This window comes from Streptomyces sp. NPDC043996 (assembly GCF_056435225.1).
Genome location: NZ_JBWKEY010000004.1, coordinates 401,857 through 457,355, shown reverse-complemented (window position 1 = coordinate 457,355; position 55,499 = coordinate 401,857). Strand labels below are relative to the sequence as shown.

Sequence of the window (55,499 nt, the reverse complement as noted above, 5' to 3'; positions counted from 1 at the left end):
CGGCGGCGCCCTTGTTGACGCGGCCCACGGCCAGCCGCTTCTGGGCGTCCGCGTAGGTGAACGCGGCGCCCACGTTCACCGACTTCACGGCGGCGGGCGAGCCGTCCGCCTTGAAGGGCCCCTGGTACAGGCGGAGGGCCGTGGAGTAGCCGACGACCAGGTCGGCCTTCCCGTCCCCGGTGAAGTCACCGGCCTTCAGCACCGCGCCGAAACCGGGCCCGGCCTGGCCGCCCGGCAGCAGGACGCCGCCCTTGAGGCCGGTGGGGCTGCCCCACAGCAGGGTGACCTCGTCACCGGCGCCGGAGCGCGAGGCGACGGCGAGGTCCGCGTAGCCGTCGGCGTTGAAGTCGCCATTGGCCAGCGTCCGGCCGAACCGCTGGTCCTGCGCGGCGTCGCCCGGCACGCCGGTGCTGTTCTGAGTGACGGCCTTCAGCCCGGTCTTCTGGGCGCCGTGCTTCGCACCGTACGAGACGGTGACGTAACCGGCGCCGAGCGCCCGGACGGGCTCCTGGCCCTGGCCGGGAACGTTCACCGCGCCGTCCGGCGCGCCGATCGCGAGATCGTGGTAGCCGTCGCCGTTGAAGTCGTCGGCGTACCGGCTGGGCGCGGGACCCGCCGCGGCTGCCGGGGTCTGGGCGGAGACCAGCAGGCCCCCGGTGACAGCCAGGACCGTCGTGGCCCCCGCGACGGTCCCGACCGCGTGACGGAGGTGGCGACCCACGTCCGTGCTCCTCATACGTCCCCCACAAGATTCCGATGGATAGCACCTCCAAGACCCCCGACGTGCGCGAACGGTTGTGCGGATCTTCGTGCGGCCTGCGCTGGGCGCGAGGCCGTGGGGTCATGCCGTGTCCCGCTGCGCCCGCAGCGCTCCCACGGCCTTGAGGGTGCGCAGCGCCGCGTTCTTCAGGGCGGGGCGGTCACGCACCAGGCGGTGGGCGGCCCGCAGCGGCTCCCGGCGCAGCCAGTGCAGGGCGGCGCCGGGGCCGGTCGTGCGGAGGGCCCCTTCGTGGACGAGGAGGTCACCCGTCTTGAAGGAGTTCTTGTACGCGGCGTCGCCCCTGCCGAAGTCGAAGAGGCGGATGCCGGAGTCGGCGGCCGCCTCGATCATGCGCAGATACAGGATGCGGCCGGGGGAGTAGGTGGCGAGCGCACGGTCGTAGGAGGGGAACCAGCAGGAGAACACCGTGCGGGAACGCAGGCCGAAGTGGGCGGCGACGGGTTGGTCGCCCGCGTACAGCACGGAGAGGATGCCGGAGCAGTCGGGTGCGGTGGACGCCGCGAGCCGTTCCACGAGGCCGGCGATCCAGGGCTGGGCGAAGGGGTCCCGGCGGCCGGTGCGGCGGTAGTGCGCGGACTTCCACGCGATGAGCGTGCGCAGAGCGGCGCGGTTCCGCTCGTCGTGGACGTAGCGCAGCGGGCCGACGTCGCGGCTCATGCGGCGCTCCTGGGCGCGCGTCGTCTTCAGGAAGCCGCGCGCGTGGGTGCGCAGATGGGTCTCGTACGCCGTGAAGCCCTCGGTGAGGTCGATGACGGGTGAGGCGAACTGGCCGGTGGTGTAGGGCTGGAAGAGCTCCTGGCCGCTTTCGAGGTGGTTGAACTCCCAGGAGTTCAGGGAACAGGCGCGCATCAGGTGGTCGGGGTCCAGGCTCAGGTCGGGGTGCAGGACCGCGCCCTGGCAGTCGGAGACGCCGAGGCCGACGGCCTGGCCGTGGCCCCACCGGCTCCGCTGGTAGGGGAAGTAGCCGAGCGTGGCTCTGCCGTGGCGCAGGATCGCCACACGGGTGTCGTTCCGCGTGCGGCCGACGGCCCGGCTGAACTCCGCGCTCATGAAGGGGTTGGTCGTCGCCGTGTTCGTGGCCCGTAGGTCGTTCCACAGGCCGAGGTCCGTGGAGGTCAGGTCGTCCGGGTGCACGATGTCGATGCGTGGGGTGGCCATGGTGGTCCTGTCTTGCGGGGCGAGTGCGGCCGGCGTGCGCAGCCGTTTGCCGGGATAACGCCGAACCTCGACACAGGCAACCGGCACTGTGGGGAGTGGGTGATCGGGGGCCGGCCGGGTGGCACGCCATCCGGCCAGCGCGACGGATTCCCGGTCACCACCGCTCGCTCGGCCACGCCGACCGTGAGCCCGGTGGCTACGGTGTCAGGACGATCCGGTCGAAGCCCTCGCCCGCGTCCATCTTCCGGTGGGCCAGTACGGCCTACGGCGTCGCCCGCCACCCAGGCCGTGGCCTCCCGGCGGTTCGCTGCCTATGTGATCCAGGCGTTCGAGGCCCGCCCCGAGGCCGCCCCGCTGCCGGCACCGGCCCGGTTGTCGTAGTTACGGGCGTTCCGCTACTTCGGTGACAGCGCCCAGACCCCCGCTCGCGCCGCCGTCGCCGCGGCCCGTGCGGCCGCGTCGGCGTCGGCGCTGGTCGGGGTGCGCCCCGTGTTGAGGAGGGCGTAGTACAGCGGAGCCGAGACGGCGGCGATGACGGCGTGCGGATCGGTGTCGGCGGGCAGTTCGCCGCGGGTGACCGCGTCGCGGACGCAGCCCGACCACTCCTCGATGCGCACCTCGTAGAAGCGGTGCAGGGCCTGCGCGGCCTGGTCGTTGCAGAGGGACGCGGCGATCAGCGCCTTGAAGAGCCGGCCCTGCCGGGGGTCGGCGAGGGTCTTGGCGACCAGGCGGGCGTTCGCCCGGAGGTCCTCGTCCAGGCTGCCGGTGTCGGCCCGCGGCAGCGACTGCTCGGCCATGTCGGCCAGCAGGTCGGCGGCGAGCGCGGCGGGGGTGCCCCAGCGGCGGTACACCGTGGTCTTGCCGACGCCCGCGCGGCCCGCGATGTCGGTGAGGTCGAGCGCCTCGAACCCGTCGGCGGCCAGCGCGTCTCCGGCCTCCCGCAGGACGGCTTCGCGTACGCGGGCGGTGCGTCCGCCGGGGCGGACGGTGCCGGGGGCCGGGGTGGCAGGCATGGGTCCCCTCCTAGGGGTGTCGAGCGGTGCTTCACGATGCCACACACCATCCTATCGGGACTCCTGTTCCTTTACTGCGTTCGGCGTGCTAGCTTCGTGGTCGTAACGGAACGGCAGACCCATTAGGGTGCGTCGCTCCGAGGTTCCCCTGTCCTGCCCCGGCGTCCTGGTGTCCCGGCATCCCCGGCACCCGGCGCCCCGGGTGCTTCCCCGCCTCGCCGCGGTGAAGCCGAAAGGAAGTTCCGCCATGCCCGCAACGAAGTCCCCGGTGCGCCCGGCTCCGCGCCACACCACCGCCACCACTACCGCCGCCGCTCCTCCGGCTCAACCCCAGCGCCTGACCGGTGAGTTGAAGCTCGTCCTCGCCGTCCTGCTGGTCGCCCAGTTCATGCTGGCCGTCGACTTCTCGATCCTGAACGTCGCCCTGCCCGCCATCGGCGACGGCCTCGGCTTCTCGCTCTCCAACCTGCAGTGGATCGCCACCACCTTCGCCCTCAGCGCGGCGGGCTTCACCCTCTTCTTCGGCCGCATCGGCGACCTCATCGGCCGAAAGAAGATCTTCATCGGCAGCCTGGCCCTGCTGGGCCTCGCCTCACTCGTGGGCGGTCTCGCCACCAGCCCGGAGGTGCTGCTCGCCGCCCGCGTCGCCCAGGGCCTCGCGACGGCCGCCGCGACGCCGGCCGGGCTCGCCCTGCTCACCACCGCCTTCCCCGAAGGGCCCCTGCGCCAGAAGGCGCTGGGCATCAACGGCGCCCTGATGTCCGCCGGGTTCACCGCGGGCGCGATCCTCGGCGGCGTCCTGACCGACCTGCTCTCCTGGCGCTGGGCCTTCTTCGTCAACGTCCCCGTCGCCCTGGCCGTGATCCTGGTCGCGCCGCGGGTCATCAAGGAGTCCAGGCCCGCCGTCCGGCCGAAGCTGGACCTGCCCGGCGCCCTGACCGTCACCCTCGGTCTGCTCGCCCTGGTCTACGGCCTCACCCAGGCCGGTGAACACGGCTGGACGCACCTCCACGCCCTGACCGGCCTCGCCGCGGGAGCCGCCCTGCTCGTCGCGTTCTTCCTCATCGAGCGCAAGGTCGCCGAGCCCCTCGTCCCGCTGAAGACGCTGGGCCGTCGCAACGTCGCCTGGGGCAATGTCCTTGGCCTGCTCGCCTTCGTCACCGAGACCTCGCTGGTCTACCTCCTCACCCTCTACCTCCAGAAGACCCTCGGCTTCACCCCGCTCGCCGCCGGGATCTCCTTCGGCGTCCTCGGCATCGGCACCGTCGTCGGCGGACTCGCCGCCCCCAAGGTGATCGCCCGCTACTCGACGCTGACCGCCCTGGTCGCGGGCGGCGTCATCCAGACCGTGTTCACCGCCGCCCTCCTCTTCCTCGGTACGACGACGGGCGCCTCCCTCGCGCTGCTCCTGCCCGCCACCTTCTTCGGCGGCGTCGGCAACATGCTCGTCATCGTCGGCTTCATGGTGACCGCCACCAGCGGCCTCCCCGACACGGAACAAGGGCTCGCCACCGGGCTCGCCTCGATGGCACAGCAGGTCGGCATCACCATGGGCACCCCGGTCATGTCCGCCGTCGTCACCGCGAGCACCGCGGGCGCGGCCACGGCCTCCGCCGTCCACCACGGCGTCACCGTCGCCATCGCCGTCAACGCCGGGCTCGTCCTCCTCGGGGTGGTGTTCGCGGCCGTGTTCCTCCGGGCGAAGCGGGGTGCGGGGCGCCCGGTGCAGTCCTGACGTACGTCCGTACTTCGTACGGCTCTCAGGCCCGGACGCCGGGCTCCCCGCCCCCAGACCGCGCAGCCCTCCCCTTCCCGCACCCCAAGGAGCACCCCATGGACCTCCAGCTCACCGACAAGGTCATCGTCGTCACCGGCGCCACCAGCGGCATCGGCCACGCCACCGCGCACCTGCTCGCCGCGGAGGGCGCCCACGTCGTCGCCGTCGCCCGCGGTGCCACCGCCCCCGACACCCTGCCCGCCACGGCCGACTTCGTCCGCGCCGACCTCACCGACCCCGAGGCCGCCGAGCGGATCGTGGAGCACGTACGCGGTGTCCACGGACGCCTGGACGGCCTTGTCAACAACGCCGCCGCCCTGACCTCCCAGCCGTCCTTCGCCGCCATCGACGACGACCAGTGGCACACCACCTTCGCACTCAACCTGCACGCCCCCGTGCGCCTCACCCGCGCCGCGCTGCCCCTGCTCCAGGCCAACCCGCACGGCGCGAGCATCGTGCACGTGGCCAGCGAGGCCGCCCGCCTGCCCGACGCCACCATCGCCGACTACGCCGCCTCCAAGGCCGCCGTGCTCTCCGTCTCCAAGTCCCTCGCCACCAGCCTCGGCGCCGTTGGCATCCGCTCCAACGTGGTCTCGCCCGGCCCCACCCGCACCGCCCTCTTCGACGCCCCCGGCGGCTTCGCCGCACAACTCGCCGAACGCTTCTCCCTCCCCGCCGACCAGGCCGTCGACCACTTCATCCGCGAAGAGCGCCGCCTGCCCACCGGCCGCATCGGCACCCCCGAACAGGTCGCCGACCTGATCGCCTACCTCCTCTCCCCGCGCGCCTCCCAGGTCACCGGGGCCGAGTGGAACGTCGACGGCGGAGCGCTGCGCCAGCTGTGACCGCCGCCGCACCCAGCGACACCGAGAGGATCTCTCCCGTCATGAACACGAGCAGCGCCGTCCTCGACGGCGAGGTCACATGGCAGCACCTGACCGTCCCGGCAGCGAGCCCCGTCCCCGTCCGCGTGTACGAGCCAGGACCCCGGCCCGGCGGCTGGCTGGTCTGGGCGCACGGCGGGAGCTGGAGTTACGGATCCGCCGCCGCATGGCACCCGGTCACCCACCGCCTGGCCGCCCTGACCGGCTGGAACGTCGTGAGCGTCGACTACCGGCTCGCTCCCGCGCACCGCCACCCGGCCGCGCTCGAGGACGTCCTGGCCGTACTGGACTGGGTGCGGGAGCGAGGCGGTGCCGAGGCCCGGACGGCCGTCGGCGGGGACAGCGCGGGCGCCACCCTGGCCGCGAGCGCGGCCCTCGTCCAACGCGACCGCGGACACCGCCTGGACGCCCAAATCCTGGCCTACCCGCCCCTCGACCCGGCCTGCGACGCCCCCAGTTACCGGCGGGACCCGGCCGCCTTCCCGCAGCCCGGCGTGTTGCGCGGGGCCTGGCGCACCTGGCGCGGCACCGGCCCCGCCACCGCCGTCGCGGCCGACGGCACCGCCCTGTACAGCAGCCCGCTCGACGCCCCCGACGCGCACGGCCTGGCGCCCGCCGTGCTCGCCGTCGGCGCCCTGGACCCCGTCGCCGACGACGTCCTCGCCTACGCCGAGCGCCTCAAGGCCGCCGCCGTCCCCGTCCGCCTCGTCCACGCACCCGGCACCGGGCACGCCGACGTCCTCCATCCCCGCAGCCGCCTCCTGCCCGGCCTGGCCGACGCCGTACGGCACCTGCCCCTGGCCTGAACGGCATCCGGCCCTCTCCGCGGACCGCCCCCGAACGGTCACCCTCAACCAACAGCACGGAGGCCACTCCCATGACCACCACCCCGGCCGCCACCACCCCGCCCGCTCCCATCGAAGCCCTCGTCCGCCACTTCACCGACCTGCGCGAAGGCACCCACGCCGGGCACGTCGAACGCTCCGCCAAGGAAGCCGTCTTCGCCACGACGACCGAACTGCTCGACGCCCCCGCCCGCCAGGCCCTCGCCGAGTTCGACACCCATCTGCTGCTCGGCACCGGCACCCTCCACGCCACCGGCCCGCGCCGCGACGAACACGGCGGCAGCTACGCCACCTGGAGCCTGACCTGGCCCGAACAGCGGCGCGCGGGCATCGCCGCCCTCGCCCTCCACGCCCACTTCGGCGCCGGCTTCCTCCACCCCCACCTGCGCGGCACCACCGTCGCCGAATGGCCCCTCAACGTCTTCACCCCGGACCAGGCCGCCGAACTGCTCCCCACCCTCCGCGCCATCGTCGCCGCCGACCTCCACAACCTCGTCTTCCAGCGGGACTGGCGCATCGTCCCCGCCCTGGACGCAACCGCCGTGCCCCGGCGATGACTTCGCCTGCCAGGCGGCCCGTCAGCGCCGCTCGGCCAGCGCGGTGATGCCCGCCGCCGCGGCGGTGGCGAGGTCGGTGACCATCGCGTCGTCGACGGGCAGATTGAGGATGTACAGGGCGGAGGCCAGGGATCCGAGCAGCAGCAGGTGGGCCATCGCGGGGTCGACGGGCCCGGCCAACTCGCCGCGGGCCACGGCCTGTTCGATGATGTCGGCGAAGCAGGCCTGCTCGGCAGCCAGGAAGGTGTCCGTGAACCGGGCGTCCAGTTCGGGATTGACGGCGATCTCACTGATCAGGGCCGGTGCCAGCTGACGGGCCGTCGGCGTGGCCATCCGGACGTGAAAGGCGCGCACCAGCGCCAGCAGGTCCCCGCGCAACGAGCCGGTGCCGGTCAGCGGAGGCAGCTGCTCTTCGTACATGGTGGCGGTGAACGCCATCTCGGCCTTGGAGGCGTAACGGCGGTAGATCGCCGCCTTGCCCACCCCCGCGCGCGCCGCGACCTGGTCGACGGTCAGCGCCGGATAGCCCACTTCGTCGATCAGCTCACGGGTGGTCCGCAGCACTTTCTCGTCCACGCGACTGTCCCGGGGGCGCCCGCCCCGTTGCTTTCTCGCTGTCATGCCTGCATTATACGGAACTAGAGTATCGAAACTATAGTATCGAAACCGGCGGTATCGCAGCGATGCTTTCGGAGGTTGCTGGTTCCCGTCCGGCTATCGGTGACAGGAGCGATATGAGCAGCGACGAGGGGCGGAGAACGCAGACAACCCAGAGAGCGCAGAGAGCGCAGAGAACTGGGAGAACTGGGAGAACTCAGATGATCAAGTGGGCTGGCTGGATCATCACGTTCTGCGGAACCGCGCACACGACCGGCGCCCTGACGGTGGAGCAGGCCGCACGCCACGCGGAAACGTGGTTCAGCGGCGGACTGTGGAGCGAGGACCTGGCCGAAATGAGCCCGGCGGGCAGCGCGTACTTCTTGAGCCTGGACAGCTTCGGTGTGCCGCTCGTCCTGGTCGGCCTGACGGTGCTGTGGCTGGACCGCCGCGGCATCACCCCGCCGGTGTTCATCGCCTGGACGCTGGGGGCCTGGACCGTCGTCGACGCCGTGGTCCTGCCGTTCACGCCCTGGCCGCTCTTCCTGCTCGCGTGTGTCCTGCTGCTGGTCGGGGCCCGCCGCGACCACCCCGCGCCCACGGCTGGGCGTCCCGAGCGTGACCACGCGCCGCGCCACTGACGGGAGGCACGTCGCCATGAGAATGCCCAACAGCGCGCACACGGATCAGCCGTGGCGCATTCATGAGATCGCCGCCGACTTCACTCTCGAGGACGTGTGGGCGCTGCCGACACCCGGCGGCCCGGACGACTTCGAGCGGTTCGTACGGATGGGTGAGCGGATCGCCGGTGAGGACCACCGGCCGACGGACGGCTGGGCGTGGCCCGCGCGCGCTCTGTGGGACCTGCGCTGGCGGCTCGGGCGGCTGCTGGCCTGGGACCGGCCGGAACACGACCTCGGCGCGCGGGTGCCGAGCCTCCGGGACCGGCTTCCGGCCGATCTGCGCGACGGCCCGGTCGCACCGGTGCCCCACGGGACGCCCTTCCGGCCGGTCTACCTCACGCACAACGAGATGACCTGGGAACTGTCCAACAAGACCGTGCACTGCCTCTCCCACTACGGCTGGGTCCCCGACGGCTCGGGGGGCTATCGGGCGCAGATGGCCGCGCTGGTCAAACCCAACGGACCGTTTGGGCGGGCCTACATGGCCGGGGTCCGGCCCCTTCGCCATCTGGTCGTCTATCCGCAGCTGATGCGCCAGACCGCCCGCAGATGGCAGGCCACCCCGCCCGGCCCCGCCACCGTCACCGAGCCTGAATGAGTCACCGGGTTCGCCTAGTTCTTGGCCCTGCGCTCCCGGCGCCGGTCGATGATCTCGTGGATCTGGAAACCGGCCAGCAGCACGGCGGCACCGCCCCCGACGAAGCTCATCCACGGCCCCCACTGCTCGGGGAAGGACCTCCCGGACGCCACCGCGGCGGAGCCGCTGTCCCGGGCGGGTGCCGGTGAGGGGCCGGGCGAGCCCGCCTGGCTCGCGGACGGCGAGAGCGACGGGCTGGGCGGAGGACTGGGCGGAGGACTGGGGGTCGGGCTGTTGGCGGGGGTGAGCGTCGAGCCGGGAGTCGGGCTGAGCGTCGAGCCGGGAGAGGGTTTCGAGGCCGGGGCGGAAGACGGGGAAGACGGCTCAGCTGTCGGCTTGGACGACGGGGCGATCGACGGCCTGGTCGACGGCTTGAGCGACGCTCCGGACGACGGCTTGAGCGACGTCCCGGACGACGGCTTCGGAGGCGGTGACGGCTGCTGGGACGCCGCCACCGGTCCCGGCCTCCGCGTCCCCTTCGCGTCCTCCACGTAGTGGGGCACGGCGAAGTGGGCTCCGACCGCGACCGCCGCGAGCACGAGCCACAAGGCGGCCCATCCGGGCTCGCCGTCCTCGGCCATGAAGACACAGGCGGTGAGGAAGAGAGCCGCCGCGGGCCACGCTCCGCCGAACGCCGCCTCCTGCCACGTCAGGGGCCAGTCATGGAAGACGTACCAGCCTCCGGCGGCGAGGAGCAGCAGCACGAGGAGCCCACCGAAGGGATGCCCCTCGTCGAACAGCGCGAGCGTCCCCAGGAGCGTGATCCCGGCCCCCAGGCACACGACTCCGAATACCAGCCACTCCACCCACCCCATGCGCCCTCCCCATGGGCGCGGGCCCGCCTGACCGCGGACCGTGTCCTTGAAGGACGCTCCGTACGGCAAGGGAGTTCCGATCCAGCCACGCCGCGCGCACGGCCGTCACGTTAGCCTCCCCGTCGGACTCCGCGACAGGCCCGCGCCAGCGCGTCCTCGGCCTGGGCTGCCAGGGTCGTGACGAGGTCCGCCGCGGACGGCAGGCCGGTGATGAGGTCGACGCCCTCGCCCGCCCAGAGCGGCAGCGGCGGAATCGCGCCCCGCGCCACGTCGTCCTGATAGTCCTGGCGGGCCTGGGAGTCGGCGGCCAGTTCGCCCTCCCGGCCGCGCCAGCGGTCGAGGTAGGGGTGGCCGAGCGTGCGGGCGGTGTACTGGGTGGGCCAGCTCGAGCCGCGGGCGATGTCCCACACGCCGCTGCGTTCGGTGTCCTGGCCGCGCCCTTCGACGAGGGCCTTGCCGACGGCAGGGTCGACCAGGGCTTCGGCCGTGGCCTGGAAGCGGGTGCCGATGACCGCTCCGGCCGCCCCCAGCGCAAGCACCGCGGCGACCCCGCGGCCGTCGGCGATCCCACCGGCCCCCAGGACCGGCACCGGCGCCGCGAGGTCCACCACGAGCGGCACGAACGGCAGTGTGGAGCGGCCGCGACGGGCGCCGTGGCCGCCGCTCTCGGTGCCCTGCGCCACGACGACATCGGCGCCCACGTCCAGGGCCCGTCTGGCCTCGTCCAGATCGGTGACCTGGACGATCAGCGCGGCATCCGACGACCGCCGGATCCGCTCGACGAACGGACTCGGGTCACCGAAGGACAGCATCACGGCCGCCGGGCCGAACTCCAGCGCCCGCTCCACCGCCCCGGCATCGACCGCCCAGGCCAGAAAGCCCACACCCCACGGCCGGTCGGTGCCCTCCGCGACGATCGGCAGCTCCCGCTCCAGCCAGCGCCGATCCCCGAACGCGCCCCCCAGCAGCCCGAGCCCGCCCGCCCGGGAGACGGCCGCGGCCAGCGCGCCCCCGGCCGAACCGCCCATCGGCGCCGACACGATCGGATGCCGTACGCCCAGCGACTCCGTCAACTCCGTGGACAACGCCATGGCCGCATCATCGCGCGCGCCGACGACCGGGTCACGGGCCGAGGCGGCTACCGCGGCCGGTAGCGGAAGTTCGAGAAGGTGGCACGGGCGTCGGTGCTCTTCCAGAAGACCGTGAGGCCGATGTAGCTGGTGGTCGGGTGCACCGCGGTGCTGCGCAGTGAGCTGGACTCGCCGCCGTTCGCCCGGACGGAGAACGTGACCGCGCGCTCCGTCACTTCGGCCGTGAGGCGGAAGGGCTCGCCGCCGGTGGGAAGGCCTCGCTCCGCGCGGTCGTACTCGGCCCCGTCGAGGACCTTGACCAGGCCGAACTTGCCCGCGGTGCCGGCGCCCGAACACACCGCGAGCTCTTCGAAGGTCGTTCCCGTGGCATTGGTGTGGGTGGCGAATCCGGCACAGGCCCCCTCGGCGGTGGGGTCCGTCTCGGTCAGATCGGTGATGTCGACCGTGAGCGTGTAGCGGGACGGGAACGACTCGTCGCTGAGGCGGAATTGGAGCTCCGCGTTGTTCTCGGCGATGCGGCCGTTGGAGGCCCGGAGCTTGCGGATCGTGGTGCCGCCGGTGGAGCAGGACGAGGTGCCGCCCACCTTCCGCCAGGAGAGCGCGGGGCTGGCGCCCTCGCAGCCGGGCTGTGGGAAGGAGTGGGTTCGCGGGCGGTCCGACCAGGGCCATCGCTCCATCAGGTACAGGCCGGACAGGGTGGCGACGAGGAGCAGGGCCGCGCCCAGAGCGCCGGGAAGCAGGATGCGGCGGCGGCTCGGCGTACGGGGCGGGCCGGGGGCGGCGGCCGGGACGGGCTGGCCTTGGCTCTCGGTCGGAGCCTGGTGGCTGTGCGTGGGGGCCCGGTGCGCGCCGGGCTCGGCCGGACTCGTGGGAGACGGCGGTGGGGCGGGGCCGCGGACGGACTCGGTGGACGACTGGGGCGGTACGGGGGTGGAGGGCGAGGCGGGAGGGGTGGAGGCGGGCGGGGTGGTGGGCAGGGCGCTCACGGCGTGTTCGCGGAGGAGGCGGGCGACCCGGTCTGGCATCCAGTCGGGCTCCGAGAGGAGCAGGGTGGCGGCGGCCACGTCCCCGTCCGCGCCGCGCGCGAGGGTCAACTGGTCGAGCAGGCAAGCCACGGCGGGCCGCCGGTCGGGGCGTTTGGCGAGGCAGGCGGCCACCACGGCGCGGAGTTCGGGCGGCACGGCGGACAGGTCGGGCTCTTCGTGGACGGCGCGGTAGTGCAGGGCGTGCGGGACACCGGAGCCGAACGGACCGCTGCCGGTGGCGGCGTACGCCAGGACCGCGCCGAGGGAGAACACGTCGCTGGCCGGTCCGACGAGGCGGCCGGTGAGCTGCTCGGGGGACATGAAGCCGGGGGTGCCGATCGCCATGCCGGTATGCGTCAACGCGGTGGCCTCGCCCGCGACGGAGATCCCGAAGTCGATCACCCGGGGGCCGTCGACGGCGAGGAGCACGTTGGACGGCTTGAGGTCGCGGTGGACGATGCCCGCCGCGTGAATGGCCTCCAGGGCCTCGGCGAGCCCGGCGCCGAGCGCGAGGACCGGCCGGGCGGGCCAGGGCCCGTGTCCGGCGACCGCCTCCTCCAAGGAGACACCGGGCACGTAGACGGTGGCCAGCCAGGGCGGGGAGCCCTCAGGGTCGGCGTCGACCACACCGGCGGTGAAGGCCCCGCTGACCCGCCGGGCGGCGGCCACCTCCCGGGCGAAGCGCCGCCGGAAGCCGGCGTCTTCGGCCAGCTCCGGGCGCACCACCTTCACCGCGAACAGCCGACGCCCCGGCGAACGCGCCAGATACACCCGGCCCATGCCCCCGGCGCCGAGCCGGGCCACCGTCCGGTAGCGCCCCACCCGCCGCGGATCCTCCGGTTCCAGCGCCTCGAACACCGCCACGCCGCGCCCCCTCACCCCGGTGTGCGGCTCCCCGAATCCACCCCGAAGCCACCGCCATGGATGCCGCCCGCTCCCCGTACGCGGCCGCCCCTCCAGCGACCCGCCCCCGCGTCACCGGTCGCCGATGGTCCTCGGCACCATCCCGTCACCGCAGCCGTACGGCTGTGTGTTCACCCGTACGAGGGATACGGCGGGCCGGCGGCCGGGGCGGCCTCGTGCGTCACCCCGGCCACTGGCCCCGGCTCACGCCTCGCTGGCCTGCAAGGCGGTCGGCCGATCCCCGAGGTGGCGCCAGCGCACCGGGTCGTGCGCGTCGGCGTCGCCGCGGGCGGTGGGCAGCGGGCCCGGGGTCGTGCAGTCGAGGGTGAGGACCTCGTCGCCGCCCGGCTGGAACGCGTAGTCGACCCGGTCGAGCCGCGACGGCACGCCCAGGGTGTCCAGCGTGGCGCGCAGCCGGTCGAGCGCCGCGTAGCGGTGGTCGCTGGTGTGCAGCACCACGGGGAACAGCCGCACTTCGCGGCGTGCCACCCGTACCAGCTCGATCAGGGCGCTCAGGTGGAACTGCTCGCTCAGCTGCGCCCCGTAGGAGAACAGCAGATGCGAGCTGAGGACGAGGTCGAAGGAGCGGTCGGCGAAGGGGAGGTGAGGCAGCGCGCCCGCGACGTAGTGGTCCGGGCGGGCCGCGATGTCGGCGGTGAAGGCGCGGGCCGACGCGGCCCGCAGCCGGGTGAAGCGCTCGGGGCCGCCGAACCAGTCCCACACGAAACGCTCCGCGTTGGCGGCCACGTACGCGTGCTTGTGCTCGATCTCGCGCAGCGCGAGCGTGCCGAGCTGGCCCCGGTCGGGGCCGTACTGCGGATCGACGGCGAACGCCTCGATGCCGCGCGCCCCGGCCTCGGCCACGAAGCTCGCGGCCCCGCCGGGGCAGTCGAGGACGCGCAGGGCGAGGTCGTCGTCCGAGAGCGCGAACATCGCCCGGTACTCGTCGAAGGAGCGGGCACTGACCAGCATCGCGTCACCCCCTGCCGATGTAGGGCATCGTCGTGGGCAGCACCGTCAGGGACTGCACGTTGGTGTCGAGCGGCATCGACGCCATCAGCACGAGGGCCTCGGTGAAGCGGGCCACCGGAATGGTCGCCTCGACGGCCAGCGAGCCGTCGCCCTGCCTGGAGGGCGGCTGCGGGCTTCCGTCCACCGGCGTCACGTTGCCCACGTCGATCTGTCCGCAGGCGATGCGGTACGGACGGCCGTCCAGGGACAGGCCCCGGGTGATGCCGAGCACCGCGTGCTTGGCCGTGGTGTAGGCGACGGCGTGGGGGCGCGGCGCGTAGGCGGACGGCGCGCCGTTGTTGATGATGCGGCCGCCCTGCGGCGACTGGTCGCGCATCACGCGGAACGCCTCCTGGGAGCAGAGGAACGTGCCGGTGACCGTGGTCGCCATGATCTGGTTCCAGTCGTCGACGGCCACCTCCCCGACCGGCTTGCGGGGCACCACCGCGCCCGCGTTGTTGAACAGCAGGTCAAGGCGGCCGAAGTGGTCGACGACCGTGCGGAACAGCGCCGCGACCTGGTCGGGGTCGCTGATGTCGGTGGGCACCGCGAGCACCCGGTCCGCACCGGCGCCCGACAGGGCCGCGGTCTCCTCAAGGGCCTCCTTGCGCCGCCCGGCGAGCGCGAGCGACCAGCCCTGGTCGAGCAGGGCGAGCGCGGCGGCCCGGCCGAGGCCGCTGCCGCCGCCGGTGACGACGCCGATCCTGCCGTCGCCGCTCATCGCTCGTTCATCCAAGCGCGCAGGATGCGCCGGGACGTGGGGCCCGGCACGTCCACGTACGGGGAACGGCCGTGCAGCACACGGCTGTTGCGGATCATCAGCAGATCGCCCGCGCCGAGCTGGAGCCCGAAGGCGATCTCCGGGCGGTAGAGGACCTCGTCCAGGTAGTCGAGTGCCTCCAGACGCTGGGCGTCGAGCTCCGCGGACGCCCGTACCGTACGGGTCTGGTAGTAGCAGCCGATCGTGCCGTCGTCCTGGGTGAACAGGATCGGCGTGACGACGATCTGCTGGCCCGCGCGGCCGGTGCGGTCGAAGCGCCACTCCTGCTGCAGCAGGGCGAGGACGTCGGGGCGTTCGCGGGCGATGATGTCGTACACGTGCCGCGCGCTGGCCAGCTTGGTGGTGCCGCCGCCGTCCGCCGCGGGCGTCAGACACAGCAGCACGAGCAGGTCGCAGGTGTCGCAGTGGAAGCCGAGCTCGGTGGCGCCGTCACCGTCGCGGTCGCGCAGGATGGTCCACAGGTCGCCCTGCGCGTTCTGCGGAATGGCCCCGCCGACCTCGTCGAGGACGCGGGACAGGCTGGTGATGAGGTCGGCGTCGGAGGCGTCCGGGGAGATGACGTTGCGTACGTTCACGAACCCCACGGCGTCCAGGCTGGCGCCGATGAAGTCGCGCACGCCGGTGTACGCCTGCTCGCCCGCGCCCCAGTGCCCGGCCAGCGAGTCCGGCCACAGCAGCCGCCGGTCGTCGTCGGAGACCGACAGCGACCACACGTCGCGTGCGGACTCCAGATACTCGCTGGTCCAGCCGATGTCGTCGATGGTGGTTCCGGTCATGGCGTGATCAGTCCTTTCGGAAGGCGTACGGGGCATGCGTCCACGCGAGGCCGTCACCGCACCGCCGCGGCGACGGCGTCGGACCACAGGGCCAACGCCTCGTCGATCTGCTCGGCGGTGACGACGAGCGCCGGGATCATCCGTACGGCGTTGCCGTGCACCCCGCAGGTCAGCAGGAGCAGGCCCCGCTCGGCGGCGGCCTGCTGGACACCGCGGGCCAGGGCGGCGTCGGGGGAGCCGTCGGGGCGGCGGAACTCGCTGGCCAGCATCAGGCCCGTGCCCCGCACGTCGACGATGGCCGGCACGTCGGCGGCGGTCTTGCGCAGCCCGTCCGCGAGGCGGCGGCCCTGCTCGGCGGCGTTCTCCACCAGGCCCTCGTCGCGGATGACGTCGAGGGTGGCGAGGGCTGCGGCGCAGGCCACGGCGTTGCCGCCGTAGGTCCCGCCCTGCGACCCCGGCCAGGCCCGGCCCATCAGCTCCACCGGCGCGGCGATCGCCGACAGCGGGAAGCCGCTGGCCAGACCCTTGGCGGTGATGAGGATGTCCGGCGCGACGCCCGGGGAGTGCTGGTGGGCCCAGAACTGGCCGGTCCGGCCGAAGCCGCTCTGGATCTCGTCGAGGACCAGCAGGATCCCGTGCCGGTCCGCACGCTCGCGAAGGCCCGCGAGGAAGCCCGGAGGCGCGGGCACGTAGCCGCCTTCGCCGAGGACCGGTTCGACGAACATCGCGGCGGTCTCTTCGGGCGCGCTCACCGTGGCGAGGACCTGGTCGAGGCCGTGCAGCGCGTGCTCGACGGCCGCCTCCTCGCTCAGGCCGAGCCCGAAGGCGTGCGGGAACGGCGCCACCGCGACGCCGGGCATCAGCGGGCCGATCCCGGCGCGGAAGCGGGTGCCCGCCGTGCTCATCGCCGCCGCGCCCATGGTCCGCCCGTGGAAGGAGCCGTCGAACACGATCACGTTCTGGCGGCCGGTGGCCTGCCGGGCGAGCCGCAGGGCCGCCTCCACCGCCTCGCTGCCCGAGTTCAGGTAGAACAGCGAGTCCAGGCCGTCGGGCAGCACGTCCCCCAGGCGCTCGGTCAGCGTGAGCAGCTGGTCGTGCATCACGGTCGTGTACTGGCCGTGGATCAGCTGCCCCGCCTGCCGCCGTACGGCCTCGACCACCCGGGGGTGGCAGTGGCCGGTGTTGGTCACGCCGACACCGGCGGTGAAGTCCAGATAGCGCCGGTCGTCGGCGTCGTACAGGTACATCCCCTCGCCACGGGTGGCGACCACGGGCGTGGCCTGCTTGAGCATGGGGGAGAGCTGGGGCATCGCGTCACTTCCTAGAGGGTTGGTCGGCCCGCCGCGCTGGCGGGGCCGGTTGGGGCCGTACGAGAGAGTGGTCAGCGGGCGGGATCGGCGGGGACCGGCGAGCGGTGCGGCAGGAAACCGACGTCGGCGGCCCAGGACAGCGCGGCCGACCACCACTCGGCGGTCGGCTCGGCGAACCGCACCCCGAGCCGGTCGAGGACGGACTGGCTCCACGCGCTGTCGACGACGACGTTGCGGTCCCCGAGCTGGGACCAGGTCGAGGCGATCCTGGCGACGGTCGGATGGTGGCGCTCCGCGCGGGCGAGCGCCGCGGCGAACGTGGCGTCGTCCGTGAGCCGCACCGGATAGCCGTGCCGGACCATCCACGCCACCAGCTCGTCGTGGGCGACGGTGTGCGGGGACTCCTCGTGGTAGACGCCGGGCGCCGCGTGCGGATGGAGGGCGAGCGCCGCGATCCCGGCCGCCACCGTGTCCACGTACGAGAACTCGAACGTTGTCGAGGGGCGGCTCGGCGCCGCCCCGGCGAGGACGTAGCCGCGCACGGTCTGGTAGATCCGGTTGTCGGCGACATTGCGCTGGAACGCCCCGGTCCCGCTGTGCGCCGCGATGTGGCCGCTGCGGTGGACGTAGGCCTGGCGGCCGGACGCGGCCCAGGCGCGCACGGTTTCCTCGGCGCGGAACTTCACCTTCTCGTACGGGGTGCGGAAGGTCTGCCCGATGCGCAGGTCGGCCTCGCTGAAGCGGCGCGCGGGGCCCTCGACCTCGCCCGAGACGGCCAGCGTGGAGACGTGGTGGAAGCGGGCGCCGGGGGCGTGGGCGTCGATCCAGTCGAGCAGGCGCCGCACCGCGGTGTGGTTGGTGCGCTCCAGGTCGGCGGGCGAGGCCACCAGGCGGACGTCGGCCGCCGCGTGGACGACGACCCGCGCCGCGCGGGCGCGGGCGAGCCCGGCCGGGGTCAGGCCGAGGCCCTCGGCGGTGATGTCACCGGCGATGACGTCGGCGCCGCCGAGCCGCCGGGCCGCGTCGGCGTCGCTGTCGCCGCGGACCAGGCAGGTCACGCGCGCGCCCCGTGCGGCCAGTTCGTCGAGCACGTGCCCGCCCAGATAGCCGGTCGCCCCGGTCAGGAGCACGGGCACCGGCTCGCGCGTCACCCGCCAGTGCCCGCGCGGCGGCGCGACGCCGGTGTGCACCAGCTGGCCGGACGTGGACACCGCCGCCCTGACGTACGGCGGGGGCTCGGCGTCCGCGGCGGCGGCCACCGCGCGGGAGAACCCGGCGACGATCCGCTCCGCGCTGTCGTGCGCGAGGCGCGGCCAGGCGTACACCAGGTCGGTCACCAGGCGTCCTTCGACGATCCGGGCGGTGAGGCGCAGCCGGTACAGCGAGTCCCCGGTGGCGCAGCGGGCCGCTCCGGCCTGTTCGTCCGCCACCGACCAGCCCAGGGAGGGCTCGTCGGGCAGCCGGAAGGTGCCGAGGAAGTTGAACGCCGCCTCGGGGCGCACGCCTTCGACGTCCATGGGCAGCTGGGGGGCCTGCCGCACCAGGTCCTCCACCTCCGCCGTGCGCCGGGTCGCGTCGGGCGCGGCGGTGGCGTCGACGGCGAGCCATTTGACGGCGGTGAACCAGCCCACCGTGTCCAGGTACTGCCCGTCGTCCCCGTCGGTCTCGCGGCCGTGCGTCTCCACCTCCACACCGAGGCTGCGCTGACCGCTCCAGGCGAGCGCGGCGTCGGCGAACGCCGAGAGCAGCACCGCCTCCAGGCGCTGGGCGCGCCCGTGCCGCGCGACGAGCCTGCTGGTGGCCTCCTCGTCGAGGCTCCAGACGAGGGTCGCCGGTTCGGTGCTCGACGTGGCGTCGTCCACGGGCAGCCGCGGCGCGACCGCCGGGTGCGCGGCGGAGGCCCGGGGCGCGGCGGCGGCCCACGCGTAGAAGTCGGCCGTCGGCGGCAGGTCGGCGCGCCGCCCGGACAGCGCGGACCGGTAGGCGGCGGCGAGGTCGTCGAGGAGGATGCGCCAGGAGAGCCCGTCGACGACGAGGTGATGGGCGATCAGCGCGATCCGGTCGTCGACGCCCGCGCCGCCGGCGAACAGATGCACCCGCAGCAGGCGCCCGGCCTCCGGGTCGAGACCGCGGTGCAGCTCGGTGCAGACCGCGCCGACCACTTCGGCGGCCGCGTCCTCGGCCCGGATCGGGGAGTGGCTCACCGCGTCCAGGTCGCCCGCGGGCCGCAGCGGGCCCAGGCCGCCGGGGCCGAGCGGCCTGCGCAGCGCTGTGTGCCGGTCGAGGACGGCCTCGACGGCCCGCGCCAGGGCCCCGGCGTCCACGCGCTCCTCGCAGCGCAGCAGCACGGACTGGTTCCAGTGCCGCGGCTCGTCGACGGGCTGGCGGAACAGCCACCGCTGGGCGGGGGCCAGGTGGCGCGGCTCGGCGGCGAGGGCCTCGGCGCGCGGCTGGGGCAGGCGCCGCGAGGAGGCGGCCACCGCCGCCAGGCCGGTGGGCGTCGGGTGGTCGTAGAAGTCCTCGAACGCGACGCGGTGGCCGCGCCGCCGCAGGAACGCGATGGTGCGCATCGCGAGGATCGAGTCCCCGCCCAGGCTCACCACGTCCGCGTGCGGATCGACCACGGGCAGGCCCAGGGCGTCCGCCCACAGCTCGCACAGCGCGTGCGCGAGCGAGGCCGCGGAACGGTCGGCGGGGCGCGCAGGGGCGGAGGGGCCGGGCCGCGCGGTGCGGGCCCGTGACTCGATGAGGCCGGAGACGACGGCGCTCAGGCGCGCGCGGTCGAGCTTCCCGTTGGCGCCGAACGGGAACTCCGGCAGCGCGAGGATGGGCTGCGGCACGGAGTAGCCCGGCAGCCGGTCGTGGAGGTGCGTCTGGAGCGCGGCGAGCGCCTCGTCCTCTTCCCCGTCGCCGGTCAGGCGCACGGCGGCCAGGAGCTGGCTGCCCGCAGGCGTGGCGCGCACGATCACCGCGCCCTGGCCGACGCCGGGGAACTCCTCCATGGCCCGCTCGATCTCGGCGGGGTCGACGCGGAAGCCCCGCACCTTGACCTGGCGGTCCGAGCGGCCGACGAAGACGATGTTGCCGTCCGGCCTGCGGCGGCACACGTCGCCCGTCCGGTACATCCGCCGTCCCTCGTACGAGAGGAAGCGGCGCGCCGTCTCATAGGGACGCCCGAAGTACCCGGCGCTCACGCCCTGCCCCCCGATGTGCAGTTCACCCTCGGTGGCGGCGTCGGGCACGGGGGTGGGGGAGCCGGGTGTGTGGGGCACGAGCCGCAGCTCGGCCTCGCCGATCGCGGTGCCGATGGGCACAGTGGGCTCGTCCGCGGGCAGGTCGGCCACGGCGGAGGCGAGGAAGCAGGTGGCGCCGACGGTGGTCTCGGTCGGCCCGTAGTGGTTGGCGACCCGCGCGGCGATCCCGTCCTGGAGCAGGCGCGCGGCGAGCGACCGGGGCAGCGCCTCCCCGCCGAGCAGGACGGTGCCCAGGGCGGGCGCGTCCCGCGGCCGCCCGGCGAGCAGGGCCGTCAGGTGCGAGGGCGTCGTCTTGAGCACCGAGACCCCGGCCTCGCGCACGGACGTCCAGAACGCCTCCGGGTCCCGCGCCTGCGCGTCGGGCACCACGTGCACCGACCCCGCGGTCGCGAGCGCGAGCAGCCAGGAGGTGTGCCCGAGGTCGGCGGCCAGGGTGGTGACGTGGGCGACGCGCGGCGCGTCGGCATCGCTGAGGCCGAGCCGGTCGCGCAGGGCGAGCGCGTAGTGCACCGCGTTGGCGTGGGTGACCGCGACGGCCTTCGGCTCCCCGCTGGAGCCGGACGTGAACGACAGGTACGCCAGGTCGTCCGGCGCGCACGACGGGGTGCGCGAGGGCGAACCGGAGGGCGCGGCGGTCGCGTTGAGCGGGTCGCCGGGGTCGCTGGCGGCGAGCGCGTCGACGTCGACGTACGTGGTGCGGTACGGATCGGGGGCGCCCGCGTGCGGAGTGGTGGCGAGGACGTGGCGCACCTTGACGGCGTCGAGGCGCCGGTGCACATCGCGCGGGCTCCAGCCGGGGTCGACCAGGACGGCGACGGCGCCCGCGCGCAGCACGCCGTGCAGCAGCGCGCACATGCGGGCGTCCCGGGGGCCGAGCAGTGACACCCGGTCGCCGCGCTCGGTGCCGAGGCGGGCGAGTCGGGCCGCGATGTGGGCGGCCACCGCGTCGAGTCGGCGGTGGTCGATGGCGCGGTCCGCGTCGCTGAGGGCGGGGCGGTCCGGGTGGGTCAGGGCGTTGCGTATGAGCAGGTCGGGCAGTGTGGCGTCGGGCAGCGACGCGGGGGAGCGCATCGCTCGGGTCATGGGCGGAGACCTCCGGTGGTGGCGTTCGGCGCGCCCGGGCTGTCGTCGGCCGGGGCGAGCGGGGCGAGGTCACCGGCGATGTAGGCGGGCAGCTCCTCGCGCGGCGACAGGCGTCCGGACAGCTCCCAGGCGAGCAGGCGGTGCAGGCCGTCGAGGTGGACCAGGCCGTCGTCGGTGGGCAGATCGGCGTAGTGGTCGTGCGGAATGGGGCGGGTGGTGAGGTAGATGGAGCTGAACGCGGCGGTGCGGAACAGGGCGATCTTGCCGCTGCAGACGGGGTTGGCCGCGGTGAACTCCGCCTCGTGCGCCCGCAGCAGGTCCGCCGCCTGGCCGACGGTGAGGCCGGTGCGCGGGACGAGCTCGCGTCCGCCGCCGCAGCCGAGGTGCCAGGGCAGAAGGACCGAGCGGACGTCGGCGCGGGAAAGACGGATCGTCGACCAGATGCCGAAGGTCGCGTCGGCCAGGCGCAGCGCGCTGTCCGCGTCCACGTTGGTGTTGACCTCGTGGGCGCGGGTGACGGGGTGGTCCTGGTGGAAGCGGGCGCGCACTTCCTCGAAGGTGGTGGGGGCGATGATGTGCATCCGTGCCGTCCTCTCTCACGCCTGCCGGGCGTACTCGGTGAAGTGCCGCTCCGCGAACAGCTCAGGCCACCGCCCGCCGTCGAGCTCACGGGCGCGGGCCGTGGCGAGCATGTGCCGCCAGTACGGCTTCACGGGCCGCCAGCGCGCCCCGGTCTGGCAGTACGACGCGTCGACGAAGTAGCGGGGCGGGGCGCCGGGCGGGCTCGGCGCGGGTCTGCGGGCGTGCAGCAGGGCGGAGTTGATGAGCACGGTTGAGCCGGGCGGGAGCACGTCGATGACGACCTCGCCGGGCAGTTCGGCGGTGCCGAGGTGGGCGAGCGCGGACTTGCTCCAGGTGTTGCGGTGGGAGCCGGGCGCCACGGTGAGGGTGCCGACCGTGCCGTCGAGCCCGCCGAGGTAGTGCAGCGCGTGCACCATCACCAGGTCGCGGTCGCCGAGGTCGTTGGGTTCGTGGTCGTGGTGCCAGGCCTTGCCGGGCGCCGAGGGGTTGTGCCGGTCGCTGTGCAGGTGGTGGAAGACGAACGGGGCGCCCATGAGGTCCGCGATGATCCGCAACAGCGGCTCGTGGGTGAGGAGTTCGCCGTGCGCGGGCAGTTCGAGCTCCATGACGGGCGGCGGATCGTGCTCGTTGGGGTCCAGGCAGGCGGCTATCGAGCGGGACCGCAGCCCGTCGTCGACCCAGCGGTCCACCTCGGGTACGAGCCGGTCGAGCAGTGACGCGGGCAGCAGGCCGGGCAGGACGAGATAGCCCGCGTCCGCGAAGTGTTCCCGTTGCGCCGATACTGTCCCGCTGCCCTCGAAGGACAATGGCATTTGCCCCACACCTTTCCGTGACCGGGAGTGATGATTGAGGAATGACGAATGGTAAATGACGAATGACGGTTGGCGAATGACGTAACGACGGTTGTCGAATGACAGATGGCTAATGTCGGACTGGAGTTGACAGCGTTGTCAGTGCTATTGGTTCGAAGGGGTCGCGACCGGCTCAGAGCCGACCGGTGCCGCTGGTTCTGCTCGATCCGCCGGTTCTGTTCGAGCCGCTGGATCCACTGAGTCCGCTCGGCTGCGACGGCGGTATTCCCGGTGGTGGGGCGACTGTTCGGGGACTCGGCGTGTCGGCTCTCCCCAGCGAGGAGAACCGGGTGCCGAGCCACACGAAGAGCTGGATGGCGGCGATGGCCGTGAACAGTGCCGTGACGCCGAACTCGACGACCAGCCAGCTGCCGAGCAGCGAACTGACCGGAACGGCGGCGAAGGGAATGGCGCGCTGCAGTCCCACCACCCTGCCGAGGAATTCGGGGTCGACCGCGCCCTGCCGGTAGGTCCGCCAGGGCACGATGAACGTGGAGGTCGTGGTGCCGACGACGAACCAGCACACGGTCAGCGCGCCGATACCGGGCCATATCGCGGGCACCGTCAGGGCGAGGGCCTTCACTGCCATGGCCGACCCCATGAGCGTGCCCGGGGAGAACCTCCGCAGCAGCGCGGGCGAGGCGGCGGCGCCCAGGACGGCGCCGAGTCCCTGGGCCGCGGCGATGACCGCGAGGGAGGCCGGGACGTCTCCGTCGGGTCCGGCGACGATGTAGACGAGGTTGGCCGCCGCGGCGGGGAAGGTGAAGTTGGCCAGGGTCAGCAGGATCGTGGCCGAAAGCAGAGCGTGCTGCGTCGCCACCATGCGCACGGCCGCGACGGCGTCCGGCACGAGTGAGCGGCACGCGGCCCGGAACGACGCCATCAGTCGCTGCCGCGTCGCGAGGACGGCGGTGGCCCCGATAAGCAGCGCGGAGACGGCGAACGACGCCGCGTTCAGAAAGCTCGCGGCCGTCGGGCCGAGCAGCGTGACGACCGCGACGCCGGCGACCGGGCCGAGCATCGCGAGGGTGCCGTCCGCACCCTGGACCCAGGCGTTCATGGCGGCCCGTCGGTGCCCGGCGACCCGTTCGGTGATGAATCCCTGGAACGCCGGGAACGAGAAGGGGCGTACGCAGCCCAGCAGAAAGGCCGCCGCCATCACCAGGATCGTCGGCGGTTCGATCAGGCAGAGCACACCGATTCCGGCGACGATCACCGCGGAGACCACATCGCAGGCGATCATCAGCTGCCGCCGGTCGGCACGGTCGGCGACGACTCCGCTGAACAGTCCGATGACCACGAACGGCACGAATTCGACCGCGTAGGTCAGCGCCGTCGAGACCGCGGAGCCCGTCAGCTGGAGCACAAGGACGGGCAAGGCGAACCGGAATATCCAGTCCCCGCTGCTGGAAATGATGAACGCCGTCCGTAACAGCCTCTCGTCCCGGCGCTGGGGGTCGGGCTTCGTCAGGGAGTGCGGTACGCGTTGCCGACACAGTGCACAGGCGGCGCGGGATGAGCGCGTGACGTGTAAGCGCCGTCCATGCGTGTGAACAGCAATCACAAACCCTCCCTCGCAAAGGAAAAGCACAGAAAAACGGAAGCGCGTACTTGACGACTCCGTGTCGTACGTGCGGTGTTCGGGGCCTTGGTCGGATCGCCCTCAGAGAAGCACAGGAGGCTTAGGTTCCGCCATCCTCGTCCTGCAATCTGAGACCATTTCAACATGTGCAACGCTGGCATTTCATCATGTGCAACGACAGGTAATTCCTGGCGTGCTTGGCGGGGGAATCTACTCGCGCCGGATTGGTAAAACAAGCCATTGACTGGCCGCGGTGCGAGGGGTATGGTCTACACCACTTCGCATGCAATGCGCAGGTGAGGTGTGCCCACTCGCGCCCGCGATGGACCTGCCCGTTGCATTACTCGCGAGTTATACCGGTGAGTTAACTTCGGCTGCCTCCGGAGCGGCCGGATCGCGGACCGTTGTGTCCGTGTCCGTATCCAGATCCGTATCCGCATCCAGATCCCCTCCCCGCCCGCACGGGTCATCTGTACGTGCACTCTCGCGAGCGCGAGCGCGGGCGCGCGGGTGTGCGGGTGTGCGCGAGCGGGGGAGGGCGGCCGGGCGACGCCTTCGGCTGCTGGTGCCGCCATCCACGCGGGCGAGGGTCACCTCGGCGCGGCGGCGTGCCGGGTGCCCTCGCGAATGCCTCGCTTCCGGCGCATGAATTTCAGGGGTCGGCCCGTGGAATTAAAGGCGGGGCCGGCGGTCAAGAATGCCTTCGAAGTCGAGGCTGCGCCATTTCACGCCAACGCTTTTCCGCCTCTCTATTGCGCGCTCATATTCTCCTCGAATCGCATTCGAGGGTTCGTGGCCGCCGCGAAACGGAAAGAGGATCCGCCGATCAGGGAACTCGCTCTGGGGCCCGCCGCCGTTGATCTCACCGGAGGAAGTCGATCGCCTGCCCGCTTCGGCCTCCGCCCGGGCCGAGGCGGTGGCTGCCGCCTGCCGGGTGGAGAACGACCGCAGCCTGTCGGTGGGGGTGCGGATGACGGAAACATCGCCGTGCGGTACCAGTGAACCGCGACAGCGGGAGGTGCCTTGTCGGTCGGAGCGATGGCCCGCGACCGTTCCAGTTCACGTGCGACAACAGGCTCCAGAACCAGTGGTGGCACCACGGTCAATTATTTTGGAGAGACTGGTCATGTCGTCGGCCCAGGCGCTGACGGCGGTGAAACTCCTAGACGCCAGCTCTCTCGTCTTGCTGGGGGAGACCACATGGCGTGGAGGCCGCTGATGCCGCAACCGCGGGCCGGGCGGGACTACTTGGGCGGAAGCTCCGCCGTGACCTCCATGGCCCACTTCAGCAAGTCGTCAAGGACGTCGTCGTCGAGGATCTCCTCGGCGAGGACCACCCAGCCGTTCTGCTCCTTGCCGCGGAACACCATCTGCTTGGCCCCGGGGCGGGACAGGGCCTCGTCCATGCCGTCAGGTCCGACGCGGACCATCAGGCCCTCCTCGTACCGATTGGGCCAGAGCGTTGCCCTGCATTCGGCCTGTACGGAGCGGTCATCGGGCTCGGCGCCATCGCGGGACCCGTCCTCGGCGGCGTCCTCACGCACCTGGACGTGCTCGGCCTGGGCTGGCCCGCCTGGGGCTTCGCCCTGATGGCCGCCTCCCTGCCGCTGTTCACGCTGTTCGTACGGCACCAGCGCGCCCACTCCCGCCGCGGCGCCACACCGCTGGTGGAGCTCTCCCTGGGCGCGGCCGTTTCGGTCCACCACCTCGTGTCGCGCTTCGGCCGCAAGGTCCTCCAAGCGGGCGCGCTGCTCATGACCGCGGGCATCCTCGGCTACCTGTGGGAGGCACACCAGTACGGCAGCACCCTCACCCCCTGGCCCATGCTGGCACCGCTGGCGGTGATGGGCCTCGGCATGGGCCTGCTCCTGTTCACCTTGCCCCGGCACGCCGCGCACCTCCGCCGACCGAAGCGGTCACGTGCCTGTCACGAGTGGGAGAACACCGCCACGTCGTAGCGTTCGAGGACTGGTCGGGGCTCGCCCGGCGGCTGGCTCCGGGCCGCTTCCTCCAGGCGGACAAGGCCCCGGTGGAACTCCTCAGCGGTGAGATGGGTGAACTTCGACTGCGGCCGCCCGGCCAGCCGGGCCCGGTACCGCTCCAGGGTCGCCGCGACCGGCTGGGCGAAGGAGGTGACCTCGTCCAGGGTGAACCCGGCGGAGCGGAAGTCGGCGACCACGTCCTCCTCGCCCGGGAAGCGCAGCTCGTCGATCGCCCGGAGCCGCGGCCAGTAGTCATACACCAGCGCGTCGAGGCGTTCGCGGAACGTGGTGCGGACGACCACTTTCCCGCCGACGCGCAGCACGCGGGCCAGCTCCCGGGCCGCTCGCGCGCGGTCGGGGACGTGGTGGATCACGCGGGACAGCAAGGCCAGGTCGAAGGAGTCGTCGGCAGCGGGCAGCGCCTCCGCCTCTCCCGGCAGATACCGCACCGCGGGATGCGGATGGTGCCGACGGGCCTCGACGAGCATCGCCTCGGACGCGTCGACGGCCACCACCTCGCTTCCCTCGATCCAGCGGGCCATCGCGGCCGAAAAGACGCCCGTTCCCGATCCGATCTCGACGATGGACGGCGATGGCCGCCGCACCTGGGAAGCGATCAGCTCGACCCAGGCCCGCAGCGAGGCTTCGGGCATCTCGTTGCCACGCTCATAGGCACCGGCCAGTCGCTCATCGTCATAGACACGGCTCATGAGACCGATCCTCACCCAGGGATCACACCCAGACAAGAACGACGAGCGTGATCCGAACCTGGTTCGGTGCGCCTACGAGCCCCGTGACGGCCAAGACCCGGCCCGGTGGCCAACGCGTCGTACGGTCAGTGCGCAGGGCGATGACGAGGGCGATAACGCGCCACCGCTTCATCCGTCCAGGTGGGTTTGTGCCGGCTGTGAATGGCGGGAGTGTCAGCCGAGCAAGCAACTCCGTGTGGAAATCTGGCTGTTGAACCACCTTCCCACTCTCGCCCTCGCTCTGATCATGGTCGGTGGCATCGTCTGCCTTGCCTTGGCGGGCAGCATGCTGACCTACCGATGGCATCCCGCGCTCGCCGAGGGCGAGCACAACGACATGGTCGGTGCGGGGCTCGGCATGTTCGCCGCGATCTACGGGATCATCCTGGCCTTCGTCGTCGTCACCCTGTGGACCGAGGCGGACGAGGCCGAAGCGGTGGTCGCCAACGAGTCGACGTACCTGGCACAGATGGTCCGGGACTCCCAGGCCTTCCCCGCCCCGCAGCGCACCCGCCTGGAGAACGCCGTCGACGCGTACGTCCACGCCCTGGTGGACGTGCAGTGGCCGCTCATGCGCGAGGGACACCCCAAGTACGGCGCCACGGAAGAGGCGATAGGGGAGATGTTCGCCGCGCTGAACTCGTTCGAGCCCAGGACGGAGCGCGAGAAGGCGTTCTATCGCGAGAGCATCAGCGACATCAACAAGATCGTCGCGGAGCGGCGGGCGCGCATCACCAAGGCCCAGCAGTCCCTGCCGGGGCTCTTCAAGGTGCTGGCGTACGGGGGCGCGCTCGTGATCATCCCGCTCACGTTCCTGTACGGGAACAAGAGCCGACGCGTGCGGCTGCTGTTCGTCGGCTCCGTCGCCGCGCTCGTTGGGTTCAGTCTGCTGCTCGTCCTCGTGCTCGACCATCCGTTCGCTGGTGACATCAGCGTGACGCCGGATCCGTTCAAAGAGGGTGCCCTGTCGAAGTTCTGGTGAGCTGTGGGCTGGGCTGAGGAAGGCCTGTCAGAAGGCAGCGGGCGAGGGTGTCCAGCGCCGTGCACGGGAGGTGCACGGCGCTTTGAGCCACTCTCGTTTGTGCTGCCCAGACCGCGCCGCACCGCTCGGTCGGCGTGAACCGGAGGTTCTCGCGGAAGGGCTCAGTCGCCCCGGAGGCGGACCGCCGCGCGCCCGGACGCCGGGTCGCGCTCCAGGATCACGTACCGGCTGAGGACGGCGAGAGCGACCAGGCAGCCGCTCATCTCCAGACCCTCCTCCACGAGCGTGCCCAGCATGAGGACGGTGCGGTGGCCGTTCTCGAGGGCCCAGCCGTTGAACGCCTCGGTGAGCAGCGCACCGCCCAGATACACCCCCAGTGCCCCCAGCAGCCCGAATCGCAGGTCACGGGGGAGCTTTCGCGCCCACAGGACGGCGCACACGGTGCCCGTCGCCGCGAGGAGCGCGCCGGGCAGCACCCAGGCGTGCGTGGGCAGCGAACCACCGGCCCACTCCTTCCACGACTTGCCGACTTCACCGAGTCGCTCGTGCAACGACGCCGTCTCGTCGATGCTCAGGAGCGCGGTCGCGGCGGCGAGCCCAAGCCAGGACAGCCGCCCCGGGCGGGCGTCGCGCCCACTGAGCAGCGCGGCTGTCAGCGCCATGCCCGTCACGGCGAGCAGCAGCGTGCTGTTCCACCACGTGGCCAGGTTGGCCTCGACGTCGACGTTCACGAACCTGCGGACGCCCGGGATGGCGTCGTAGTGGTTGTAGGCACGCGTGGCGAGGTCGGCGAAGAGTAAGAACGCGGTGGCGCCCGTGGCGAGCCACAGGACGCGGCGGGCCGGCGGTCTCCCGAGTCCACCGGCGCGCTGGTCGTGGGTTTGAGTTTCGGTCATGCATACGGAGGCTAGCGGTTTGATCAGATGAGGATGTGCTCGGGGCGCCCCGCAGGGTGCACCTTGAGACAGGGCGCGTGTGACCGCGCGTACGCGATGAACTCGGCGTGGGCGCTGGGGTGGTGACGGTTGCGTTCAACCCGGCTTGAGTTGGGACGGTTGCGTGCACCGGCCGTCCGTGAGGGACGGTGCGTACGGGAAGGTGCAACGTGGGCGGAGTGATGACCCTGACGCAGGCCGCACAGGCGCTGCGGGAGGGCGAAGTGACCAGTGTCGGTCTCGTAGAGGCGGCCATCGCCGCCGCCGGGCGCTCGGATGACGTGCTGGGTGTGTATCTGACGCGTTTCGACGAGCGGGCCCGGGCCGCGGCCCGGCGCGCGGACGAGGAGTTGGCGTCCGGCGTGGACCGGGGGTCGCTGCACGGGATTCCGTTCGGGGTGAAGGACACCATCGCGGTGGCCGACGGACCGACGACCGCGCAGAGCCTGGTGCACGACCGGAATTGGTGGGCCGGGCGGGACGCTTCGGCGGTGGCCCGGCTGCGGGCGGCGGGCGCGGTGATCACGGGGAAGACCACCGCGATGGAGTTCGGCTGCGGACTGCCGCAGGCGGACAAGCCGTTCCCCTTCCCGCGCAACCCCTGGCGGACCGACCGCTGGGCCGGAGGCTCCAGTTCCGGATCGGCTAGCGGCGTCGCGGCGGGGATGTTCGCGGCCGCCCTCGGCAGCGACACCGGGGGCAGCATCCGCATGCCCGCCGCCTTCTGCGGGGTCACCGGGTTGATGCCGACGTACGGCCGGGTGCCCGAGGACGGCTGCGTACCGCTCGGGTACAGCCTCGACCGCCTGGGCCCGCTCGCCCGCAGCGCGCGGGACTGCTCGGCGGTGCTGCGCGCGCTGGTCACCGACCCGCATGGCCACGGCGCGCCGGAGGGCGGCGCTCCCGCGGGCCACGGCGGCCGCCACGCCCCGTACACCGAGCCCCGGTTCGACGGCGATCTGACGGGAGTGCGGGTGGGCGTCGCGCGTGCGCACCACTTCCCCGACGACGGCGACCCGGCGCTGCCCGGAGTGTTCGACGCGGCCGTGTCCGTGCTCACCGGGCTCGGCGCGCGCGTGGTGGAGGTGCGCCTGCCGTACTGGCGTGAACTGGTCACCGCGATGTTCGTGACCGTGGCCAGCGAGGGCCTGGCCCACCACCGAGGTGACCTGTCCCGGCGCTGGGACGACTACTGCGTGGCCTCCCGCGGCCTGCTCGCCATGGGCGCGCTCGTGACGGGCGCGGACTACGTCCAGGCGCAGCGGGTGCGTACGGTGGCGCAGCGCGCGGTGGACGCCCTGTTCGCGGAGGTGGACGTGGTCGTGTGTCCGACCGCGTCGATCGGGGCGCCGCCGTTCGGCGCCCTGGCCGACGCGGCGGGGCACCAGGACCAGGCCGGGGTGTTCGGCAAGGTCCATACGCCGTACTGGAATCCGCTGGCCAACCCCGTCCTCGCGGTGCCGATGGGCGTCACCGGGGCCGGGCTGCCGCTGTCGCTTCAGCTCGCGGGGCCGGTGGCGGGCGAGGCGACGGTCCTGCGGGTCGGGGACGCGTTCCAGCAGCGGACCGACTGGCACCTGCGCGCCCCCGACCCCACCACGTACGCGTCGGGAACGGCGAACGGCGGGGCCCGCCCCGCCACGGAGGTGCGCGCGTGAACGGGCCGTATGACGACGCCCTCACGCTCACCGTGCGCGCCCTGCTGGATGCCGCGCGGCTCCCCGCCGACGAGCACCAGCTCGCCGGGCTCGTGACGGCGTACGCCGCGCAGCGCCCGGCCGTGGACGCGCTCTTCGACGTGAGCCGGGCACTGGCGGGCGAGACCGGGCGTCCCTCTGCTACGCGGGATGTGCCGCGGAGACCGTCGCCCGGAAGTCCGGGCACCGCTCCAGGTCGTTCCCGTGGGCACAGGTGAGGAGGTGGTGGAGGTAGGCGCGGGCTGAGTCGAGCTGGGCGATGTGCGCGTCCAGCGCCGCGACGCGCCCCAGCACGGTCGCCTTCCAGTCGGTGCCGGTGCCGGTGCCGGTGCCGGTGCCGGTGGCGGTGCTGGTGCTGGTGTCCGCGTCCGTGCCGGTGTCTGTGTCTGTGTCTGTGTCTGTGTCGGTCGCGGTGCCGTCACGGTCGAGCAGCGTGCGGATCTCCTCGACTGACATCAGCCCGGTCTCCCGCCACAGCTTGATCAGCGCGACGCGGTAGACTTGCTCCGGGTCGAAGTACCTCCGCCCGGACCGCCGGTGCGGCTCCACGAGCCCGCGCCGCTCCCAGTAGTGCAAGGTCGACAGGGGCAGCCGGAACCGGTCCGCGACCTCCCGTATCGGTGTCAGCTCATCCATGGACCCATGACATCAGGTCGACGGGCGGACAGGCGGACAGGCCGCGGACATACCGGCAGGTCGAGAGGCGGACGAGCCGACCCGTCACGGACGCGATACGGGCAGTGAGCCCACCGGGCACTCCGCCACGCCCACCGTGTCGCGGGTGATCGCCTCCACGTTCTCCGCGGCCTTGGCCGGGTCGGTGACCCAGAGCCGGTAGAAGTCGAACGGGCAGTCCGCCACGCCCCGTTCCCCCTCTCCGGCGGCGTGCACACCGGAGTAGCCGCGGTGCAGGAGCTTGAACAGGTGGTTCTGCGACTGGTCGTGGGCGCGGGCGTCGCGGATGGCGGACACCGACAGCTGGGCGTACTGGATGCCGTACTCCTCCTCGCCCGTCTCGCCGAGCGTCCGGCCGTCGAAGCCGATGAGCGCGGAGTGCCCGAAGAAGGAGTAGACGCCGTCGAATCCCGTGGCGTTGGCGACGGCGACGTAGCAGTTGTTCGCCCAGGCCATCGCCTTGGCCATGAGGACCTGCTGGTCCTTGGCGGGGTACATGTAGCCCTGGCAGCGCACGATCAGCTCGGCGCCCTTCATCGCGCAGTCGCGCCAGATCTCGGGGTAGTTGCCGTCGTCGCAGACGATCAGGGAGATCTTCATGCCCTTGGGGCCCTCGGTGACCCGCGTGGCGTCGCCCGGGTACCAGCCCTCGACCGGACACCACGGGAAGATCTTCCGGTACTTCTGCACGATCCGCCCCTGGTCGTCGATGAGCACCAGGGTGTTGTACGGCGGCTTGTGCGGGTGGTCCTCGTGCTGCTCGCCGGTCAGCGAGAAGACTCCCCAGACCCCCGCGTCGCGGCAGGCGGCGGCGAGGACGTCGGTCTCCTCGCCGGGCACGCGAGAGGCGGTGTCCAGCATCTCGGCCGGGTCGTACATGATGCCGTGGGTGGAGTACTCGGGGAAGACGATGAGGTCCATCCCGGGCAGGCCGACCTTGACGCCCTTCACCATCTCGGCGATCTTTTGGACGTTCTCCAGTACCTCACTCCTGGTGTGGAGCCGAGGCATCTTGTAGTTCACCACCGCGACCCCGACGGTGTCCGGGCCAGAGGCGATGTCACCATGGCGCATCGCGTGCTCCTTCCGTTGTGTTGCTTGGCCTGTCGTGGCGTTGCCTTGTCTTGCGGGTGTCTCCGCCCAGAGAAGCGCCCGCGCTGGCGGCCTGACAAGCGGGGAGTCAGCCGGGAACCGGACGCGGCGGGCGCCCGAGGAAAACCCTTCCCCAGCCCCCGCCGAAACCGGTCAACCCCTATGCGCCCACGGCGTCTTCGACGAATCGCCGCAGGTGCGAGCGCACAGCGTCGGGCCGCTCCAGCCAGGGCTCGTGCCCCGCGCCTTCGAGCAGAGTCAGCGGAAGACCGAAGCGGAGCGCGAGTGACTCAAGCGCCGAAGCCGGACGGGGATCGTCGGCCCCGCCGAGCAGCTCCGTCCGTACGGGCAGGCAGGCACGGAGAGCGGCGAGGTGCGCGTCGAGCGGATCCGCGCGTCCCTCGCCGCCGAGTTCGGCGTTCATGGACCAGTTGACCGGGCGCCGCCGCCGGGCGCTCTGCCCCGCCCAGCGCCACCCGCTCCCCGGATCGGAGTGGTCGGTGAACCAGGCCAGCGTGAGCAGCTCGACTTCCTGCTCCTCCGTGCGGTGCGGCAGCTCCTCCAGCACGCGGAGCCGTTCCCGCTGGGCGGCGGACATGCGGCGGTCGCGCTCCGCCCGGTACCCCGTACGCCAGTCACCGGTGAACGGCCCGCACATCAGCAGCATCGCGGAGACCCGGTCGGAGTGCCTCAGGCAGAAGCGGCTCGCCAGATCCGTGCCGTAGGAGTGCCCGATCAGCACGGCCCTGGGCACGTCCCACGCGTCGAGCAGCTCGGCGAGATCGTCGACGTGCCGGGCGAGGGAATGGGGTCCCCGCCACGGGGACCGGCCCGTGCCGCGCTGGTCGTAGCGGTACACCGGCGCGAGGTCCGCGATCATGGGGGCGAGGCCGCCCAGATAGTCCGGCAGCCCCGGACCGCCATGGAGCAGGACCACGGCCGGTTTCCGAGCCGTGCCGCCCAACACCGTCCAGCACAACCGCGCCTCGTCGGTCATCGACACGAGGCCCCGCGTCTCATTCAACGTCACCGCGGAGAACGTACCGGTGTCACCGAGGGTCCGCCAAAGGCGGCGCGTCTGTCACGCTAGGCGCGCGGAGGTTCACCGATCGGGGGCGGCGGGCCGCGGACCGCCGGGAGGGAGCGTGCGTGCCGGTGAACGCTGGTGGGGACGTGGGCGCCGGTGTCGTGGCGCGCCAAGTCGCGGAGATCCTCGTCCGCACGGACGGTGCGCTGGGCCGACGGGGGTCGGGGTACCGCATCGCACCCGGCACGGTCCTGACGGCGGCCCACGTCGTCGCCGGGGCCGCGAGCGTGCGGGTCCGGTTCGATGCCGACCTGGCCACGGAATGGACCTCGGACGTGGTGTCGTGGTGGGCCGACCGGCAGTGCGACATCGCGGTCCTTTCCCTCGCGCCGCGCACCGCCGAACCACCGGTCATCAGGCCGAGGTTCGGCGGTATCGGCGCGGGGCGGGCCGCGGTCCTCGCCGTCCGCGCCGTGGGCTTCCCCCGGTTCAAGCTCAGGCGCGACGACCAGCCCGCCACGGACGCGCCGGGCTGGTACCGCGACTCGCACCAGTGCGACGGCGTCGTCGCGGTGCTCTCCAACCGGCGCGAAGGCACCCTTGAGATCACGGTGCCGGCACCGGCGTCCGACCCCGATCCGGAGGTGTCGCCCTGGGAAGGCATGTCCGGGGCCGCGGTGTGGGCGGGCGAGCGCGTCATCGGCATCGTCACCCGGCACCACCGCTCCGACGGCCTCGGCCGACTCGCCGCGGCACGCTTGGACCTCGCCCTGACCGGACTCGACGAGGCCCGGCGGGCCGAACTGCGCGCCCTGCTCGGCCTGCCGGACACACTGCCCGATGCGGTCCCGCCCTCCAGGGGCGAGCGGGTGCGCGGCGCCTACCAGGCACAGGTCCGTGACATCGCTCCTGAGCGGCTGCTCGACCGAGAGGCCGAACTCGGCGAGTTGGTCGCGTTCTGCGCGGGGGACAGGACCTACGCGTGGTGGCAGGCCGGACCGTGGGCGGGCAAGTCGGCGTTGATGGCGTGGTTCGTCCTGCACCCGCCGACCGGCGTCGACGTGGTCTCGTTCTTCGTCACCGCCCGGCTGGCCCACCAGTCCGACCGGGACGCCTGCGCCACCGCCCTGATCCAGCAGCTCGCCGCGCTCTGCGGCGAGTCCCCGGACGGCCCGTTGCTCGCCGGTGAGCGTCGGGGCACCCTGCTGCGGCTGCTGGACGACGCGGCGGGCCGGGCACGGGAGTGGGGACGTCGGCTGCTGCTGGTCATCGACGGCCTCGACGAGGACAGGAGTACCGGCGGCAGCATCGCCGAACTGCTGCCCCGACGCCCACCTCCCGGGGTACGGGTCCTGGTCGCCAGCCGCCCGCATCCCCCGCTCCCCGACGACGTCCCCGGCGACCACCCCTTGCGTACGGTCGTCGCGAGGCGGCTCGGCGTTTCCGCGCACGCCCGTGACCGCCAGCGCGGCGCCACCCAGGAACTGGGCCTGCTGCTGACCGGAGAGCAGCCGCACCGTGACGTGCTCGGGCTGATCACCGCTGCCGGGGGCGGGCTGACGCTGGGGGACTTGGAGTACCTCGTCACACGGCCGCGCTCGGAGATCGAGCCCTTGCTGGGCGGGCTGTTCGGCCGCACCATCGGCGGCCGGATCGCCGAGCGGTCGGCAGGGTCCCCGGGGGAGCGGGTGCACCTCTTCGCCCACGAGACGCTGCGCGTGACGGCCGAACAGCGGTACGGCGCGGGGCTGGCCGCCTACCGCGACCGGCTGCACGACTGGGCCCAGACCTACTGGGAGCGGGGCTGGCCCGCCGACACTCCGGGGTATCTGCTGCGCGACTACTCCCGCATGCTCGCCAGCGCCGGGGACATCGCCCGGCTCGTCACGTGCGGCACCGACCAGGCCCGCCACCACCGCATGCGCGCTGTCACCGGCGGGGACGCCCTGGCCTTCGCCGAGATCGACATCGCGCAGCAGCTCCTCCTCGCCGAGCCCGAGCCCCACCTCACGAGCCTCGTGCGGCTCACCTTCCACCGAGACCAACTGACCAGCCGCTACAGCTTCATTCCCGAGGAACTGCCCGCGGCATGGGCCAGCATCGGGCACTACGGCCCCGCCGAAGCCCTCGTGAACAGCATCACGGACTGGCGCAAGCGGACGCGAGCCTGGTGCGCGCTGGTGCGGGCGGTCGCTGCCAGCGGCGACCGCGACCGGGCCGCCGAGTGGGCCGACGAGGTGGAGACGTTCATGGAGCGGCGCCCTGATCCCCTCGACAGGGCACCGGCGCTGGCCCAGCTCGCGGAGGCGGTGGCCGCCGGAGGTGATCACGAGCGGGCCGCCCGCCTGGTCGGCGAGGCAAAGGCGCTCGCCGGGCCGACCACGTACCCAGGAGTGCCGACGTGGAAGCTGGCCCAGCTCGCGGCGGTCGTGGCCGATGGCGGTGAGGGCGCCCGTGTCGCCCGCCTCGCGGATGGCGCGGAGGGTGAAGCGCGGCGGTCCACCCAACTCCATGAGCGGGCGGGGCTGTTGACCCGGCTCGTGGAGCTCGCTGCGCTCAGCGGTGACCACGACCGGGCCGCCCGGCTGACCGGAGAAGCACATGCGGTCATCGGGCAGATCGGGCAGAGCGCCGAACCGTACTTCACGGAGTCCCTGATGCGGGAGCTCGTCGCTGCGGTGGCGGCCGGTCCTGACTACGACAGGGCCGCGGCACTCGCCCGGCAGCTCAGCACTCCGTACGAGCGGGCGACGGCCTTGGCCAGGCTCGCACCGGCAGCGAGGACGCGCGGCGATCGGGCCGCACAGCTCATCGCCGAGGCGGAGGCGCTGGCCGGGTGGACCACGGACGCGCCCACCCGTGCCCGGGTGCTGCCCCTCCTCGTGGAGGCCGTCGCGGTCTGCGGCGACCGGGACCGGGCCGCGCGGTGGGCGGGCGAGGCGCAGACACTCATCAGGCAGACCGCACACCCGTACCAGGAGTCGACGCTGGGCGCGGTCGCGGCGGCGGTGGCCGCGGGCGGTGGCTACGCGCGGGCCGAGGGGATCGTCGGCCAGATCACCAACCGGGTCGCGCGGACCTGGGCCTTGGTCCGGCTCGCGACCGCGGTGGCCGCGCGGGGCGACCGCGAGCGGGCCGCCTGGCTCCTCGCCCAGGCGGAGGCGCCCGACCATCAGCTCGGCATCACGGACCTGTTCGTCCTGGTCCACCTGGTGGAGGCGCTGGCTGTCGGTGGGGACCGGTACCGCGCCGCCCTGATGGCCGACGCGGTGGAGGCGTTCATCCAACGCGAGCCCGACCAGCTCCTACGTGACCATGTGCTGCCCGAGTTGGCGGTGGCGGTGGCCGCCAGCGGTGACTACGCGCGGGCCGAGGCGCTCATCGGGCACATCGGTCAGCTGCCCGCGCGGACGCTGATCAGGTGCGCTGAGCTGGCGGCTGCCGGAGGCGACCACGATCGGGTCGCCCGCTGGGCCGGGCGGACGGAGGCGTTCATCGGGCAGCTCAGCGACCCCGGCCAGCGCGTGGACGCGACGACCGGTCTCGCGGTGGCGGTCGCCCCCTACCGCGACCAGGCCGCCCGGCTGGTCGCCACCGCCGAGGCACTCCTCCGGCAGATCACCGACCGTGACCCATGGGAGGCGGCGCTGGCCGGGCTCGCTCGGGCGGTGGCCGCCAGCGGTGACCTCGCGCGAGCCGAAGCGCTGTCCGGGCAGATCGCCAACCCGTATCACCGAGCGTGCGCCTTGGCCCGGACCGCGGAGGCGGCGGCCGTCGGTGGCGATCGTGACCGGGCCCTTCGGCTGGTCGGCGCGGCGGAAGCCGCCGCCGTCCAGACCCCCGAATCACCCCGGGAGCAGCGGGAGTGGCTGCTCACCCGGCTCATGGCGGCGGCGGCCGCCGGTGGTGACTACGCGCGGGCCGAGGCCCTGGCCGGACGGATCCCCGGCCCGCGCCCCCGGGCGGAGGCGATGGCCCGGCTCGCGGGGACCATGGCGGAAGCGAGCAAGCGGTCGGCTCCGGCTCCGGCTCCGGTTCCGGGGCAGCGGCACACGACGTCGCCGCTGATGGCTCATGCGCGACGTCTTCTCGCCAAGGCACTCGTTTCCGGTTCCTGGAGCACGGGACCCGGGGTCATCGTCGACGGTTCCTGGGGCGAGTTCGTGATCGGACTCGCCCGCGTCGACCCGCTGGCCGCCACCGCACTCGCCGACGACATGCTGAGCAGATGGGGCCTGAACGCTCTGGCCGCTGAGAAGCCGTATCCCCACCGGGCATGAATTGCCCGGGCCCCGCACCCGCCGCGCATCACGACCCCTCTGGCGGGTGGCACTCCTGTGGGGCGCTGGACCGTGCGGCGACGGGACGGGCCGGGTTCCAGAGCCGGTCGGCCTCACCGCGAGCGAGGTGGTCCTCGTAGACGCGCACCTTGTACCGCATCACATCGAGGGTGTCCTGGAGCTCGCGGATGCGCGTCTCCACCTGGGTCGCGTGCAGGCGCAGCAGCTCAAGGCGTTCGTGTTCGTTGCCCGGGCCCTGCCGGACCAGCTCGATGTACTGCCGGATCATCGCCAGGGACATGCCGGAGGAGCGCAGCTTCGTGCAGATGGCCAGCCACTCCAGGTCTTCCTCGTGATAGACCCGGCGGCCGTTGGACAGGCGCCGCACCGGGTTGGCGAACAGGCCCTCCCGCTCGTAGAACCGCAGCGCGTGCACGCTCAGCCCGCTGCGTTGTGCCACCTCACCGATGCTCAGGTCCATGAGCTCTTCTCCCTCGGCCAGCTGTTGATCTAGACCCGACTCTAGGTTCTAGCGTCGAGCCGTGGGCCCGTCGGGCCGTCAGAACAGGGGAGAACATGGGCGTGTGGCTGGTCACCGGGGCATCGCGCGGGCTTGGCGCGGCGATCACCCGGGAGGCGCTGGAGCGAGGACACCGCGTGATCGCGACGGCGAGGGACGCGGCAGCGGTGCTCCGGGCGTATCCGCACGAGCCGGACGGACTGCTGGCCGTGGACGCGGACGTGACCGAGCCGGAGCAGCTGAGGGCGGCGGTGGCGGCGGGACTCGCGGCGTTCGGCCGGATCGACGTCGTGGCCAACAACGCCGGGTACGGCCTCGTGGGCGCGATCGAGGAGACATCGGATGACACGGTCCGGGCGCTGTTCGACGTGAACGTCTTCGGCGTGCTCAACACCCTGCGGGCGACCCTGCCGACGTTGCGCGCCCAGGGCTCCGGCCACGTCCTGAACATCGGCTCCGTGGGCGGCTTCGCCACCGCGCCCGCGGTCGGTCTCTATGGCGCGTCGAAGTTCGCCCTCGAAGGCGTCTCCGAGGCGCTGCACGGCGAACTGGCCCCGCTCGGCGTCCGCGTCACGATCGTGGAGCCGGGCGGGTTCCGCACCGACTTCCTCAGCGGGTCGAGTCTGCGCGTCGAACCGGCCTCCATCGCCGACTACGCCGTCGGCGCGGGACCGGTGCGCGAGGCACTGGCCGAGAACGACGGCCGCCAGCCGGGCGATCCGCGGAAGGCGGCGAAAGCCATCGTCGACATCACCGAGGTCCCCGAGCCGCCGCTGCGCCTGCAACTGGGCGCGGACGCGGTCCAGCGCGTCGAGGCGAAGCTGGACCTGGTGCGCCGCGAACTCGACCAGTGGCGCCACGTGGCGCTCTCCACCGGATCCTGAGCGGCCATCCGCTCACCACCGGGTCACGCCGGGGATGAATCCTCTCTCCGCTCGTGTTGAACCTCACGGCACAGTCCGTACACGACGTCCGTACACGACGATGGGTGGGCCCGATGTCCCTTGAAGGTGAGTACGAGCCGAGTCCGGCGCAGTGGGTGCGCGAGCAGGTCGAGCTGTACGAGAGCTCGGGCGGCACCCAGGGAACGACGCTCTGGGACACGGGCCTGCCCGTCGTCATCCTCACGACGCGCGGCGCGAAGAGCGGCAAGATCCGCAAGATCCCGTTGATGCGCGTGGAGCACGAGGGGCGGTACGCGGCCGTGGCCTCCAAGGGCGGCTTCCCGCGGCACCCGGTCTGGTACTTCAACATCGTGTCCGACCCGCACGTGGAGCTCCAGGACGGGGCCGTGCGCCAGGAGATGACGGCCCGCGAGATCACCGGGGACGAGAAGGCCGAGTGGTGGGAGCGCGCGGTCGCCGCGTTTCCGCCGTACGCCGAGTACCAGGAGAAGACCGACCGCGTGATCCCCGTCTTCCTGCTGGAGCCCGTGCGCGGGTAGGGCTCGATACGGCGCCGTCATCGGCGTGTGGTGCGACGGCTCCGGCCGCCGGGTGATCGTCGCCTGGCGGCCGGAGCCGTGTCGGTGTCACGGCCCCGCCAGCAGTGCGGTGCGCGGGGTGGTGGCCGCCGCGCTCCGCCCTGGGCTGCGGTTTCGTCAGTGGACGGCACCGGTGAGGCAACGTCCGGACGCTGTGGCGCATCTACTACGCGGGGGTGCCCGCTCGGCCCTCCTCGTACGTGAACGGAGCTTTTAGTGATCATCGGCCTCCTGACGGCTGTCGCGGCCTCGGCCTGCTACGGCACGGGATCGGTCCTGCAAGCCGTGGGATCCCGCAAGTCCGCCCGTCGGGAGGCGGCCGCGGCGTCCACCACCGGCACCACGCAGCACGGCGGTCCGAGCCTGTCGTCCACCGCCAAGGCGGCCATGACCTGGGAGTTCATGGTCGGTACTGTCCTTGACTTCGTGGGCTTCGCCCTGGGCGCGCTGGCCGCCCGGCTGCTTCCGCTGTTCCTCTCGCAGACCGTGATCAGCGCCAATCTGGTGATCACCGCGCTCCTCGGCATCAAGCTCCTCGGCATCAAGCTGACCCGTGCCGAGTGGCGCTCCATCGGTGTCGTCTGCGCCTCGCTGATCATGCTGGCCACGGCGGCCGGGGCGGAGGGCGAGAGCCGGGGCTCCCACGCGGCGCACTGGTGGCTGCTCGCGGTCACGGTGCTGCTGATGGGCGGTGGCACGCTGCTGGTGCGCCGACTCGGCTCGCGCGGTGCCATCACCGCCGGTCTCCTGTCGGGCCTGGGCTTCGGCGCCATCGGCGTGGGAGTACGCGTCCTTGACGGGGTGGACCCCTTCGACCCGCTGGCCCTGGTGGCCGACCCCGCCCTGTACGCCATCCTCATCGCCGGCGCCATCGGCATGTACCTGCACACCGTCGCCCTCCAGATCGGATCGGTCAACGGCGCCACGGCGGCGCTGGTCGTGGGGGAGACGATCCTGCCGGGCATCCTCGGGGTGCTGTGGCTCGGTGACTCCTCACGCCCGGGATTCCTATGGCTCGCGATCACCGGCTTCGTCCTGGCCGTCGCCGGAGCCGTGGCAGTCGCCTGGTACGGCAAACCGGAGAGCGCGGCCACACACGGACCCGCCGCCGACGACGGGCCCCGCCTCCAGGACAAGGACCTCGTGAGCACCGGACGGGCAGGCGCCGCCGAGTGATCCACACCCCCGGTCCTGGCTGGCCGGAAGCCGCCCCAAGGGTGGGCCAGGGGCACTGTCGTGTCCACGAGGGCGGCTGTTAGCCTCCGGCCTCGTGAGGGACACCGTGTACGTGGGGAACGCCGGCAAGGACGCGGCACTGGACCGGGGGTGGCTGCTCGGGCACTTCAGGGACGCCGGCGATCCGCGCCACAGCGACGACGTAGAGATCAAATGGGGTGTTCATCCGCCCGGGGACGAGCGGGCGCGGTGGGTGAAGGGCGAGGAGCGCACGGCTCTCCTGGTCCTCATCAGCGGGCGTTTCCGCGTCGAACTCCCCGGCCGGAGTGTGCTGCTGGAGGAGCAGGGCGACTACGTCGTGTGGGGGCGCGGGACCGACCACTCATGGCGCGCGGAGGAGGAGTCGGTGGTGCTGACCGTGCGCTGGCCGTCCGTGCCCGGCTACGCGGTGCCGGAGGCGAGCACGCCGGAGCGATGAGCACAGGCGCTCAGGATGCCCCGCCACTGGGTGCCCGTGCCGACCTCGAAGCGCACGCCGTCGATCAGCCGGCGCCGTGTTCGGTCATTTCCGCCGTGCGCGGGCCGGTGGCGCTACGGTCCTAGGCGATCCGGGGGAGGGGCGATGCCGACGACGGTAGTGGGCTATCGGCTGGGCAACGGGACGTGGCAGGCCACCGTGCTGGTCACGGAGACGGGGCGGCTGCACCTCGCCACCGGGGTGTACGGGCAGCTCGGCAAGGTCTCCCGGCCGCGCATGCCGGTCGGTGTGCACCCCGTCCACGCGAGGGTGATGGACCTGCGCCGACGGCATGCCACGTACCTGTCTCGCGGCTACGAAGAGGTGCTGATCCCGCCCGCCTGCGTGCGCCTCGCGGCCGCGGAGCCGCCGCTGACCGACGAATGGCCCCAGCGCACGGATCCGGCGGCCCCGGACCTGGTGGGCGAGTTCGCCGGTGCGGCCCCCACCAAGCCCCAGGTCCTGGAGGACGCCGTACACGACTTCTACACGGCGATCGGCGTGCCCACCCGCCCCCGCGGCCCCGTCAGCGCCCCGCGCCGGGCGCCCGCCGCCCTGACGCCCCGCGCCGCCGAACTGCGGCGCCTCTTGACCAGCGGCACGTGCGTCACCGGGTCCTCGCGCGCCACGGGGTACGCGGTCAGCGCGGACGGCGTACGGCTGTACGGCTCCCGCCGCGGCGCGCCCCTGAGCCGTGACGACGTCGTCGAACTGCGGGCGGCGCTCACCGCGTGGCTCACCCTGCCGAGGTCCGGCCCGCAGCAGGCGGGCGGGCAGTCGCAGGGAGATGCCTGAGGTTCCCTGCCGCGCGCTCCCAGGCCGGTGGCGACCGGCTAGGTCGGCTCGGCCGGGTCGTGGGTGATGAGGTCCCCCGGCTGGCACTGGAGGACGTCGCAGATCCTCGACAGGGTCGAGAAGCGGATGGCCTTCGCCCGGCCGTTCTTGAGGACCGACAGGTTGACCACGGTGATGCCCACCCGCGCGGCCAGTTCGGTGAGCGTCATGCCGCGCTCGGCGAGGACCCGGTCGAGATGGATCCTGATCGTGTGGAGTTCCTCTTCGGGCATCAGATGGTCCCTTCGAGGTCCTCTCGCATCCGCATGCCCTCACGCATGATCTTGCCCATGATGACCGCGGCGAGACCGGCGAGGATGAGCACCTGCGGTCCGGAGACCGTCGGTCCGGAGCCCACGATCGGTGCCATGCTCGCGACGAGCCAGGAGTGCGACCAGCCGACGACGAGCCCGGCCACCGGTGTGCCGACGGCGACGAACCAGCCGAGGGTGGAGAGCCGCCGCGACACCTTCTCGGTGAACGGCCCCTCCTCCTGGACGGCCGTGAACAGCCGTGAGAACAGCAGCAGCGCGAGGCAGCCGACCAGGAGCCAGGGCAGTGTCCCGCCGAGGTCGGCGGCGCGCTGGCCCGTGGACGGGCTGTCCTGGCAGAGGCGTGTGGCCATGCTGGACGCCTTCACGCCCTCGCTGATCGGCAGCTCGCCCTCCAGCGTGGCGTTGGCCCAGAAGCCCGTCCGCACGCAGACCGCACCGTCGTCGAGCATGCGGGAGAGCCCCGTGCCGACGAAGACGAGCCCGGCGAGCACCGCCAGGACAAAGGTCACCGAGGACAGAGCTCTCGTAAGTCGCGTGTTCACCGCGTGCCTTCCTATCGATTTTCGATATGCCTCAAGGTAGGGGGCATATCGATATTCGACAAGTCCAGGCCCTCGGCGGGGCCGCGGCGAGGGCAGCGACGGGATCGGCTACGCGGTCTCGTTCGCGCCCACCGGGATCTCGAAGACGAGGTGGAGTCCGTCGCGCTCGTTCCCCGTCTCACGCACGCGCGTGAAGCCGAAGCCCGCGATGGTGGCCAGGGAGGCGGCGTTGTCGGAGCTGATCGTGGCCCGCACGGTCCTGACGCCGGGTTCGGAGGCGGCCCGGGCGAGGAGCGCCTTCAGCATGGCGCGGGCATAGCCCTGGCGGCGGTACTGGGGCACGACGGTGTAGCCGACCTCGACCACACCGGCGTCGTCCGGCGGCCCGTGGAACCCGGCGTCGCCGATCACGGTCCCGTCCGGCTCGGACACGGCGGCCCGTGTGATCCAGGGGGCGGCTGTGGGGTCCTTGGCGAGCTGCTCGGCGCGGTAGCCGAAGATCCAGCGGGCCCGCTCACCGACGAAGTGCTCGTCGAGCGCGACCCCGGCCGCGGCGCTGCCACCGTCGAGGTCCCCGTCGGCGAGCGCCCGCAGCGCCTCGGCACCGAGCTCGACGAAGCGGACGCGCTTGGGGAGGGAGAGAAGTTCGTTGGTCATCGCGGAGATGCTGACCCGGCACGGCGAAGGTGTCCACCGTTTTACGAGGTCAGACCACGGTGCCCGGCCCGGCCGGGCCTACTCGGGGCAGGCTGCGCCGACCCCCTCGCGAGGCCGAGGTCAAGCCGGTTCCTCCACGAGCCCGAAGCCTTCGGGGAAGCCTTCCAGGAACTCCCGCCGAGCCGGATCCGTCTCCTCCGCGGCCATCGCCGCCACCAGTTCCAGGAACTCGCTCCGCTGCTCCTCCGACAGCAGGCTCACGAGGTGGGCGACGTTCTCAAGGACCTTGACGGCGTCGTCCGGATCCATCTGTTCGTCCTCGCAGCCGTCGATGAACCAGAGGACATCGACCAAGGCCTCCGCCAGCGCACGGGTCAAGGACGGGTACGTCGTCATCAGCGTGTTCTCCCGGTACGGCGAAGCCATGAGGTCTGGCCATCCCACCACAGGCCACGGTCGGCACCGTCATCGAACCCTCGCAGGGCCGCTGGTCGGCCGTCGCGTCGTCGAGCGGTACTCGCCCGGTGTGATGCCGTACTCCCTCCTGAAGGTGCGGCTGAAGGCCGCGGCGTTGGTGAAGCCCCAGCGTGCCGCGATGGTGTGGATCGGCTGTGCCGCGTAGCGGTCGGAGGTGAGGTCGGTGCGGCAGCGGTGCAGGCGGCGGCGTCGGATGGTGGCCGCCACCGTGTGGTCGCGGCCGCGGAACAGCCAGTGCAGGGTGCGTACCGAGAGGTGGTGGTGCGCGGCGATCGCCGCCGGAGTGAGGTGCGGGTCGCCGAGGTTGGCGTCGATGAAGGCGTCGATGCGGGCGAGCCGCATCCGGTCGTGGGACTCGGGCGGCACCCGGTCGTGGACGTCGGCCCAGTGCCCGAGGAACGCGGTGGCGAGTTCCCAGGTCGCGACGCCTACCCGGGCGGCGGCATGGCCCTCCAAGTGGGATGCCTCCTCGGCGACGCTGAGGAGGTGGCGGGCGAGGATGCCCGCCATGCCGGTGCGGCCGGGCACGGCGTTCGCCAGCAGGTGGTCCACCTTGGCCGTGGGCAGGGGGAGTTCGGTGCGCGGCAGGTGCAGGATGATGGCCTTGGAGATGCCGTTGTGCGAACCGGCGAGACCACGCCCGTCGAAGGGCGACGAGGTGCTCCACAGGACCAGGTCACCGGCCGCCATTCTGGCCTCGTTGCGGGCCTGGGAGATCCACATCTCGGTGCCGAGGATCAGCGTGAGCTGGTAGTCCTCGGGGTCGGAGTACCGGATGAGCGCGGGGGTGCGCTCCGACCTGATGGCGGGAAACGACATGGCGGTGAGCCGTACCGCCCCGAGCTGCGCGATACCGGCTGTGGCCGGGAAGTCCCCGGCGCGGTCGGTGGTGATCCGGGTGGGCGCGACGTCCTGCTGGATCAGGTCGCGCCACCATTCGAATCGGTGCTCCGGCTCCACCACGGCACTGTGCAACACGGTCAGACTCATAGACTCGACCCCCGTTGAGCACTGGTGACAACTGCGTTCCTGCCAGCCTCACCAGCACAGGGCCGTGCCGACAAGCGACCGCCCGGCCGATCAGTGGCGGCGGGCGCCGTTTTCTGAGGTTCCCCTGAGGATCTTGGCCATCCTCCATGGGTAGGTTCTGCGCACGCCGTACGTGACCACTACGGCGTACACGCGGTGTCGCGCGATGGCGCGCGATGTGCGGAACCCAGCGGGACTTACGAGACCTAGCACGATTTGCGGGACCTAGCGGGATTCATCGGGGGGCTCTTATGGATGTTCTGTTCAACCTTGCCTTCATCGTGCCGGGGCTCATGGCCTGCTTGGCCATCGCCGGAGCGGTCACCATCCTCAGACGCTCGGCCTGGTTGTGGCGTGCGTGGCACAGCGGAGTGACCGCCGAGGCGCGCTGTCTGCGCACCTACACGACGACCTCGAGCCACGGCGGCGACAGCCACCACGTGTCCACGACCCTGCATCACGTCTACGAGTTCGTCACGCGTGACGGCCGCGCGGTGCGCTTCGAGGAGGAGGACGGCCCGGGGACCGTCCTCGAGGGCGACATCGTGACCGTGTACTACGCCCCCGAGCGGCCCGACCGGGCGACCGCGCACGCGCCGCGCCCGCTCGCGAACGCGGCGACCACGATCTTCATGCTCTGCTTCCTGGGCGTGGTGATCGTGTTCTGCGTCTACTTGGCCCTGGGCGTGGCGGTCTTCCAGGACGGCTTCGGCTGGGGTGCCGTCGAGGACGACCCGGGCGGCGAATTGCCCGCGGACGCGGTGTGGGAAGAGTCCGACTAGGGCCCTACCCCCGGATGTTCACATCGACGCAGGCGTAGAACGCGTTGGCCGTGTCGGCGATGTTCCAGACCGCGAGGACCTTGTGCTGCCCCCGGAGGGTGCCGAAGTTGACGGGGTGGCGGACGAACTGGGGCGGCTGTGCGCCGCCCTGGTCGAACTCGGCGACCTTCTGGGAGCCCACGAAGTACTGCCAGGTGGTCGTGGAGTGCTGGGCGGTCAGCTGCCAGGTGAAGGTGGTGGAGGCGGCGACGCTGTGGACGGTCCAGCCCTTGGTGTCGTCGTCCAGGTCCGCGAACTGGGCGTTGCCGCCGCTGCAGCTCTTGAGGCCCTTGGGCCCTTCGACGGCATCGGGCTCCCACTTGATGGGGCCGCACTCCAGGCTTCCGTTGAAGCACTGGTCCTGCCGGCTGGCGGGTGAGGTCACCCAGCCGTGTGCCTGGGCGGGGTTGGCCGGGAGACTGACGGTGATGAGCGGTGCGAGGCCCAGGACGAGGGCGAAGGCCAGACCGCGTGGCGTTCGCATGACCATCCCTTCCGTGGTGATCGGTGACAGGAGTGCGGGTGGCGGGACGCCGGCGCCGGTGCCGCGGGAGGCCCCACCCGGAAGGTGGGGCCTCCCTCGTACTCCGCGCGCGGCAGTCACGTTCTACGAGTTCGCGCAGTGCTTCCAGGCGAAGTGGTAGACGCTGCTGGCCTTGGCGTCAGTGGAGTCCATGGCCATGAAGCTGGTTCTGCCGGGGTCCGAGGTGCCGAGCAGGACGCGGAGTTCGGTGTTGATGTTCAGGTTTCGCTTGGAGCCGCAGGGGACCCAGTCCAGGTCCTCCCAGGGGGTGGTGTCGGTGGCTTGCCAGTTGTCGGCGTACGGGCCGCGCCACCGGTGGGTGCCGGAGGTGGTGCTGGGTGAGCCCTGGAAGTAGTAGGAGGCCTTCTCCACTCCCTGGACGCCGGACTGGAGCGAGGCGTAGCCGCGGTAGTCCGCGGACGCGATGGCGTAGGTGTAGTCGACCGGGGCGTGGACGATGAGGCTGAGCTGGCAGTTCTTGCGGAAGTCGGTGGGGTCGGTCTGGTTGCCCGCGCTGGCGAGGTAGTCGCTGTAGGTGACGGTGAAGGCGGAGTTGTCGGGGGCCGGGGCGACGGCCGCGGTGCCGCGGGGGCAGCCGGAGCCGTTGATGGTGGCGACTTCGATGCTGATCCTGTCGGGGGGAGCGGGGACGTCTTCGGTGGTGCTGGATGGAGCCAGAGTCATGGCGAACAGCGCGGTGAGCGCGCCAGTCGCGAGGAGTCCACTGGCCATGGTGTTCCTCTCGCGTTGGGTGGTGCGCGAGTCCTGAACGGTGGTGCGAGCGGTTTCAGGAGGGGGTGCATGCGCCCACGAGGGTGCTGGTGGGGGATGCGGGGCGGGCGGGTGTTGGGGATGAGCGGGCCGCCCGCTGACTGAGGGCCTCAGGCGACAGGAATGGTACGAACCAAGAAGGCTGCCGCCAAGGGCAAGTTCAGCCATGCGTGGCGGCGGGAGGGCGTGCGCGCTCAGTGCGCCAGCGTGACGTCCACCGGCAGCTCCTTGATGCCGTTGACGAAGTTGGAGCGGACGCGGCGCGGCGAGCCGGTGAGGCGGATGTCGGCCAGGCGGGGCAGGAGCTCCTCGAACATGACGCGCAGTTCGAGGCGGGCCAGCGAACTGCCCAGGCAGAAGTGCGGGCCGCCCTTGCCGAACGCGAGGTGGTCGGTGGCGCGGCGGGTGACGTCGAAGCGGTAGGGGTCGTCGAAGACGGTTTCGTCGCGGTTGCCCGAGGCGAACCACAGGACGACCTTGTCGCCCGCCGCGATCCGCGTGCCGCCCAGTTCGGTGGCGCGTGTGGCGGTGCGCCGGAAGTGGTAGACGGGTGAGGCCCAGCGCAGGAACTCCTCTACGGCACCCGGCATCAGGGAGGGGTCCCCGCGCAGCAGCTCCCGCTGCTCCGGGTGGTCGATCAGGGCGAGCATGGCGTGGGAAATGGCGTGCCGGGTCGTCTCGTTGCCCGCGACGACGAGGAGCAGGAAGTAGTTGTCGAAGTCCCGCGCCGACAGCGGTACCCCGTCGCTCGGCGGCTGGTTGACGAGACGGCTGACCAGGTCGTCGCCGTCGCCGCCGGTGCGCCGTGCGGCCAGCTCCCGCCCGTACGCGAAGACCTCACGTGCCGCGGGGCTGCGGAAGGGCAGATCGCGGTAGCGTTCGCTCTCCTCGCTGTCGAGCAGGACGTCCGCGTAGTCGGGGTCGGTGTTGCCGATGATGCGGTTGCCCCAGTCGATGAGGCGCTGGGTGTCCTCCTGGGGGACGCCCAGCATGCGGGCGAGGACGTTGATGGGGAAGTCGGCCGCGATCTCCTGGACGAAGTCGAAGGTGCCCTTGGCGAGCGCGGCGTCGAGGGTCCGCGCGGTAAGGCCGCGCAGGAACACCTCGTACGTGGCGACGGCGCGCGGGGTGAACCGCCGTTGCAGCAGCCTGCGCAGGGCGCGGTGGCGGGTCCCGTCGGTCTCCATGAGGGAACGGCGGATCTCGCGGTGCTCCTCGTCGACTTCTTCGAGGTTGGTGAACTCCGTGGACGTGTACGTCTCGGGGTCGCTGCCCGCGCGCACGATGTCGGCGTGCCGGGTGACGGCCCAGAAGCCGCGGTGCGGCGCGGGCTCCGGCTGCCAGTGGACGGGGGCTTCGCGGCGCAGGGTGTCGAACATCCGCCAGGGCAGCTCGCCGTCGGTGAAGTTGTCGTGATCGGCCAGGTCGACCGCGTCGAGGGGCAGCGGTTCGCAGGGCGCGGAGGCGAGGTCCATGGGCGGTCGTCCTTCGAAGCGGGCGGGCGGAGGAGAGGAGGAGGCGGCGGTGACGGGAGGGGGGGAACGGAGGGAAACGGGGGTACGGCCCGCGTGGCGTGGCGTCATGTGAGGAAGGCGTACTCCGTGAACTCCCAGTCGGTGACGTACCGCTGGAACCGTTCGATCTCGTCGCGCTTGTACGCGAGGAAGGAGCGGGTGAAGTCGGTGCCGAGGACCTCGGTGAGCTCCGTGTCGCCCTCCAGCGCGTCGAGGGCTTCGCCGAGCGTGCGCGGCAGTCGCGCCGCGGTGCCTTCCCGGTAGCCGTAGCCGTGCAGGGGCGCGGGTGGCTCCCGCTTCTGGCGCAGGCCGAGCCCCACGGCCGCGATCGTGCCCGCGACGGCGAGGTAGGGGTTGGCCGTGGCGTCCCCGAGGCGCAGTTCCAGGCGGGTGCCGAGGCCGCGCTCGGGCGGTACGCGGAGCATCGCGCTGCGGTTGTCGAGGCCCCAGTCGATCAGCCAGGGGGCGAGGGTGTCGGGGCCGAAGCGCTTGTAGGAGTTGACGGTCGGGTTGAGGAGCGCGGTGAGCGCGGGCGCGTGGGCGAGGACTCCGGCGATCGCGTGCCGCGCGGCGGCGGAGAGGCCGTGCGCGTCGCCGTCGTGGTGGCCCTCGAAGACGTTGCGGCCGTCCGCGTCCACCATCGACAGGTGCAGATGGAAGCCGGAGCCGCCCTCTTGGTTGAAGGGCCTGGCCATGAAGGTGGCGAGGCGTCCTTCCCGGCGCGCGATCTCCTTGACGGCCGACTTGAAGAGGAACGCGCGGTCGGCGGCGTCGAGTGCCGCGGAGTAGTCGAGGTTGATCTCGAACTGGCCGCTGTCGAACTCGCGGTTCCCGGCCGTCGCGCCAACCTTCAGGTCCCGCAACTGCCGCAGCGTGCGCAGCAGATGCCCGTCGGGGTCGCCCCGCCGCCCCGCGCTGTAGACATTGCCCTGGCCCTGCCCGTACGGTGCCCAGCCGGTCGCGGCCCGCTCGTCGCGCTCGCACAGGTAGTACTCCAGCTCCGGGCCGATCAGCGGGGTGAGTTCCGTGCCGCTCCAGCGGAGGACGCCGCGCAGCAGGTCGCGTGGGGATTCGGGGGCGGGGCCGCCCGTCGCCGGGTCCAGGGGATCGCCCAGGCACCAGGCGACACCGGGCTCCCAGGGCAGATCGCGCAGGGTGTCCAGGTCGGGCCGGACCGAGATGTCCGGCATCCCCGCCGACAGGCCTCCGGGCATGGGGACGGTGTCGCTCTGGGGGCTGGTGTGGTAGACCGCGCGGCAGAACGCGAGGCCGTGCTCCGTGGCGCTCGGCAGGTGGTCGAGGAGGACGTCGCGGGCGCGGTCGGCGCCGAGCAGATCGGGGTAGACGACGCGCACCACGTCGATGTCGCGTGCGCGCAGTTCCGCGACGGCTCGATGGACGGGGTCCGGGCCTTGGTCGCTGTGTGCCGGGCTGACTTCGCTCACCCTGTCCAGCCTTCCTGCGGGGCTTGTGCGCGGGCTCACCGGAGGTATCGTTTGGGGTCAAACAATAGGGAGGCGGGTGGGCGTTGCGCAAGGGGGAGGTGCGTGAGGGGGTGGCGCGCCGGCGGCGCGTTCCCGCCGGTCGTGACAACTCGGGGGCGACGGCATAACGTACGGGCCCAAACGAGCAAGTGAGCGGCGAGCCCGAGGAGTGTGCTGTGCCCACCGTGCCGACCGGCCGTACCGTACGAGGGTTCTTTCCCCCCAAGACCGCCACCGGGCGGGCGTCGCTGATCCCGGCACCGCCCTGGTACTACTCGGGTGACCTGCTCACCATCGAATACCGCACCGATCCCGCGCGGGTACGCGAACTCCTCCCCGAGCCGCTCGCCCTCGCGGACGACGACCCGGGCGCCGTCGCGCTGATCTGGGCGGACTGGCAGTCCTGCGGGGCGGGCAAGGAGGAACTGCTGGACCCGGTGCGCGGCCAGTACAAGGAGTGCTTCGCGGTCGTGCGCTGCGGCTACCGGGGCCGGACCTACTCGCGCTGCGCGCACATCTGGGTCGACAAGGACTTCGCCCTCGCCCGCGGCATCCACCAGGGGTACCCGAAGAAGCTCGGCTCCATCCATCTGACCAGGCCGCATCCGTACGGCCCCGCGCCCCGCGTCGAGCCCGGCGCCGTCTTCGGCGCGACGCTCGCGGCGGGGGACCGGCGCCTGGCGCAGGCGGTCGTCACGCTGCGCGAGCCGTCGCCGACGGGCGGCTTCGTGAACGCGCACCCGATGGCCCACCACCGCTGGCTGCCCGCGATCGACGGCAAGGGGCTCGCCCTGGACGAGCTCGTCGAGAGCGGAGCCGCGTCCTTCGAGGGAGGGCAGGCATGGGCGGCGGACGCGACGCTGGACCTCTTCGAGTCGCCCACGGAGGAGCTGGCGGCCCTCGCGGTGGAAGAGCCGATCGGGGCCTACTACCGCCAGGTCGGCGTGTGTTGGGACGGCGGGACGGTGCTGGAGCGGGGCGGCGGGGCGTAGCAGCCGGAGCGGAGGCGGCGGCTCAGGGCCTGTCCGGCGGATGCCGCCGGACAGGCCCTGAGCCCAGCAGGTCCCCCGGGGCCGGGCCTGGGCCCGGTCGCGGGGCGGGCTCAGCACTTGAGCGTGAAGGTGAAGTCGCCGGTCAGCTTGCCGGTCAGCCGGACCGCCGAGACGATCTTCCCCTCCGTGATGAGCCGCTCTACTTCGGCCCCCGACAGGCCGCAGCCGTCGGCGATGAGCCGTACGGGCCGGACGGGGATCCGTGCCGCGAAGTGGACCGAGACGTCGATGACCTCGCGGTCCAGGTGACCGGATCCGCCGGTGTCGAGGCGCCAGGCGTCCGTCCAGTCCAGGGCGATGCGATTGCGGCGCAGCACGGCCGGATCCTGGAGCAGTTCGGCGGCCAGGCCGAGGTCGTTCTCGTGCAGCCGGTCCAGCAGACCGGGCCGTACGGAACGGACGTTGACCCGCTCCAGGAGCGGGAGCTTCGCAGTGTCCCCGCAGCCCTCGCAGAGCACGAGGAGCCAGGCGTCGATGAGCTTGTGGTGGGCGTTGACACGGAACTTGCCGTTCGCCCGGAAGCGATCGGACGCGCACGCGTGGCAACGGCGGAGGACGAGAGGCAGGCAGGTGGGCATGACCACCCAGCGGTTGAGCACAGAAGTACACCGGTTTCAGTGAGAAGTCCGCAGCATGAAGCGGCGCGGCGCACGGGTGCGACGCGCGACCAGACAGCGCTCGGGAGGTCTCACACGGTGTACAACAGCACGTCCTTGCCTAGGCGACTCGGTCCGGCAGCACGGTACGGGCGCACGACGGCGCGGATCCACTGGTTTTCGCGCGCCCGGACGCGCGCCCGGACGCGCGCCCGGACGCGCTCCCAGACCCGGCACGCGCTCCGCCGGACAGGGGCTCAGGTCCGGGGGCTCACGGTGAACTCGAAGGGCACGTACCCGGCGTCGACCACGGTCGTGCCGCCGTCCACCGTCAGCGTGGCCCCGTTGACATAGGACGACCGGGGCCCGAGCAGCCACAGCACGGCGTCCGCGACCTCCTCGGCGCGCGCCGGGCGCCGCTGCGGGACCAGCGCCGTGATCCGCTCGTACGCCGCGTCCAAGGAGATCCCGTCGCCGAACTGCCGCATCTCCTCGTCGCCCATCTCGGTCCGGGTCCAGCCCGGGCAGACCGTGTTGGCGCGTACGCCGTGCGGGCCGAACTCCGCCGCGATGGCGCTGGTCAGCATCCCGGCGCCCGCCTTGGACGCGGCATAGGCGCCCGCGCCCGCCGGGGCCCGCAGCCCCGCGATCGAGCCGACCGTGACGAACGCGCCCCGCGCGGCGACGAGATGGGGGAGGGCCGCGCGCGCGAGCAGGAACACGGAGGTGAGGTTGGTGCGCAGCGTGGCGTCCCAGTCGTCGTCGCTGAGTTCGAGCAGGCCGCCGGGGCGCACGACCCCGGCGTTGGCGACGACGCCGTCGAGGCGGCCGTGGTCCCGGACCACGTCCGCGACCAGCGCGTCGACCTGGCCGCGCACGGTCACGTCGGCGACGTAGGGCGTCGCCCCGCACCGGTCCGCGACCTCGCGCAGCGCGTCGGCGCGCCGCGCGCACACGGCGACACGCGCTCCCTCCTCTGCGCCGCGCACGGCGACGGCCGCGCCGATGCCGCTGCTGGCCCCGGCCACGAGCAGGACGCGTCGGCCGGAGGGGTGGGTCTTGCTCTGCTGGCTCACGGGGAAACTCCCTGTCGCGAGAGGGCGGTTCGGTGGACGTGCTGTTCGGCGGCGGTCCTTGGGCAGGGAAGGAGGGGGCGGGCCGGGGAGGGGCGGGTTATCGTTTGAGCCCGTAAGGATCTCGGCCCGTAAGGATCGCGTACGGGAGCAGTCGTACGGAAGTGGAAGGACCCCGGCCGGGATCGCGGGGGCGGCGAGAGAGAAGCGGGAGAACACGACGTGACGGGGCACCGTTCCATCCGGGAGACCGAGAAGGCCGTCCAGGCCAAGCTGGGCGACACACCGATCCAGCACGTACAGATGGTCGCGGTGGCGAACATCTACCGCGCCGCCGCGGCGGTGCGCCAGCACTTCGAGAACTCCGTGCTGCGCTCCGCCGAACTGACCTGGACCTCGTTCGTCGTGCTGTGGGTCGTGTGGATCTGGGGCGAGACCGAGACCCGCCATGTGGCGGAGGAGGCGGGCATCTCCAAGGGCACCCTGACGGGCGTGGCCCGCACGCTCCAGAACCGGGGTCTGCTCGAACGCAACGGCCACCCCACCGACGGACGCCTCGCGCTGCTGCGCCTGACGGACGAGGGCGAGCGGCTGATGGCCGAGGTCTTCCCCGCCTTCAACGCGGAGGAGGTCTTCGTCGCCGACCGGCTGACCGACGAGGAGTGCGAGACGCTGGCCGGGCTCCTGCGGAAGATCGTGACGCAGACGGAGGAGAACGGGGAGGAGCGGCGCCTGGCCCTCCTCGACGGCGCCGACCCCCGGCCGCGGCGCAGCGGACGCCGTCCCTCGCGCGGCTGAGGCAGCGGCCGCGCCGGTCAGGGGAGCCGCCCGGCGCTGGCGCCGACCAGGGCGTCGAACAGGCCCTGCTGGCCGGGGTCCGAGGCGGCCGTGTCCTCGGGGTGCCACTGGACGGCCGCGAACCACGCGCGGCGGCCCGGCAGTTCGAGGGCCTCGACGGTGCCGTCAGCGGCGCGCCCGGTGACCGCGAGGCCTGCGCCGATGCGGTCCGCGCACTGGTGGTGGTAGCACGAGACCTCCACGCGTCCGGCGGCCCCCGCCACCGCTGCGGCCGTCGCTGGCGCCGTCCGTGTCGCGGCCGCGACCGCCGACCCCGCCGCGAGCGCGACGTGGTGGACGCGATGCCGGTGGTCGCCGTCCTCGCCGCCCATGTCCTGGCGGAGCGAACCGCCCAGGGCGACGTTGACGATCTGGAGCCCGCGGCACACGGCGAGCAGGGGAAGGCCGCTCGCCAGCGCGTGCCGGGCGACCGCGAGGTCGAACGCGTCCTGCTCCGCGTCGACGTCGTAGACCCGGGTGTGGACCTCGGCGCCGCTGGCGTACAGGCCCGGCGCCACGTCGCCGCCCCCGGGCAGCAGGACCCCGTCGCAGCGCGCGAGGCGCTCGGCCGCCTCCCGTGGCGGGCCCGGAAGCATCATGAACGGCTCACCGCCCGCGCGCAGGACGGCGTCCGCAAGCGCCCGCGCCGTCACCACCGCGCCATAGCGCAGCGCCGACGCGGTGGCGGAGAAGCGCTGGGGGAGGGCGATGAGGGGACGCGCGCCGGGGCGCGGCCAGGCGCCGGGGGAGCGGCGGGGACCGGTGTGGATGCCGTGGCGCAGGGCGGTCACCACTGGAGCCAGACCGTCTTGAGCTCGGTGTACTTCTCCAGCGCGTGGACGGATTTGTCACGCCCGTTGCCCGACTGCTTGTAGCCCCCGAAGGGGACGGAGAGGTCGCCTTCCTCATAGCAGTTGACCCAGACGGTACCGGCGCGCAGCGCGCGCGAGAGGCGGTGGGCGGTGCCGAGGTCGGCGGTCCACACGGCGGCGGCGAGGCCGTAGTCGGTGTCGTGGGCGAGCGCCACCGCCTCCTGCTCCGTGTCGAAGGTGAGGACGGAGAGCACCGGGCCGAAGATCTCCTCGCGCGCAAGCCGCATGCCCGGCGTCACCCGGTCGAAGACCGTCGGCGCCAGATAGCTGCCGCCGGGCACGCGCTCCAGGCGGGACCCGCCGGTGCGCAACCGGGCGCCTGCCTCCCGCCCCGCCCGTACGTGGTCGAGTACGGCCTCGGCGCGGGCCTCGCCCGCCACCGCGCCCATCTCCGTCGCCGGGTCCAGCGGGTCCCCGACGCGCAGCGTGCGGGCGCGCTCGACCACGGCGTCCACCACCCGCTCCGCCACCGATGAGTGCGCGAGCAGCCGGGAGGGCGCCGTGCACATCTCGCCCTGGTTGAAGAAGATCCCCCATGCCGCCGTGGCGGCCGCGGCCTTGAGGTCGGGCGCGTCCGGAAGGACGATGTTCGGGGACTTGCCGCCCAGTTCGAGCCAGACCCGTTTGAGGTTGGAGTCGGCGGCGTAGCGCAGGAAGTGGCGCCCCGTGGCCGTCGACCCGGTGAAGGCGAGGACGTCCACACCGGGATGCAGGCCCAGGGCGCGGCCCGCCACGGGGCCGTCGCCCGCGACCACGTTGAGCACGCCCGGCGGCAGCCCCGACTCGTCCGCGACGCGGCCGAGCAGCAGCGCGGACAGCGGTGTCAGCTCGGACGGCTTGAGCACGGCCGTGCAGCCCGCGGCGAGCGCGGGGGCGAGCTTCCAGGCGGCGAGCGTGAGCGGGAAGTTCCAGGGGACGACCGCGCCGACGACGCCCGCGGGTTCGCGCGTGACGAGCGCGAGCGCCTCGGGGCCGGTCTGCGGGGCCTCGTCGCGCAGTTTGTCGGCGAGCTGTCCGTACCAGCGGAACGT

At 72.5% G+C, this 55,499-nt stretch carries 53 protein-coding genes (2 of these 53 only partly in view); 18 read left to right on the top strand and 35 right to left on the bottom strand.

What is annotated here, in order from left to right:
• From AC07A4_RS12865 to AC07A4_RS12855, 3 genes are all read right to left on the bottom strand, one after another.
• Positions 1-721 carry the beginning of an FG-GAP-like repeat-containing protein gene (locus AC07A4_RS12865; protein ID WP_478596824.1) on the bottom strand. Its footprint begins 731 nt before the window's first position, so only the first 721 of its 1,452 coding nucleotides appear in the window; the start codon lies at positions 719-721; its stop codon lies beyond the left edge, outside the window.
• 120 nt (positions 722-841) lie between these two features.
• Positions 842-1,939, bottom strand: a complete 1,098-nt coding sequence (locus AC07A4_RS12860) for a GNAT family N-acetyltransferase (protein WP_478596821.1) — start codon at positions 1,937-1,939, stop codon at positions 842-844.
• 395 nt (positions 1,940-2,334) lie between these two features.
• Entirely contained in the window at positions 2,335-2,952 is a 618-nt protein-coding gene (locus tag AC07A4_RS12855) for a TetR-like C-terminal domain-containing protein (protein ID WP_478596820.1), read from the bottom strand.
• A 247-nt stretch (positions 2,953-3,199) separates the two neighbouring features.
• Between AC07A4_RS12855 and AC07A4_RS12850 the strand changes: the two genes are divergently transcribed.
• The 4 genes from AC07A4_RS12850 (at position 3,200) to AC07A4_RS12835 (ending at position 7,015) form a co-directional block, all read left to right on the top strand.
• The gene (locus AC07A4_RS12850; protein WP_478596818.1) at positions 3,200-4,687 is read left to right on the top strand and encodes an MFS transporter; all 1,488 of its coding nucleotides are present in this window, start codon (positions 3,200-3,202) and stop codon (positions 4,685-4,687) included.
• 98 nt (positions 4,688-4,785) lie between these two features.
• Entirely contained in the window at positions 4,786-5,574 is a 789-nt protein-coding gene (locus tag AC07A4_RS12845) for an SDR family NAD(P)-dependent oxidoreductase (RefSeq protein WP_478596815.1), read from the top strand.
• Between the two features lie 41 nt (positions 5,575-5,615).
• Positions 5,616-6,419, top strand: coding sequence for an alpha/beta hydrolase fold domain-containing protein (locus tag AC07A4_RS12840; protein WP_478596813.1), 804 nt, complete (start codon positions 5,616-5,618; stop codon positions 6,417-6,419).
• Positions 6,420-6,490: 71 nt separating this feature from the next.
• Positions 6,491-7,015 (top strand): hypothetical protein, encoded by a 525-nt coding sequence (locus tag AC07A4_RS12835; RefSeq protein ID WP_478596811.1) that lies wholly within the window; start codon positions 6,491-6,493, stop codon positions 7,013-7,015.
• Positions 7,016-7,036: 21 nt separating this feature from the next.
• Here the strand turns inward: AC07A4_RS12835 and AC07A4_RS12830 are convergent, their stop codons facing one another.
• The gene (locus AC07A4_RS12830; RefSeq protein WP_478596808.1) at positions 7,037-7,591 is read right to left on the bottom strand and encodes a TetR/AcrR family transcriptional regulator; all 555 of its coding nucleotides are present in this window, start codon (positions 7,589-7,591) and stop codon (positions 7,037-7,039) included.
• Between the two features lie 242 nt (positions 7,592-7,833).
• On the opposite strand from AC07A4_RS12830, the gene AC07A4_RS12825 reads away from it, so the two are divergent.
• Positions 7,834-8,253 (top strand): DUF6463 family protein, encoded by a 420-nt coding sequence (locus tag AC07A4_RS12825; RefSeq protein WP_478596806.1) that lies wholly within the window; start codon positions 7,834-7,836, stop codon positions 8,251-8,253.
• 16 nt (positions 8,254-8,269) lie between these two features.
• Positions 8,270-8,893 carry a DUF2867 domain-containing protein gene (locus tag AC07A4_RS12820; protein ID WP_478596804.1) on the top strand — a complete coding sequence of 208 codons (624 nt, stop codon included), beginning with the start codon at positions 8,270-8,272 and terminating at the stop codon, positions 8,891-8,893.
• A 14-nt stretch (positions 8,894-8,907) separates the two neighbouring features.
• Here AC07A4_RS12820 and AC07A4_RS12815 read toward each other — a convergent pair whose 3' ends face one another.
• The 12 genes from AC07A4_RS12815 to AC07A4_RS12760 all read right to left on the bottom strand — a co-directional run bounded on the left by AC07A4_RS12815 (position 8,908) and on the right by AC07A4_RS12760 (position 25,426).
• Entirely contained in the window at positions 8,908-9,747 is an 840-nt protein-coding gene (locus AC07A4_RS12815) for a hypothetical protein (RefSeq protein WP_478596802.1), read from the bottom strand.
• 110 nt (positions 9,748-9,857) lie between these two features.
• The gene (locus AC07A4_RS12810; protein ID WP_478596800.1) at positions 9,858-10,838 is read right to left on the bottom strand and encodes an NAD(P)H-dependent flavin oxidoreductase; all 981 of its coding nucleotides are present in this window, start codon (positions 10,836-10,838) and stop codon (positions 9,858-9,860) included.
• 47 nt (positions 10,839-10,885) lie between these two features.
• Complete coding sequence (locus tag AC07A4_RS12805; protein WP_478596798.1) at positions 10,886-12,727, bottom strand: serine/threonine-protein kinase; 1,842 nt, start codon at positions 12,725-12,727, stop codon at positions 10,886-10,888.
• 243 nt (positions 12,728-12,970) lie between these two features.
• Positions 12,971-13,738, bottom strand: coding sequence for a methyltransferase domain-containing protein (locus AC07A4_RS12800; protein ID WP_478596796.1), 768 nt, complete (start codon positions 13,736-13,738; stop codon positions 12,971-12,973).
• A gap of 4 nt (positions 13,739-13,742) precedes the next feature.
• The gene (locus AC07A4_RS12795) at positions 13,743-14,498 is read right to left on the bottom strand and encodes an SDR family oxidoreductase (protein WP_478597505.1); all 756 of its coding nucleotides are present in this window, start codon (positions 14,496-14,498) and stop codon (positions 13,743-13,745) included.
• The gene (locus AC07A4_RS12790; RefSeq protein WP_478596794.1) at positions 14,495-15,334 is read right to left on the bottom strand and encodes a TauD/TfdA family dioxygenase; all 840 of its coding nucleotides are present in this window, start codon (positions 15,332-15,334) and stop codon (positions 14,495-14,497) included. Before AC07A4_RS12790 ends, AC07A4_RS12795 begins: the two co-directional genes overlap by 4 nt.
• 53 nt (positions 15,335-15,387) lie before the next feature.
• Positions 15,388-16,644, bottom strand: a complete 1,257-nt coding sequence (locus AC07A4_RS12785) for an aspartate aminotransferase family protein (protein ID WP_478596791.1) — start codon at positions 16,642-16,644, stop codon at positions 15,388-15,390.
• 71 nt (positions 16,645-16,715) lie between these two features.
• Positions 16,716-20,981: an AMP-binding protein gene (locus AC07A4_RS12780; protein WP_478596788.1), complete on the bottom strand. Its 4,266-nt coding sequence runs from the start codon at positions 20,979-20,981 to the stop codon at positions 16,716-16,718.
• Positions 20,978-21,562, bottom strand: a complete 585-nt coding sequence (locus AC07A4_RS12775) for a DUF6309 family protein (RefSeq protein WP_478596786.1) — start codon at positions 21,560-21,562, stop codon at positions 20,978-20,980. The genes AC07A4_RS12780 and AC07A4_RS12775 overlap by 4 nt, the downstream gene beginning before the upstream one ends.
• A gap of 15 nt (positions 21,563-21,577) precedes the next feature.
• Positions 21,578-22,375, bottom strand: a complete 798-nt coding sequence (locus AC07A4_RS12770; RefSeq protein WP_478596784.1) for a phytanoyl-CoA dioxygenase family protein — start codon at positions 22,373-22,375, stop codon at positions 21,578-21,580.
• Between the two features lie 172 nt (positions 22,376-22,547).
• Positions 22,548-23,978 carry an MFS transporter gene (locus AC07A4_RS12765; protein ID WP_478596781.1) on the bottom strand — a complete coding sequence of 477 codons (1,431 nt, stop codon included), beginning with the start codon at positions 23,976-23,978 and terminating at the stop codon, positions 22,548-22,550.
• A 1,262-nt stretch (positions 23,979-25,240) separates the two neighbouring features.
• A complete protein-coding gene (locus AC07A4_RS12760; protein ID WP_478596778.1) occupies positions 25,241-25,426 on the bottom strand; it encodes a hypothetical protein in 186 nt (61 codons plus the stop codon).
• Between the two features lie 120 nt (positions 25,427-25,546).
• Here AC07A4_RS12760 and AC07A4_RS12755 point away from each other — a divergent pair, with 120 nt between their 5' ends.
• Positions 25,547-25,954: a hypothetical protein gene (locus tag AC07A4_RS12755; protein ID WP_478596775.1), complete on the top strand. Its 408-nt coding sequence runs from the start codon at positions 25,547-25,549 to the stop codon at positions 25,952-25,954.
• On the opposite strand, the gene AC07A4_RS12750 is transcribed toward AC07A4_RS12755, so the two are convergent.
• Positions 25,924-26,688: a class I SAM-dependent methyltransferase gene (locus tag AC07A4_RS12750; RefSeq protein WP_478596772.1), complete on the bottom strand. Its 765-nt coding sequence runs from the start codon at positions 26,686-26,688 to the stop codon at positions 25,924-25,926. The two genes, AC07A4_RS12755 and AC07A4_RS12750, sit on opposite strands and share 31 nt — an antisense overlap.
• Before the next feature lie 286 nt (positions 26,689-26,974).
• Here AC07A4_RS12750 and AC07A4_RS12745 point away from each other — a divergent pair, with 286 nt between their 5' ends.
• On the top strand, positions 26,975-27,709 hold the full coding sequence (locus AC07A4_RS12745) for a bestrophin-like domain (RefSeq protein WP_478596770.1): 735 nt from the start codon (positions 26,975-26,977) through the stop codon (positions 27,707-27,709).
• Positions 27,710-27,870: 161 nt separating this feature from the next.
• Here the strand turns inward: AC07A4_RS12745 and AC07A4_RS12740 are convergent, their stop codons facing one another.
• Positions 27,871-28,605: a hypothetical protein gene (locus AC07A4_RS12740; RefSeq protein WP_478596767.1), complete on the bottom strand. Its 735-nt coding sequence runs from the start codon at positions 28,603-28,605 to the stop codon at positions 27,871-27,873.
• A gap of 221 nt (positions 28,606-28,826) precedes the next feature.
• On the opposite strand from AC07A4_RS12740, the gene AC07A4_RS12735 reads away from it, so the two are divergent.
• The gene (locus AC07A4_RS12735) at positions 28,827-30,302 is read left to right on the top strand and encodes an amidase (RefSeq protein ID WP_478596765.1); all 1,476 of its coding nucleotides are present in this window, start codon (positions 28,827-28,829) and stop codon (positions 30,300-30,302) included.
• Between the two features lie 180 nt (positions 30,303-30,482).
• Here the strand turns inward: AC07A4_RS12735 and AC07A4_RS12730 are convergent, their stop codons facing one another.
• The 3 genes from AC07A4_RS12730 to AC07A4_RS12720 all read right to left on the bottom strand — a co-directional run bounded on the left by AC07A4_RS12730 (position 30,483) and on the right by AC07A4_RS12720 (position 33,138).
• Positions 30,483-30,977: a MerR family transcriptional regulator gene (locus AC07A4_RS12730; RefSeq protein WP_478596763.1), complete on the bottom strand. Its 495-nt coding sequence runs from the start codon at positions 30,975-30,977 to the stop codon at positions 30,483-30,485.
• A gap of 84 nt (positions 30,978-31,061) precedes the next feature.
• The gene (locus tag AC07A4_RS12725; RefSeq protein WP_478596760.1) at positions 31,062-32,090 is read right to left on the bottom strand and encodes an aliphatic amidase; all 1,029 of its coding nucleotides are present in this window, start codon (positions 32,088-32,090) and stop codon (positions 31,062-31,064) included.
• Positions 32,091-32,268: 178 nt separating this feature from the next.
• A complete protein-coding gene (locus AC07A4_RS12720; RefSeq protein WP_478596758.1) occupies positions 32,269-33,138 on the bottom strand; it encodes an alpha/beta fold hydrolase in 870 nt (289 codons plus the stop codon).
• A gap of 125 nt (positions 33,139-33,263) precedes the next feature.
• On the opposite strand from AC07A4_RS12720, the gene AC07A4_RS12715 reads away from it, so the two are divergent.
• Positions 33,264-37,415, top strand: a complete 4,152-nt coding sequence (locus AC07A4_RS12715) for a trypsin-like peptidase domain-containing protein (protein WP_478596755.1) — start codon at positions 33,264-33,266, stop codon at positions 37,413-37,415.
• Positions 37,416-37,443: 28 nt separating this feature from the next.
• Here the strand turns inward: AC07A4_RS12715 and AC07A4_RS12710 are convergent, their stop codons facing one another.
• A complete protein-coding gene (locus AC07A4_RS12710) occupies positions 37,444-37,896 on the bottom strand; it encodes a MerR family transcriptional regulator (RefSeq protein ID WP_478596753.1) in 453 nt (150 codons plus the stop codon).
• A 95-nt stretch (positions 37,897-37,991) separates the two neighbouring features.
• On the opposite strand from AC07A4_RS12710, the gene AC07A4_RS12705 reads away from it, so the two are divergent.
• From AC07A4_RS12705 to AC07A4_RS12685, 5 genes are all read left to right on the top strand, one after another.
• Positions 37,992-38,819: an oxidoreductase gene (locus AC07A4_RS12705; protein WP_478596751.1), complete on the top strand. Its 828-nt coding sequence runs from the start codon at positions 37,992-37,994 to the stop codon at positions 38,817-38,819.
• A gap of 113 nt (positions 38,820-38,932) precedes the next feature.
• On the top strand, positions 38,933-39,379 hold the full coding sequence (locus AC07A4_RS12700; RefSeq protein WP_478596749.1) for a nitroreductase family deazaflavin-dependent oxidoreductase: 447 nt from the start codon (positions 38,933-38,935) through the stop codon (positions 39,377-39,379).
• 255 nt (positions 39,380-39,634) lie between these two features.
• Positions 39,635-40,594 carry a DMT family protein gene (locus AC07A4_RS12695; RefSeq protein ID WP_478596747.1) on the top strand — a complete coding sequence of 320 codons (960 nt, stop codon included), beginning with the start codon at positions 39,635-39,637 and terminating at the stop codon, positions 40,592-40,594.
• 94 nt (positions 40,595-40,688) lie between these two features.
• Complete coding sequence (locus tag AC07A4_RS12690; RefSeq protein WP_478596745.1) at positions 40,689-41,072, top strand: cupin domain-containing protein; 384 nt, start codon at positions 40,689-40,691, stop codon at positions 41,070-41,072.
• 144 nt (positions 41,073-41,216) lie between these two features.
• A complete protein-coding gene (locus AC07A4_RS12685; protein WP_478596742.1) occupies positions 41,217-41,906 on the top strand; it encodes a hypothetical protein in 690 nt (229 codons plus the stop codon).
• 38 nt (positions 41,907-41,944) lie between these two features.
• Here AC07A4_RS12685 and AC07A4_RS12680 read toward each other — a convergent pair whose 3' ends face one another.
• The 5 genes from AC07A4_RS12680 to AC07A4_RS12660 all read right to left on the bottom strand — a co-directional run bounded on the left by AC07A4_RS12680 (position 41,945) and on the right by AC07A4_RS12660 (position 44,886).
• Complete coding sequence (locus AC07A4_RS12680; protein ID WP_478596740.1) at positions 41,945-42,178, bottom strand: helix-turn-helix domain-containing protein; 234 nt, start codon at positions 42,176-42,178, stop codon at positions 41,945-41,947.
• Positions 42,178-42,729: a DUF2975 domain-containing protein gene (locus tag AC07A4_RS12675; protein ID WP_478596737.1), complete on the bottom strand. Its 552-nt coding sequence runs from the start codon at positions 42,727-42,729 to the stop codon at positions 42,178-42,180. Before AC07A4_RS12675 ends, AC07A4_RS12680 begins: the two co-directional genes overlap by 1 nt.
• Positions 42,730-42,870: 141 nt before the next feature.
• Positions 42,871-43,419 (bottom strand): GNAT family N-acetyltransferase, encoded by a 549-nt coding sequence (locus tag AC07A4_RS12670; protein WP_478596735.1) that lies wholly within the window; start codon positions 43,417-43,419, stop codon positions 42,871-42,873.
• 120 nt (positions 43,420-43,539) lie between these two features.
• Entirely contained in the window at positions 43,540-43,845 is a 306-nt protein-coding gene (locus AC07A4_RS12665; RefSeq protein ID WP_478596733.1) for a hypothetical protein, read from the bottom strand.
• 39 nt (positions 43,846-43,884) lie between these two features.
• Positions 43,885-44,886 (bottom strand): AraC-like ligand-binding domain-containing protein, encoded by a 1,002-nt coding sequence (locus AC07A4_RS12660; RefSeq protein WP_478596731.1) that lies wholly within the window; start codon positions 44,884-44,886, stop codon positions 43,885-43,887.
• 290 nt (positions 44,887-45,176) lie between these two features.
• Here AC07A4_RS12660 and AC07A4_RS12655 point away from each other — a divergent pair, with 290 nt between their 5' ends.
• Positions 45,177-45,707, top strand: a complete 531-nt coding sequence (locus AC07A4_RS12655) for a DUF3592 domain-containing protein (protein ID WP_478596729.1) — start codon at positions 45,177-45,179, stop codon at positions 45,705-45,707.
• 4 nt (positions 45,708-45,711) lie between these two features.
• Here AC07A4_RS12655 and AC07A4_RS12650 read toward each other — a convergent pair whose 3' ends face one another.
• From AC07A4_RS12650 to AC07A4_RS12635, 4 genes are all read right to left on the bottom strand, one after another.
• Positions 45,712-46,230 (bottom strand): lytic polysaccharide monooxygenase auxiliary activity family 9 protein, encoded by a 519-nt coding sequence (locus AC07A4_RS12650; protein ID WP_478596727.1) that lies wholly within the window; start codon positions 46,228-46,230, stop codon positions 45,712-45,714.
• Positions 46,231-46,353: 123 nt separating this feature from the next.
• Positions 46,354-47,001 carry a DUF4360 domain-containing protein gene (locus tag AC07A4_RS12645; protein WP_478596725.1) on the bottom strand — a complete coding sequence of 216 codons (648 nt, stop codon included), beginning with the start codon at positions 46,999-47,001 and terminating at the stop codon, positions 46,354-46,356.
• 233 nt (positions 47,002-47,234) lie between these two features.
• Positions 47,235-48,515, bottom strand: coding sequence for a cytochrome P450 (locus AC07A4_RS12640; RefSeq protein ID WP_478596722.1), 1,281 nt, complete (start codon positions 48,513-48,515; stop codon positions 47,235-47,237).
• Positions 48,516-48,619: 104 nt separating this feature from the next.
• Entirely contained in the window at positions 48,620-49,999 is a 1,380-nt protein-coding gene (locus AC07A4_RS12635; RefSeq protein ID WP_478596719.1) for a glutamine synthetase family protein, read from the bottom strand.
• A gap of 215 nt (positions 50,000-50,214) precedes the next feature.
• Between AC07A4_RS12635 and AC07A4_RS12630 the strand changes: the two genes are divergently transcribed.
• Entirely contained in the window at positions 50,215-51,030 is an 816-nt protein-coding gene (locus AC07A4_RS12630; protein ID WP_478596717.1) for an acetoacetate decarboxylase family protein, read from the top strand.
• A gap of 110 nt (positions 51,031-51,140) precedes the next feature.
• On the opposite strand, the gene AC07A4_RS12625 is transcribed toward AC07A4_RS12630, so the two are convergent.
• Entirely contained in the window at positions 51,141-51,689 is a 549-nt protein-coding gene (locus AC07A4_RS12625) for a DUF1062 domain-containing protein (protein ID WP_478596714.1), read from the bottom strand.
• A 254-nt stretch (positions 51,690-51,943) separates the two neighbouring features.
• Entirely contained in the window at positions 51,944-52,762 is an 819-nt protein-coding gene (locus AC07A4_RS12620; protein WP_478596712.1) for an SDR family NAD(P)-dependent oxidoreductase, read from the bottom strand.
• Between the two features lie 219 nt (positions 52,763-52,981).
• Here AC07A4_RS12620 and AC07A4_RS12615 point away from each other — a divergent pair, with 219 nt between their 5' ends.
• A complete protein-coding gene (locus tag AC07A4_RS12615; RefSeq protein WP_478596710.1) occupies positions 52,982-53,557 on the top strand; it encodes a MarR family winged helix-turn-helix transcriptional regulator in 576 nt (191 codons plus the stop codon).
• Between the two features lie 17 nt (positions 53,558-53,574).
• Here the strand turns inward: AC07A4_RS12615 and AC07A4_RS12610 are convergent, their stop codons facing one another.
• Together AC07A4_RS12610 and AC07A4_RS12605 are read right to left on the bottom strand one after the other, a co-directional pair.
• On the bottom strand, positions 53,575-54,366 hold the full coding sequence (locus tag AC07A4_RS12610) for a gamma-glutamyl-gamma-aminobutyrate hydrolase family protein (protein ID WP_478597502.1): 792 nt from the start codon (positions 54,364-54,366) through the stop codon (positions 53,575-53,577).
• A gap of 17 nt (positions 54,367-54,383) precedes the next feature.
• Positions 54,384-55,499, bottom strand: partial view of an aldehyde dehydrogenase gene (locus tag AC07A4_RS12605; protein ID WP_478596707.1) — the 3' portion only. The gene runs 381 nt beyond the window's last position; only the last 1,116 of its 1,497 coding nucleotides appear in the window; its start codon lies beyond the right edge, outside the window; the stop codon is at positions 54,384-54,386.

Bases quoted from the DNA above. Each gene is read 5' to 3' on its own strand.
- AC07A4_RS12860 (WP_478596821.1), bottom strand. From the start codon at position 1,939: ATGGCCACCCCACGCATCGACATCGTGCACCCGGACGACCTGACCTCC.
- AC07A4_RS12855 (WP_478596820.1), bottom strand. From the start codon at position 2,952: ATGCCTGCCACCCCGGCCCCCGGCACCGTCCGCCCCGGCGGACGCACC.
- AC07A4_RS12850 (WP_478596818.1), top strand. From the start codon at position 3,200: ATGCCCGCAACGAAGTCCCCGGTGCGCCCGGCTCCGCGCCACACCACC.
- AC07A4_RS12845 (WP_478596815.1), top strand. From the start codon at position 4,786: ATGGACCTCCAGCTCACCGACAAGGTCATCGTCGTCACCGGCGCCACC.
- AC07A4_RS12840 (WP_478596813.1), top strand. From the start codon at position 5,616: ATGAACACGAGCAGCGCCGTCCTCGACGGCGAGGTCACATGGCAGCAC.
- AC07A4_RS12835 (WP_478596811.1), top strand. From the start codon at position 6,491: ATGACCACCACCCCGGCCGCCACCACCCCGCCCGCTCCCATCGAAGCC.
- AC07A4_RS12825 (WP_478596806.1), top strand. From the start codon at position 7,834: ATGATCAAGTGGGCTGGCTGGATCATCACGTTCTGCGGAACCGCGCAC.
- AC07A4_RS12820 (WP_478596804.1), top strand. From the start codon at position 8,270: ATGAGAATGCCCAACAGCGCGCACACGGATCAGCCGTGGCGCATTCAT.
- AC07A4_RS12815 (WP_478596802.1), bottom strand. From the start codon at position 9,747: ATGGGGTGGGTGGAGTGGCTGGTATTCGGAGTCGTGTGCCTGGGGGCC.
- AC07A4_RS12810 (WP_478596800.1), bottom strand. From the start codon at position 10,838: ATGGCGTTGTCCACGGAGTTGACGGAGTCGCTGGGCGTACGGCATCCG.
- AC07A4_RS12800 (WP_478596796.1), bottom strand. From the start codon at position 13,738: ATGCTGGTCAGTGCCCGCTCCTTCGACGAGTACCGGGCGATGTTCGCG.
- AC07A4_RS12795 (WP_478597505.1), bottom strand. From the start codon at position 14,498: ATGAGCGGCGACGGCAGGATCGGCGTCGTCACCGGCGGCGGCAGCGGC.
- AC07A4_RS12790 (WP_478596794.1), bottom strand. From the start codon at position 15,334: ATGACCGGAACCACCATCGACGACATCGGCTGGACCAGCGAGTATCTG.
- AC07A4_RS12785 (WP_478596791.1), bottom strand. From the start codon at position 16,644: ATGCCCCAGCTCTCCCCCATGCTCAAGCAGGCCACGCCCGTGGTCGCC.
- AC07A4_RS12780 (WP_478596788.1), bottom strand. From the start codon at position 20,981: ATGACCCGAGCGATGCGCTCCCCCGCGTCGCTGCCCGACGCCACACTG.
- AC07A4_RS12775 (WP_478596786.1), bottom strand. From the start codon at position 21,562: ATGCACATCATCGCCCCCACCACCTTCGAGGAAGTGCGCGCCCGCTTC.
- AC07A4_RS12770 (WP_478596784.1), bottom strand. From the start codon at position 22,375: ATGCCATTGTCCTTCGAGGGCAGCGGGACAGTATCGGCGCAACGGGAA.
- AC07A4_RS12760 (WP_478596778.1), bottom strand. From the start codon at position 25,426: ATGGTCCGCGTCGGACCTGACGGCATGGACGAGGCCCTGTCCCGCCCC.
- AC07A4_RS12750 (WP_478596772.1), bottom strand. From the start codon at position 26,688: ATGAGCCGTGTCTATGACGATGAGCGACTGGCCGGTGCCTATGAGCGT.
- AC07A4_RS12745 (WP_478596770.1), top strand. From the start codon at position 26,975: ATGGTCGGTGGCATCGTCTGCCTTGCCTTGGCGGGCAGCATGCTGACC.
- AC07A4_RS12740 (WP_478596767.1), bottom strand. From the start codon at position 28,605: ATGACCGAAACTCAAACCCACGACCAGCGCGCCGGTGGACTCGGGAGA.
- AC07A4_RS12735 (WP_478596765.1), top strand. From the start codon at position 28,827: ATGACCCTGACGCAGGCCGCACAGGCGCTGCGGGAGGGCGAAGTGACC.
- AC07A4_RS12730 (WP_478596763.1), bottom strand. From the start codon at position 30,977: ATGGATGAGCTGACACCGATACGGGAGGTCGCGGACCGGTTCCGGCTG.
- AC07A4_RS12725 (WP_478596760.1), bottom strand. From the start codon at position 32,090: ATGCGCCATGGTGACATCGCCTCTGGCCCGGACACCGTCGGGGTCGCG.
- AC07A4_RS12710 (WP_478596753.1), bottom strand. From the start codon at position 37,896: ATGGACCTGAGCATCGGTGAGGTGGCACAACGCAGCGGGCTGAGCGTG.
- AC07A4_RS12705 (WP_478596751.1), top strand. From the start codon at position 37,992: ATGGGCGTGTGGCTGGTCACCGGGGCATCGCGCGGGCTTGGCGCGGCG.
- AC07A4_RS12700 (WP_478596749.1), top strand. From the start codon at position 38,933: ATGTCCCTTGAAGGTGAGTACGAGCCGAGTCCGGCGCAGTGGGTGCGC.
- AC07A4_RS12685 (WP_478596742.1), top strand. From the start codon at position 41,217: ATGCCGACGACGGTAGTGGGCTATCGGCTGGGCAACGGGACGTGGCAG.
- AC07A4_RS12680 (WP_478596740.1), bottom strand. From the start codon at position 42,178: ATGCCCGAAGAGGAACTCCACACGATCAGGATCCATCTCGACCGGGTC.
- AC07A4_RS12670 (WP_478596735.1), bottom strand. From the start codon at position 43,419: ATGACCAACGAACTTCTCTCCCTCCCCAAGCGCGTCCGCTTCGTCGAG.
- AC07A4_RS12665 (WP_478596733.1), bottom strand. From the start codon at position 43,845: ATGGCTTCGCCGTACCGGGAGAACACGCTGATGACGACGTACCCGTCC.
- AC07A4_RS12660 (WP_478596731.1), bottom strand. From the start codon at position 44,886: ATGAGTCTGACCGTGTTGCACAGTGCCGTGGTGGAGCCGGAGCACCGA.
- AC07A4_RS12655 (WP_478596729.1), top strand. From the start codon at position 45,177: ATGGATGTTCTGTTCAACCTTGCCTTCATCGTGCCGGGGCTCATGGCC.
- AC07A4_RS12650 (WP_478596727.1), bottom strand. From the start codon at position 46,230: ATGCGAACGCCACGCGGTCTGGCCTTCGCCCTCGTCCTGGGCCTCGCA.
- AC07A4_RS12645 (WP_478596725.1), bottom strand. From the start codon at position 47,001: ATGGCCAGTGGACTCCTCGCGACTGGCGCGCTCACCGCGCTGTTCGCC.
- AC07A4_RS12640 (WP_478596722.1), bottom strand. From the start codon at position 48,515: ATGGACCTCGCCTCCGCGCCCTGCGAACCGCTGCCCCTCGACGCGGTC.